The organism is Clostridiales bacterium (assembly GCA_030016385.1).
GTDB lineage: Bacteria > Bacillota > Clostridia > Clostridiales > Oxobacteraceae > JASEJN01.
The window spans coordinates 1-57,671 of the sequence record JASEJN010000006.1 but is presented as its reverse complement, the minus strand read 5'-3'; the positions used below and the strand labels follow the sequence as shown (position 1 = coordinate 57,671).

Below are 57,671 nucleotides of genomic sequence, written 5' to 3'. Positions count from 1 at the left end.
ATTACAATTGGCCTTGGTTCCTGCGTGGGGGTTGTATTGCTCGATATTATATACAGGATAGGCGGATTAGCGCATATAATGCTTCCGGACAGCACACAGTTTTCAAATATTGCGAATCCGGCAAAGTTTGCAGATCTTGCGATACCGATTTTATTGAATAAAATGGAGTCTATGGGTGCTGATAAATCCAATATAGTTGCAAAAATAGGCGGCGGTGCGAGTATGTTTAACTTTTCAGACAGGAATTTGATTATGGATATAGGAAACAGAAATGTCGAATCTGTTAAAAACACTTTAAAGGGACTATCGATTCCCATAGAAGGAGAAGATACCGGAGGAAACCAGGGGAGGACTATGCTTCTGGACATAGGCGAAGGAAAAACATTCATAAAAACAGTGAATACCGGATACATAGAGATATAGGATAGAGGAGGTGCATTTTTTATATTTGAAGAATATTATTTCAATCGCTAAGCTCACAGTCTTAAGAGTCTGTAAACTCGTTCAGGGCAGAATCAAAACTCACTTAAGTTCAAACATTGATTCTGCTAATCCTGAAACTTCGTCAACAGACTCTAAAGCCTTTCCGCTAATTGCTCTTTCCATAATATTCTTCAAATAGTCTGTATGCACCCACATATAGGTAATCGCATGCAAAAGAGGTATGGGCTGCTTATTATTTCGCAGGAGGAAAGGAAGGTCAATAATAGTAAAGAACAATATAGATCAAAAAATACCAAGAAATTTTCATAAAAATAATATAAAGGCGATATGCGTTGCTGCTTCAACAGGGGGACCCAAGGCCATCGCCAAAATCATGGGAGATATCCCCGAGGGCTTTAAACTTCCGGTACTGATAGTTCAGCATATGCCCGGAAGGTTTACACGGGAATTTGCAGAAAGGCTCAATGATATATGCTGCTTGAATGTCAAGGAAGCTGAAGATGGCGATGAAATAAAAGATGGACATGCATATGTCGCCCCCGGCGGTTTCCATATGGAAGTTTTAAACAACCGCTTATATCTGAACAAGGAGCCTCCCTTACATGGCGTAAGGCCTTGCGCCGATAAGCTTTTTATATCGGCTGCCGAAAATTACAAGGATGGATTGATAGGGATTGTACTGACCGGAATGGGCACGGATGGTACGGCAGGATTGGAAGCTATAAATAAGGAAGGCGGCATCTGCATGGCAGAGGATAAAAGTACATGCACCATATATGGAATGCCAAGAAGCGCTATTGAGAAGGGTGTCGTGCATATAGTGGCGCCTGTTGACAAGATTATAGGCGAAGTTATTAAAATAATAGAATAATATAAGGGTGATTTATTTGGATGCAGAATTAAAACCCCTTGAAAGGTGGATATACAGGGAATTTAAAATAGATATATCTGCATATAAGTCCAATCAGATGAACAGAAGGCTTAGAAATATAATGCAAAGGTGCAATGCATCATCTGCAGAGGAATACATAGATATGCTTGAAAACAGTGAAAAGCTTCGCAGAAAACTTGCTGATTTTATAACTATAAATGTATCGGAGTTTTTCAGGAATAAAGATTTGTATATGGATCTTGAAGATAAAATAAAGGAGTACTTGATCTATAAACCCAGAAGCCTTAATATCTGGAGCGCGGCCTGCTCAAACGGAGCCGAACCATATTCAATTGCCATAATGCTGGATAAACTTACCCCGAATATATTTCACAGCATACTCGGGACGGATATAGATTCGACGATACTTGAAGCGGCCAAAAAGGGCGAGTACAGCAAAAACGATATCAAAAATGTCGATGAGCCTGTATTGAAAAGATATTTCACATTGAGGGGAGACAAATATCTGATAAACCCTTGCATAAAGGGCAGAGTGCAATTTAAAAAACACGATTTGATCCTTGATCCGTATGGAAGGGACTATGATCTTATAGTCTGCAGGAATGTAGTTATATATTTTACTCAGGAGGTCAAAGACAAAATATACGGAAAGCTTTATGAAGCTCTAAAGCCAGGAGGTATTTTATTTGTAGGTGCAACTGAAAGCATAATAAATTTCAGGGATTTTGGATTTGAAAAGGCATCTGCGTTTATCTACCGTAAAAAAACTTAATGGAGGTGATTTTGATATGGATACATCGCAATATTTATCATTATTTCTTGAGGAAACGGAAGAAAATATTGATAATCTGAACCAATCAATGCTTGAACTTGAGAAAGATCCTGAGAACACAGAGCTCATAAGCGGCATTTTCAGATATGCCCATACAATAAAGGGTATGGCGGCAACCATGGGGTTCAATAAAATGGCCGAGCTTACTCATTCGATGGAAAATGTTTTGGACAAGATTAGGAACAAGAATCTGAAGGCATCTACGGATATCGTAACAGTGCTCTTCCAGTGTGTGGATACTCTTGAAAAGATGTTAAAAAGCGTATCCGAAGGCGGAGGAGATGATTTTGATACATCGCAGATTATCGCAAAATTAAAGGGTCAAGATGGAGCAAAGGCGGACGAAAAAGTTGTCCACGATGCCGATGCAATAAAATATAACAAATATGATATTGACGTAATAAAAGAGGCTGAAGATAAGCTGTACAATGCTTATGAGATAAACATAACATTGAGGAAGGACTGCAAGCTAAAGGCAGCCCGGGCATTTCTCATATTTGACAGTCTTCAAAAGTGTGGTGAAATCGTAAAATCGGACCCTCCGGCTGAAAGTATAGAAAAAGAAGAGTTTAAAGACAGAATAATGCTGGTATTTGTAAGCCAGAAGAAACAGGATTTTGTCAAAAAAGTCATCGATGGCATATCTGAAATAGACAGTTTTACAGTGAATGAAATCGATGATAAAAAAATATCGGCTGGTGTTATGAATGAAACGTCCACAAAGCAGGTTGTTTCAGATGCCGGTAAAAAAAATAAAAATGTCCAGAATAAAACGAAAAAAAAGATAGGGCAGTCCGTAAGGGTAGATCTTGGGAAATTGGATAAGCTTATGAATCTTGTTGGAGAACTTGTTATTTACAGGACAAGACTTGAACAGATAGGGCGTTCCAATAATATTGCCGAACTCAACGAAACTCTGGAACAGTTTGCAAGGATTACCGGTGATCTGCAGGATATCGTCATGAAGGTGAGGATGATACCTCTTGAGATAGTATTTGGAAGGCTTCCTAGGATGGTAAGGGATCTGTCGACAGAGCTTGGGAAAGAGATAAACTTTGTAATAAAGGGTCAGGAGACTGAGCTTGACAGGACGGTAGTCGATGAACTTGGAGAGTCCATAGTCCATCTGCTCAGGAATGCTGTTGACCACGGCATCGAAAGCAGGGAGGAAAGAATCAAGGCGGGCAAGAATCCTGTTGGAAATGTGACGGTAACAGCATACCAGGAAGGGAATAAGGCTGTAATAAAAGTTGAAGATGACGGACACGGATTGGACGTAGAGAAAATAAAGAAAAAGGCCGTCGCAAAGGGTATAGATATCAATGGCATGAATGATAATGACATCAGGAATCTTATTTTCCTGGAAGGATTCAGTACAAGCGATAAGGTCACAGACATTTCCGGAAGAGGCGTAGGCATGGATGTCGTAAGGACGAAAGTCACATCGATAGGAGGTTCTGTCGATGTAAAAAGTGAGATGGGCAAAGGGACATCCTTTATCGTATATCTCCCGCTTACCCTATCCATAATTCAGGCATTGTTCGTAAAAGTTGCAGGCGAGATTTTCGCAATATCTTTTGGATTTATAGAAAAGATTCAACCTGTAAGCGAGAGCGATATAAAATATGCAAACGGGAAGGAAATCATCATATATAGAGATGAACTCGTAAGGCTTATAAGATTGTCTTCAAGTTTAAAGCTCAGGGATGAAAAAGAGAAGAATGGATTTATCGTAATAGTTAAAATAGGCGATAAAAAAGCTGCTCTTATGGTGGATTCGATTATCGGACAGCGCGAAATAGCTATAAAGCCGCTTGGAAAAAGCCTCAAGGATTTAAAACAGTATTCCGGTGCGACGATTACCGGAGATGGACGGGTTATGCTGATACTGGATGTAGTATCCATAATAACGGAAAGGTAAGAAAATGGATTACAGAAAATTAACGGAATTACAGATGGATGCGCTGAAGGAAATAGGGAATATTGGAGCGGGAAACGCCGCGACAGCGCTATCTCAAATGATACAAAGAAGAATAAATATGAATGTTCCGCAGATCGATATACTGCCAGTCGACGATATCGTATCGAGATTAGGCGGTAAGGAAGATAGGGTAATTGCAGTAGTACTCAGAGTATTCGGGGATGCTCCTGGGAATATATTATTTCTTCTAACGATGGAGAGCTCATACAGGCTGGTCGAAATGCTGACAGGCAGAAAAGAAACAGGAGACCTGGACGAATTTGAAATGTCGGCTCTGGAGGAAATAGGCAATATTCTATCCGGTGCATATTTAAATTCTATTGTAAAGTTTACAAAACTTGCAATGGTTTCGTCTGTCCCGGCTATTTCCAATGATATGCTTTTTCCGTTAATGACCAGCGTTTTCATGGAGTCGGAGCAGTTTGGAGATTATATAATGTCTATTGAAGCGAAGTTTAGCGAAGGCGACAGGGATATAAAGGGGTATTTCTTCTATATACCGAAGCCTGGTTCTCTTGAAAAAATAATCAGCAAATTAGGATTGATGTAAATAATATTTTGGAGGTGCAATTATGTCGGGGAAAATATTAATAGTAGATGATGCAGCATTCATGAGGATGATGATAAAAGATATACTGGTGAATAACGGATATGAAATTGCCGGCGAGGCAAGCAACGGCGCCAAGGCGATCGAACTTTATAAAAATGAAAGACCGGATCTTGTGACAATGGATATAACAATGCCTGATATGGATGGTATCGCAGCCGTAAAAGAGATAATAAAAATAGATCCTAACGCCAAGATAATAATGTGCAGTGCCTTAGGACAGCAGTCTATGGTTATGGAAGCCATTAAATCAGGAGCAAAGGACTTTATTGTAAAGCCGTTTCAGCCGGACAGGGTTATTGAGGCTTTAAAGAAAGTACTTGGTTAACCTGCAAACGGGAGGTAAATCAAATGCAGATTGTAGTTTTCTATGTTGGCAATGAAAAATATGCGATAGATACTTCACATGTTCAGATTATAAATAAAATGACAGATATTACCTGCGTTCCGTGTGCTCCTTCTTATATCAAAGGCCTTATCAATCTCAGGGGGAATATAATAACGGTATACGATCCGTATTTTATACTTGGAGTGAATGAAGCCGCCCCAAAACCTGAAAATATACTGATAGTTGAAACAGAAGACGAGACAATAGGCGTAACGGTTGATGGAGTTGCAGACGTAGTGGATATAAGTGAGGATGAAATAAAGGATATATCTGTTAAAGACAGTGATGAAAAAAAGTACATAAAAGGGACAATAAATATAAAAGACTATTTGGTTACATTAATCGATCCGGATGAATTTGTAAATGCAAATAAATAACTATAAATATAAGAAGAGGTATGAATATGAGCGAAATATTATCCCAGAATGAAATAGATGAACTTCTTTCAGCGCTGTCATCAGGCCAGATAGTTCCCGAAGCCGTTCCTGAGACTAAGAATAAACATCAGGTAAAAAAATATGATTTTAAATCTCCAAAAAAATTTTCCAAGGATCATATAACAACACTTGAGATGGTACATGAAAATTATGCGAGGATTATTTCGGGATTTTTGACAGCCCAGGTAAGGACGAACGTACAGGTGAATGTGGCAATTGTCGATCAGGTAACATATGAAGAATTCATCCGGTCCATAAGCAATCCGACGATACTGACAATATACAAGATGCCTCCGCTTTCCGGCTCGCTGCTTCTCGAGACAAGCCCGCAGTTTGTATTTCAGATACTGGATGTATTATTCGGCGGGTCGGGGCAGATGACATACAAAGTAAGGGATTTTACGGAGATCGAAAAAACAGTCATGAGGACCATATGCGAAAAACTGGTTGAAAACCTTAAACTGGCATGGGAAGACATTATGGATGTGCAGCCTGAAATACAGGATATAGAGACAAATCCGGCGTTGAACCAGACGATGGCTCCAAATGAACCTGTTGCAATTATTACTCTGAGCGTAAAGATGAATGGCATCCAGACATACATAAATCTTTGCATACCCTATATAGCAATTGAAAAAGTTCTCGATAAGATAGTTATAAAATACTGGACAGGTACGGAGACGTTAAATAAAAACGAAGACAGAAATATCATGAAAAAAAGGATAGAAGACGTGCCTCTAAAGCTCACGGCGATTTTAGGAAAGACTCAGATATTTATAAAAAACTTTCTGGACCTGCAGGCGGGTGATGTGATAACTTTTGATAATTCTGTAAAAGCACCAATTGATTTATATATTGAAAACAATTTATGCTATAAGGTAATTCCGGGTACTTACAACAAAAAGAGAGCAGTACAGATAGCACAAATAATAGAAAAGGATGTGGAAGGGTATGAATAACGATATATTATCGCAGAAGGAAATAGATGCTCTGCTAAGCAGCAATGACGAGGCTTTAAAAGTTTCGGACGATCTCGATGATGAGGATAAGGATCTTTTGGGTGAAATAGGGAATATCTGTATGGGCTCTGCTGCCACAGCCCTTTCAAAACTTATAAACCAGAAGGTAAGCATAACTACTCCAAAGGTAAAAGTTACGACACTTGATGAACTCAAAAAGACATTTGAAGTTCCCAATATTTCAATAGAAGTCAGGTTCATTAAGGGTTTGGGGGGTGCAAACCTTCTTGTGCTCAAGGTGCCGGATGCAGGTATCATAGCTGACCTTATGATGGGGCAAAAGGGCGATAGAAAGGTTATGGAGCTTTCGGAAATCGAAATGAGCGCCGTATCCGAGGCTATGAACCAGATGATAGGAACTGCCGCAACTTCTATGGCATCGATGTTTAAGCGCGAAGTGAATATTTCACCTCCGAATGCATTCCTCTGGGATAATAAGGCACAAAGATTGAGCAATGTTATAGAAGAGGGAGAAAAAGTAGTCCATGTAGCATTCAAGCTAAAGGTGGGTTCACTGGTCGATAGCGAGATAATGCAGCTCTTCCCCATTGAAACGGCGCAAAGTATAATAGATGCCATGAATCAAAACTATAGGGGATCTCAAAATGAAAATGAAGCAGCAGCGGAAGATCCGGCTCCTGCCGATGATGGTATAAAGGAAAAAACGGATGAAAAAGAGGATCCACAAAAGGATGAAGTACTTGTCGATAAAGCACAGTTTATGCCTTTGCATGATTGCAGTCCAAAAGGCAATGAAAGGAATATCGATCTTATACTGGATGTCCCCATAGAAATTTCAGCTATACTCGGGAGGACGACCAAAACTATCAAGGAGATACTGGACCTTAATAACGGCTCTTTAATCGAGCTCGATAAATTGGTGGAGGAACCCGTCGATATACTTGTAAACGGCAAGATGGTGGCTCAGGGTGAAGTAGTCGTTGTAAATGAAAACTTTGGCGTGAGGATTACAAATATAGTGAGCAATGCAGAAAGGGTAAAAGGGCTTAAGGACAAATAAGGCAGGGTGATAAAATGGATGATATATATTATATGAAAAAGTTCACATGCCCTGTTTGCGAGAATGTCTTCAGCTCTACAAAGATAAAATCGAGCAAGTTAATCCCTTTGAAGACCGATACGGATATGTGTACATATTATAAGGGACTCAATCCATATTTTTATGAGATAAATGTTTGCCCCAAATGCGGTTTCGCTTTTTCCGATCATTTTAAGCATGAACTAAGAGTAAATGATAAAAGCAGTTTTTTAAAAATTTTTTCCAGCCGTTGGAAAAAGCAGGATTTATGTGGAATAAGGACATTTGATCAGGCTGTAGATGCTTTTGAAATCGCAATATTGAGCGGACAGATCGTAAATTTGAATCCCGGAAAGATGGCCGTAATATGCCTGAGGTTATCGTGGATATACCGCATGCAGAATAAAAAAGATGATGAGAGAAGATTTATGAAATCCGCAGTGGACTTACTTGAAAAGGCATATGAAGTTGGAGGTATCGACGATGACGAGGATATAAGCCCTGAAATTTTAGTTTACTTGCTGGGGGAACTTAATTTCAGGCTTGGGAATCGGAATGAGACTGTTAAATGGTTTAATATTGCGATATCCAGATACAGCAAGGATCCGTCTGTAAAAAAAAGGATTTCAAATATGATCTCGGATCGATGGCTGGAGATAAAGGATAATTTCAAATAGGATATCGTGTGTTTTAAGGAAAGAAATAGGATATTTTTCCCTGTAAAGTTTATATGGAAATTGCCGAGAATATAATATAAATATTTTAGGACGGTGTTAAAATGAAGGTTACAAGGGACAACGGAATAAGGGCTGTGGAGATATATGCTGAAAACAAGTTAAAACCGGTGCATGAAAGAGGCACGATAAGTAAAAAGGGTGATACAATCGAAATTTCAAAAGAAGGAAAAGAGATCGCAAAGTATGTTTCCATTGTAAAGAATATATCCGACATAAGGGTCCAGAAAATAGAAGAGTTGAAACAAAAGATCGAAAGCGGAAAGTATGATGTGTCGTCGGAGGATATCGCCAAGAAAATAGTAAACGCTATAAAAGGAAAGGAAATATAGCTAAGGATGTGAGATAGGTTGGATATTGTACGGATTATAGGGTTATATACCGGATATCTTTTGGAAATGCTTGATGTGATTTCCGATGAAAGGGAGATATTGATCAAGGATGAAGCAAGTAAACTTGAAGATAGAATCGAGAAAAAAATGTATCTTGCAGGCAAAATAAAAGATGTGGATAATATGAGGCAGGAAATGTTTAGCGGAAAAAAGTTGAGTGATTTTGTAAGGGCGGGCATCTTAAAGAAAAGTGATGCCGACAGGTTTATAAAACTTGTTAACACTGTTGAGGAAGAGAATGAAACGAACATGGCCCTGACAGAACAGTCTTTGAGTTATATAAGATTTGTAAAATCAGCGCTGAATCTAAATCCTGCCGCGTTAACATATAAAAATAGCGGAAAAATCGATAGTGGAGAAACCGGCAGTATATTTACAAAAAAAGCATAGGAGGGATTTTATGAGCGGATTATTCAGTATATTTAATATTGCAAAAAACGGTATACGGACTCATCAGACGGGATTGCAGGTAATAGCCCATAATGTGGCGAATGCGGATACTGATGGCTATTCTGTACAAAGGGCAAATATAAGGACAACCACTCCTTTTGGGATACCTTCTCTGAACAGTTACTGCGGCCCCGGACAGCTTGGGACAGGCTCGATAGTTTCAAGCATAGACAGGGCAAGGGACCAATTTATTGATACTCAGATAAGAAAAGAAACCAGCACCCTTGGGAAATATGACGCAAGGCAGCAGTCTCTGTCGGAGGTGGAGGCAGTATTCAATGAGCCTTCGGATACCGGCTTGTCTTCGGTCTTGGATAAATTCTGGAGCTCATGGCAGCAGCTTTCCACGAATCCGGAACCCAATTCAACTGCCAGGACATTGGTTGTACAAAATGCCGAATCCCTTGCAACAGCAATAAACCATAACTATGATCAGCTTACGAATATAGAAACAAATGCTGCGGACATGACAAATCAGCAGGTGTCTGAAGTCAATAACATATTGAAACAGATAAGCGACTTAAACAAGCAGATCAAGGCCGTTAAAATAGGGGGTGAAAACCCCAATGATCTTTTAGACAGACGCGATTTATTGTTGGATCAGCTTTCGGAGAGGTTCGGATTTGAGGTAGATAAGGGTAATTTGGAGAGCATATCCATAAATGCAAAAACAAGCGATGGAAGCACGGTGAATGTTCTTTCAGGAACAGATGTAACAAATGGCCTTTCTTTTATAAAAGATGTAAAAAACGTATCCGGAAACTGGCAGGTAACGGTTTACGTAGATGGCAATGTCAATAATGAAAAAACAATAGATATCGATGAGGCGACTGCAAAATCCATTGCCAATATCGATGCAGGCAATAATGTAACATCTTTAAAGACCCATATAATATTTTATAACAACGATGGCGGTACGGATAATATAAAGGCGGCGATATTTGAAAGCGGGAGCTTGAACGGGAATGAAACAATAAGCAGCGAGGTTATGAAATATAAGGATCAGCTCAACAATCTTGCAAAAGTGCTGGCCATTTCAGTCAATACGATACATTCCGGCTCCACCGATCCCGATGATACGGACACGGTGAATTTTTTCGATAAAGAAGCCGAAACGGCCGATGAACCTGCAAAAGTTATAAGTGTAAATCAGGAAATCATAGATGACCCTAAAAAGATAAATGCCGGGAACTATTTAAATGGCGACCCTAATTTCAGCGAAGGAAACGGAGAGCGTGCCTTGCTTATGGGACAGCTTCAATCGGCGGGGCTTGATATTTTGAATATAAAAAGCAGAGAGGATTTTATCAACAAATCGGATGCAAATGTGACCCCCGATAATCTAAAAATAGGCGGGACTCCAAACGGGATTACAATCGACAATTATTTCAAGAGCACCATTGCGGAGCTTGGAGTTTCAAGTCAGGAGGCCCAAAGGATGGTCACCAATCAGAATGTCCTGTTGTCCCAGCTAAAGACAAAGCAGCAGTCGGTATCTGGTGTTTCGATAGATGAAGAGATAACGAATATGATACAGTTTCAAAGGGCATATGAAGCAAATGCAAAGATGGTAAGTGTGATAGACGGGCTTCTCGATGTCGTTATAAACGGTCTTATCAAATAGGCGGTGAAAGAAATGAGAATAACAAACAAGATTTTGGTACAGGGGTATTTGTCCGACCTGTCAAACAATTTAGAGAATATGCAAAGGCTTGAGGGACAGCTTTCAACCGGAATCCTGGTCAGGAAGCCTTCGGATGATCCTTTCAAAGCGGCAAGGGTCATGGAGATAAATACGACAATTTCCATGTACGGAAGATATAAGGAAAACATGAGCGAGGGACAGGACTGGTTGAAGACAACCGATTTAACGCTGGGGCAGGTTGGCGATGTGTTAAAAAGGGTCCATGACCTCGTCGTCCAGGCGAGCAACGATACATATGACGCTCCGCAGAGAAAATCCATGGCTGAGGAGGTTTCACAGCTCAAGGAACAATTAGTCCAGGTTGGAAATACTAATTTCAACGGCAAATATATATTTGGCGGTGATAAAACTACAAGCGCACCTTTTGTAGAAAATTCCGGAGTCGTAAGTTATAACGGCTCTACAGTTGGGTTGGTGAAGGAATTTTCGCAGGGTGTAAAGATGGATATAGCAACTACGGGAGATAAATTTCAGGATATATTTGCGACGCTGGATGAAATAATCGGCAACTTGAACGCAGGGAATTCGCCTTCAGCTAATATGGATACGTTAGAGGATGAGCAGGATAACATTTTAGATCTTCGTGCAAAGGCTGGCGCCATGTCAAACAGGCTTGATGCTATGGTTTCCAAAAATGATGATGAAAATCTGAACATGACTGAACTTCTTTCGAAGACACAGGATGTGGATATAGCACAGAAAGTGATGGAATTCAATGTAGCGGAAAATGTATATGTGGCATCGCTGCAAACAGGTGCCAAGGTACTCCAGCCAAGCATACTGGATTTTTTAAAATAGAAAATTGGAATAGAAAGGAGATAGACAAATGAGCACTATATCGCAAGTCGGGCAGAGTTCCACTCCATCAGGCATGACAGGTGCAGGCGGAGGGGATATGCTGAGGATTCTGGGCCTTAATACGGGCCTTGATGTCGATTCCATTGTGGAGAAGATGCTTACTTCAGACCAGGTAAGGATAAATACAGAAGATTCCAAACTTCAAAAGCTGCAATGGAAACAGGAGGCATACCAGGATATAATAGCCGAAATTAAAAAGCTGCAGGATTCATATTTTAACTTGACCAAAATGAGTTCAGCGGTTACAAACGGAAGCAATTATAACGTATACAAGGCGGTGTCAGCCGATGAATCCATAGTTATGGCTGTTGCTTCATCGAATGCCGTTGAAGGCAATTATACCGTAAATGTTATCAATACCGCTAAAAAAGCCATGATTACAGGGAATAAGATGGAAGGAATAGATGCGTCTACAAAGTTGTCGGATCTTGGAATTACAGTTTCGGACAAGCTTACTTTAAAAGTCGATGATACGGACTCGTATAATATTACATTTACGGATTCAGATGAAACGGTCGGGAACTTTCTGTATAAAATAAACAGCCAGACAGAAGGAAAGGTTTCGGGATACTTTGATGAGATATCGCAAAAGATTACGTTGCAGAGAAACGATACCGGTTCATCCCATAAGATACAGGTAATCGGGACAGATTTATCCGATAAATTGACGCTGACAGCAGGAGCAGACTCAACGGATGCAGGCGGTACAAATGCAAACTTTACTATAACGTCGCCGTTTGGCGAATCTAAGAGTTTAAGTACGGAGACCAATGATACAACAATTAACGGTATAACATTTACCCTTGCAGGGAAGGAAAACTCGACGGCTACGGTAAACGTCGCATCAGACGTCGATACTACGTTCAATCTTATCAAGGGATTTATAGACAGCTACAATGATTTAGTCGACAAGGTACAGGGGGAAGTCAGCTTTGATGAACCTTTAAATAAGCAATACCAGCCACTTACGGATGCCCAGAAAGAGCAGATGACTCAGGACCAAATAGATAAATGGAATGAACAAGCAAAATCGGGAATTCTGCAGAACGATTCGCTTCTTATCGAAATGATGGATAAATTAAGGAATGCTTTTTTTGACAAAATAAACGATATGTCTCTTCCATTTGGGAGAAATATAGGCCTTGACACGACAGACGACCATAAAAAAGGCGGAAGGATAGAATTTACCCAGGGGGGAGAAGACATACTCAAAAGTGTTATAAGAAACAACCGTTCGGAAATTACAGATTTATTTACAAGGGAAAGCGACAGCACCGATCCCAAGGAAAAATATAATAATGAAGGTATATTCCAGAGGATTGACGATATATTTGTCGAGTATGTAGGAAGAACAGGGACGTACTTAAATGACGGCATACTTTCATCTATAGCAAACAAGCAAAACGATTACAGCGAAACTGGCATAGGCGGTATAGGCAATACCCTCCCCGACCAGATATACAGGCAAAACCAGTATATAAAACAGCTTACGGACAGAATGAGTGATGATAAGGAAAAATATTACAAGCAGTTTTCAGCTCTTGAGGTTGCCATGGAAAATTTAAATGCCCAGTCGAATTGGCTCTATCAACAGCTTGCATAGGCGGGTGGCATGAATGGATATAAGATCTGAGCTTATAAATTTTCAGCATATCACCGGTGAATTGATAGAGGCGGCGGACAGCGATGATTTTGAAAAAATCAATATGCTTTTGGCCAAAAGACAGGAATTGATAAACAGAATAAGCGAGAGCAGGTTTGATAGGAAATTATTCAAGGATATCTGCATCCAGATGAAGCTTTTAGAGCTTGAGAAGAAATTGAGCGAGAAGCTCTCTTTAAAAAGGGAACAGGTAAAAGAAAAGATAGATAATATTTCAAATAGTTACAGGATAAGCAGTTCCTATAACAAAATACTTTCAAAATCGATATTTTTAAGCAGAAGGGTATAAAGTATTGTAAAAACAGAGCGATATTAATAGTGTACTAGAAATTAAACTAACGCGTTAGGTAAAATCCAAAAATCGGGCATAAAGACCCGTATATTATTCACAGGGAGGAAAATATTATGATTATCAACCATAATTTAAATGCACTGAATGCTCACAGGAACATGCTTGTTAATGTTAATGCAGCAGGAAAGTCAATGGAGAAGTTGAGCTCAGGTTTAAGGATCAACAGGGCTGGCGACGATGCTGCAGGACTTTCGATTTCAGAAAAGATGAGAGCGCAGATAAATGGACTTGACACAGCTTCAAGAAATGCTCAAGATGGTATTTCACTTATCCAGACTGCCGAAGGTGCATTAAATGAAACACAATCCATACTTCAAAGGATGAGGGAATTAGCTGTACAGGCCGGCAACGATACTAATACTCCAGCCGACAGGGGACAGATACAGAAGGAAATAAATCAGCTTACATCCGAGATTACAAGGATTGGAAATACCACACAGTTCAATACGCAAAACCTGATAAACGGCGGCAGCGCAGTTACATCCGGAGATACAAAGACATTTGTATTCCAGATAGGCGCTAATGAAGGACAGACATTTAAAGCAGACTTTGGAGATATGAGATCTGTTGCTTTAGGTATATCAGCAGCTTCAGGCGCAAATTTTGCATCAGCCACAACCGATGCATTGACAGATGTTACGGCCGGAACTGAATATGCACTCTCAGTAGGCAATGCAACTGTTGCCGGAAATGCGGTTTCAGTTATAAGTGCGGCAATCGATACAGTGTCAAGCGAAAGAGCAAAGCTCGGCGCATATCAGAACAGGTTGGAGCATACAATAGCAAACCTTGGTACTTCATCCGAAAACCTTACAGCTGCAGAATCAAGGATAAGAGACGTAGACATGGCAAACGAGATGGTTACATATTCAAAGAACAACATACTGGCACAGGCCGCTCAGGCAATGCTTGCCCAGGCAAATCAACAGCCACAGCAGGTACTGAGTCTTTTAAGATAATCATTGTTCCAGTTTTAGGGAGGCTTGGCCTCCCTTTTTTATAATTTCAGGATGATTTAAAAAGGAGTATGCTATGAAAGGTTTAAGTATATTTGTAAGAAAAGACGCGGATAAAATAAATAATTGTCTGCAGGACATAAAACCGCTTATCGAGGATGGTAAGTCCGATATTTTTATATGCAGCGATAAAGATGCCGGCATCGATACGGAATATAAGCATGATATCATCGGCTATTCGGGGAAAGATAAAGATTTTAATAATTTCTGCCTTTCATTGTGCGACAGCGATATGGCAATGATTATCGAAAAAGGGATGGAATTAACCATAGATGTTTCCAATGAAATAAAAGGTATTCTTAAAAATGTCGGATGCAGCATTTTATGCACTATAAAAAGATATATAAACAGTAAAAAGACAGAATATTATATGGATGAAAAGACAATCGTGTCCAGTAAAACTTCAGAAGATACAGTAAAATTAAAGGCGGTAATTGAAGATACCTCTCTTATAAATCCTGATATAGATTCCATCGGATATAATCTATCCAGTATAGCTGACAGTGGAAAATATGATGAGCTTTTTTTGTGGTACCAAAATTTTGTCTCAAATAAGAGCAGGAAATTCAAACTAAAATTTTTTGAAAACCTTGAAAAATATAAAAGTACAGCGGACTGCAATACGGATACAATCCTTGAGAACAAATTTAAAAATATCAATTTTGCAAATTACAGTAAATATCTGACTGTAAAAAAGTTGTACAGAGAAAGATTGGAAGGATACAAAGATAAGATTATCGATATATTGAACAGTGCTGAATTGGAAGATGATGAAACGTACTTCGGCTATTTTTTAATGGATATATTAAGAAGTGGTGAAATTGCAACGGAAATAATACAGGCGATGGGTGCCGAACTACTGGCGGATTGTTTTAAGTACCTGCTTGAATATGAAAATAATTTCTATTTATATATATATAATTATATGATTTCCATAGACTTAAAGAAGGAAATAAGCAGAAAAAACAATATACATATTGCAGATTATATAAATATCATAAAGATATATATAGGGTTTATGTCAGATAAATCTTATGATATCGAAAAGAAGCAAAAGCTTGTGCAGATGTTTATCGACTATACCAATTATGGCTTTTATTTATTGAACAATGCGGCACGAAAAGGTAAGGTTTTGCCCCCCGATAACGAGACTTTGTTTCTGATAGATGTCGATAAGTCCATAAGCATGCTTAACAATGGTAAAACCGAAGAGGGCATAAGTTTATTGAAAGCTGCATCGGTTAAATATCCTCTTATGGCAAGAGCTGTTGAATATTATATACAGAGGATAAGGCTCGAGAATAAAAAGTATCCTTATAGACTCAGTATATGCATGATCGCAAAAGACGAACAGAAATACCTTGGAGGGTGCTTGTCCAGTATAAAACCCTTGCTGGATAGTAAAACAGCCGAGCTTATTTTTGTGGATACGGGTTCGAAGGATAAAACTATTGAGATAGCGAAAAAATATACGGATAAAATATATATCCACCCATGGCAGAACAGTTTCTCCGAGGCGAGGAACTACAGCATATCTCTGGCAAACGGTGAGTACATATTAATACTTGATGCGGATGAGGAACTGGAGAAAGACTCAATTAAAAAGTTAATTGAGCTTTTTAATGGTGACGGATATAATCAGTACAGTACATATACATTCAAGGAGAAAAATTTCTCGGATAAAGAACATAAAATTTTTTCAATGCTTGTAAGAAAAGCTATATTCAAGAATGACGGCTCATTTTATTATGCAGGCAGTGTGCATAATCAGCCTGTCTCAAAATTACCGCTAAAAAATCTTGATGTTACGCTGCTGCATTATGGATATATAATGACACCGGATATAAAAGATAAAAAATTCAAAAGGACATCTTCACTGTTGAAAAGGGAGCTTAAAGGTAATCCGCAGAATATATACTACAGGTTTCAGCTAAGTGTAAGCTATTCGATGCACGGCGACAATAAGGAAGCTCTCGAGCAGGTGGAGATATATTTAAAGCTTCTTGAGAATGCCGATAAAAAAGATATAAATCTTATGTATTACAGCAATGCGGCGCTTGTATATTTTAACAATTCCCTGCATGGCAGGGCAATCGAAATCTGCGATTATGTATTGGAATTGCAGCCTGATTTTATAGATTGCATATATTTTAAGGCAAAAGCGCTATTCATAAAAGAAAATTATGATGAATGCATCAAAGTTTCCAGGCAATATTTAAATCTTTTAGATGAATTTTCAAGCCATAGTATATCGAATGATGACAGATATCTGTTTTACAGCTTGGGGTCAAAAAATGATATATTCAACACATGCATGATGTCATATTTTCTTATGAAAAATTATAGAGAATGCGTGAATATGGCAGGCAGCTTTGATGATGAAGCGTTGAAGATAAATCTTCGCGAGATAGTCGAGAGCTGTCTGCAACTGCAAAGGTATGATTATCTCGTAAGCCTTTATGGAAACAGAATCCGAAAAGGCAGCCAAAATAAAATTAGGGATGCCTTCAAATATTATTTAGAGCAGGGCTTATTTAAATGTCCGGAAGAAGAGCAGAGAAAATGTACGATAGCTTTTGCAAAGTCCGATATCGACGATGACTATATAGATTTGTTCAGGGTAAGGGCTGGAGGAGGAATAAAGCAGGATCCCCACAGGATGTTGCATTTTATCGACAAATATGATATAGGCGAAGCAGATTATATAACCGGAAATATGATCATCGAATCGACACTTCCGATGCTGAACGAATATAAAGCAAGTGATGAGTGGGATATTATAGAGCTGAAAAATTTGAAAAGGGCGGCAGGATTTATTCTTAACCGTAGCCTGAACCTTAAGGAATATCTTAAATTGGACAGGCAGCAGCTCTTAAGTATACTCGATAAATATATAAACATATGTGCTTACATGATAAAGATCGGAAGGCGGGACTTACTGGAGCAAAAAGAAATATCGTTTGTCGGAAGTATACTTGATGCTTTTAACAGGCTGCAAAAAAATGATTTAGTAGGCTGCCTTAAACTAATAAAGGATGGAGTAACTCAATATAAGGAAATGGCAAAGCCCATGGAGCTCTTTCTGGGAAAGATTGTTCCAGGATATAAAGCCGATGTTGAAGATTATGAGAAGGAAAAGGCAGGATATGAATTAAATCAATACGGAAAAAAGATCAAGAGCAGGATAAAGGGCTTCATAGAAAATGGCGATGTCGATAATGCTTCGGTTTTAATAAATGAATATGAGATGATCATTAAGGACGATGCTGAAATCTGTTCATTCAAAGCTGTAATTGCCATTATGGGAAATAATTTTAAGCAGGCTGAACAGATTTTAATGTCCGGACTTGAGTCTCATAAAAATGATTTCGATTTGAACTATAATCTCGCATATGCATATGATAAACTCGGTAACTTTAAGGGCGCACTGGAACATTACAGGATTGCCCTTAGCAATTGCAAGGGTGATGATATAAAAAGTGAAATAGCCGCCGAAATTCAAAATATAGAAAAAGGGCATAAGGATTTATTGAAACCCGAGAAGAAGAAAATAGTCTTCTTCTCAAAAGGTGATGATAGTTTCATATGGGATATAATAAACGAACTGTCAAGGGAATATGAAACCAGAAAGATTACCGTAACGAATCTAAAGCAAATCGATGAAGGCATGGAATGGGCTGACATATGCTGGTTTGAATGGTGCGATGAACTTGTAATATACGCAAGTAAACTCTCTATAGCAAGGGATAAAAAGATTATCTGCAGGCTGCACAGCTATGAAGCATTTACAACTTATCCTCAGAACGTAAATTGGAATTATGTCGATAAAATAATATTTGTTTCAGACGGTATAAGAAATTATGTTACTGAAAAATTCAATTTGGATAGAGATAAGACATTGGTAATACCAAATGGCATAGATATCGATAAATATACATTCAATAAAAGAAAACCGGGTTTCAATATAGCTTATGTTGGATACATAAACTATAAAAAGGGACCTATGCTTTTGCTTCATACTTTTAAGGCAGTATATGATAAAGATAGAAGATACAAATTATATATCGCCGGAAAGTTTCAAGATGAAAGATATATACTTTATTTCAAACAGATGGCGAAAGAATTTGGCATCGAGAATAATGTTTTTTATCAAGGCTGGCAGGATGATATAAATGCATGGCTCGATGATAAGGACTATATTTTATGCACGAGCGTTCTTGAATCCCAGAACATAAGTGTAATGCAGGGAATGTGCAAGGGTATTAAACCTGTTATCCATAATTTCGTCGGCGCAAAGAAAATTTACGAAGAAAGATATATATGGAATACTATAGATGAAGCAGTAGAGATGATTGTTTCAAATAGATATGATTCTAACGAATATAGAAGATTTATAATCGACAATTATTCTTTAGTTAAACAGTTGACGAATATAAGAAAATTATTTGATGCAGATGATTACGGATTTGATGCAGGCGATGATAGCAAATCGGTTTATAATTTTACTTATGAAGATAAAGAAATAAAATTTTATTTGCCCTACTTGAAGGATTGGATTCAAAATATAATTTATATCACAAGAAATTTTTATGAGACAGCTATGTTGGAGGATATAAGGAAAAGAATAGGACAAAATAAAGTCTTTATTGATGTGGGGGCAAATATTGGAAATCATACTGTATACTTTTCAAAAGTTTGTGATGCAAAAAAGGTATATTCATTTGAGCCGCAAAAAATTGCATTTGATATTTTAAAGAGGAATGTTAGAATAAACAATATCCAACATATAGTAGAATTGTTCAATTTAGGCGTAGGCAAAGCAAACGACAGGGCACAAATGATAATATTAGACAATAACAATTTGGGAATGAGCAAAGTAAAGAAGACACCTTATGGTAATATTGAAATCAATTCGTTAGACAATCTCTTATATAGAAAAAATGATAATATTGATCTAATAAAAGTCGATGTCGAGGGCATGGAATTGGAAGTTTTAGAAGGAGCTGAAAAAATAATAAAAAAGTGTAATCCTTTAATTTATGTAGAAGCGAATAGTATCGAGGAATTTGATAAGATTAATGCTTATCTGAAAAATTTCGGTTATAAAGCTATTTACAGATTTAATGCGACTACAACATATCTATTTGCCCCAAATTTACAGTAATTCAAGGTAACATCAAATGAATGTTTAAATTATCTGTTTATTAAATCTTAAGTATATACGCGAGATACCGATAAAATAACAAGAATAAACTATAAACTTTTAAGAGGTGTTTATCTTGAATATAACGGGTGTAAATATAGCCGTTCATGAGAATCAGGTTGATTACAAGAAAATTTCAGAAGGTAAAAATACCGTGGATAAAAAAGAGAAGGACAATAGCGGCAATGATTTGAATTTCGCAGTCCATATAGCAAATGAAGTGCTCTCAAAAGGCAGTACGCGCCTGAAATTTGAGATTTACGGGATATCCAATTCTGTAGTAGTTAAAGTGTTGAATAATGAAACAGGTGAGGTAATAAGGGAGATTCCGCCGGAAAAAATAATCGACATGATCGACAAATTTTGTGAAATGGCGGGGATACTGGTTGATGAGAGAAGGTAATTTCGCATGTCACAGCCTGTTGTACTAAATAAAATAGATCCTGTAATCGTCAATAATGTGAGGCAGAAGACGGCCGAGGAGATTGTCCATACATATGACAAAACGAGGGTTTCAAAGGATAAAAAACAGAAAAAGGAAAATGGCGGACAATCCCAAAATAAGAGGATGAAAAATAAAATGGATAAGTTCAATTCTCTTCTAAAAGCTATGGATATCGATGTGACCTTCGAACTGGGCGTAGATGGAGTAACGGCTGTAGATAAAAATGGAAGAGCTATAAAAACGTATACAAAAGATGCGGTTGTGGAGCTGTTTAACAAAATGCATGATATGATAGGCATATTCATAGATGAAAAGATGTAGAGGCAAATGTTGCCGTTTAAAATAATAAAATTCATATCGATGAATAAAGGGTGCATACAGTTTAACATTCTTCAAATATAAAAAATGCATCCATGAATAAGGGAAAGGAGGGAAAAACCTATGCAGAACAATCCGTCGAATGCTTATACGTTATATCAGCAAAATGAAGTGCTTACAGCATCAAAAGGTAAGCTTCTTATAATGCTCTATGACGGGTCAATTAAATTTTTAAGGCTTGCAAAGATTTCAATAGATGAAAAAAATATAGAAAATACAAATAAATATATTTGCAAAACGGAAAATATCATCTCGGAACTCATGGCTACACTCAACATGGATATGGAAATTTCAAAGAATCTATATGCGCTTTATGATTATATGAAGAGAAGCCTTATGGAGGCTAATATTAAAAAGGATAAAGGCACTATAGATGAAATATTAAGCATGGTTTCGGAGCTTAAGGATACATGGGAAGAGGCATCGAGGATAGCACGTTGATTCTAAGGGAACATCGGTTAAAAACGGTTTATGTAAAGCATAACCGTTATTTTTTTGCAAAAATTTATTTATTATTCTTTGATAAGGTACTTTTTTTATATTTGAATAATATTATTCAAATAATTTATATACTTGAATCTGGCGAATGAGTGTTCAAAATAACATAAACTCATATTGCGAATCAAAGTCCAATCGATATTTTATATAGATTTTATTTTATATTTGAATAATATTAAAAAAATCTTTAAAAATGACAAATTTTTTATTACAAGTTATGGAATAATAGTAAATTCGATGTTATAATATATGATAATATATTATATGACATAAATATATAAATCTTAACATTTATGCAGGAATTAGCATTTATTTTGTCGTATAGTATACAGCAAAAGAATGTGAGGTGGAGATATGGAAGATCTGACTTATGGTTTGATCAAAAAATCACTGGATGCATCGGCGTTAAGACAAAAAGTAATAGCTAATAATATTTCTAACATAAATACAAAGAACTTTAAGAGATCTGACGTAGTATTCGAGGACATATTAAAAGATAAGCTTGGGGACGGAGAGCTTACTGATTCGGTGGAGCCGGAGGTTGTAAAGGATAGTAGTACAAGCATGAGAGAAGATGGAAACAATGTTGACATCGACTATGAAATGACCAACATGGCGGCGAATGAAATACTTTATAATACTATGATTACCCAGTTGAATACAAAATATAGCATTTTAAGATATTCAATAGAGGAAGGGAGTAAATAATCATGCAGGTATTTAAGGCTTTGAGGATAAGCGAAAGCGGGCTTTCTGCAGAGAGGCTCAGAATGGATACTATAGCAAGCAATATTGCCAATTCTAAAACTACCCGTACTGAAAATGGCGGGCCATACATACGGAAAATAGCAGTCTTTCAGGAAGATTTAGACAGAGAAATAAATAAAACATCTGATAATAGTCAATTTGATGGGAACGGCATAAAAGCAGTCGGAATAACCGATGATAGCAGGACGCCGTTTAACAGGGTATATGATCCTTCAAATCCTGATGCTGGACCCGATGGATATGTTGAAATGCCAAATGTAGACGTACTGAAAGAAATGGTGGATATGATATCATCCACAAGAGCATATGAAGCGAATGTTACGGCTGTAAACGCTGAGAAAAGCATGTACCAGAAAGCTCTTGAAATAGGAAGGTAGTGTTAAAGATGAGAATAGAAAAGAGCGCGTTTGATTTTAATATACAGCAGGATAATAAATCAAAAAATAATGTTTCCGTACCTTTTGGGGATTATCTGAAGGACGCGTTAGATTCTGCAAATGATTTGCAGATTAATGCAGACAATGAGACACAGAAATTAATAACCGGTCAATCTACCGATATACATCAGGCCCTTATCGCTGCCGAGGAAGCAAGAATACAAATGGAGCTTGTCGTTCAGGTCAGGAACAAGCTTATGGATTCATATCAAGAAATAAGCAGAATGCAGATATAAAGAGGCTCATATAAGATATGGGTACAATTCGGGATCTGTTAAAGAATACTAAGGAACGATGGAATAAACTGAGCAAAGGGCGAAGGGTAGGAATAATTGTTTTATCCAGTGGAGTTATTATTTCAATAATCTTTTTTATAGCTTTTTTAAGTAAACCAAAGTATGAACCGCTTTTTTTAAATATTTCACAGGAAGATATGGCAAAGGTTGTAACCGAGTTGAAAAAGGGAAAAACTCCTTATAAATTGCAGGGCAGCAGCGTTCTAGTGCCTGCAGGGAAAGTACAGGAAGTCAGGCTCGATGTGATATCGTCTGGAGCGCTTCCGTCTTCCGGAAAGGGTTTTGAACTTTTCGACCAGAACAAATTCGGCATGACGGATACCGAAATAAACATACAATACCAGAGGGCATTGGAAACTGAGCTTGCGAGGACAATTCAGGCTTTTAGCGAAGTAGACCAGGCTATAGTGCACCTCGTGCTTCCAAAGCAAAGTGTATTTGTAACGGAACAGGAACCTGCAAGGGCATCTGTAACATTGAAATTAAAGGATGGGCAGAAGCTTTCACAGGAAAGCGTCAAAACCATAGTTGCACTTATCTCCGGAAGTGTTCAAAATCTTCCCAAGGAGAATGTAACGGTTGTCGATAATAATTTTAACTATCTCAGCGAGAACTTATATAATGCCGATGAAAATTCGACACCATCCATAGGAAACAGGCAGGATATAAAGAGAACATTTGAAAAGCAGCTTGAGAGTAATATAAAATCCATACTCGATCCTGTTTTCAGCTCGGAAAAGGTGAAGGTGTCTGTAAATGCCGATCTCGATTTTGATACAAGGCAGACGACATCGATTCATTATGGCAAGGATCAGATAATAAAGGATCAGCATAAGCTGGTGGAAACAACACCTAACAGTTCAAGCACCAACTCGGGCAGCCCTATTGATAATCAGACGACGAATAATATACAAACGGGTACGGCAAATAATTCACCTACAACTAAAGAGGATACCACAACAAACTATGCTGTGGGACAGGATGAGGAAAAGGTGATTAAGGCTCCAGGAGAAGTTAAGAGGCTGTCAACTTCTGTTGTAATAGATGGTACCCTGTCGGATGAGCAAAAACAATCCGTTGCCAATATCGTCATGGCTGCTACCGGTTATGTAAATAATGCCGGCAGGAGTGATCTGATAAATGTTGAGGGCATGCCGTTTGATATTTCAGGCAAAAGGACCGTACAGGATGATCTGAATGCGATGCAGAACAATGATAGAATTAAAAAATATGCTGAATATATTGGATATCCTCTGGCTGCAGTATTAGGGTTGCTATTATTGCTGTTTATTGTTTCGAGAATAAGGGCATCACGTGCTAAGAGGGAAGTAGATGAGGCTATGGCCGCAGAGCCGGAAGTCGTCGATATGACAGAAAATAAACCTGTAGCTGTGAATGAGGTTGTCGAATCTCCTACAATATTAGAAGAAGAAAAAGAACAAAAACCGGATCTTACAGATGAAATTAAGAAATATGCAAATAAAAAACCGGATCAAGTTGTAGAAATAGTAAAATCCTGGCTTGCAGAAGATGAGAGGTGATTTGATTGACTGTTAAGGTTGACAAACTGACCGGGGTCCAGAAAGCTGCTGTACTGTTTATCGCATTGGGTCCTGATGTCTCATCTAATATAATTAAAAGATTGCCTGAGAAGGATATACAAAGGATAACATATGAGATTACAAATACTGCAAAGCTCAGGCCGAATTTAAAGGATATGGTTTTAGAGGAATTTATAAACCTGAATAAGGCAAAGGAATTTATAATTGAGGGCGGAGTCGAGTATGCCAAAGCACTTTTAAGCAAAGCTCTCGGCGTACAAAAGGCCATGGAGATCATAGATCAGGTTAGCGAGATAACCCATCAATACAGGCCCTTTGCTGTCGCAAGAAAGGCTGATGCCCAGCAGCTTTTAAGCCTGATATCCAATGAACATCCCCAGACGATAGCTTTGATACTGTGCCATATTCAGCCTGAAAAAGCCGGCCAGGTTTTATCAGGGCTTCCTGAAGATAAGCAATACGATGTGGCAAAGAGGATCGCATCGATGAAAAGCACATCACCCGTGGTTGTACATGAGGTTGAAAAAGTACTTGAAAAGAAATTATCAAATGTCATAAGGCCTGATGTGGCATCTATAGGCGGTGTGGATTCCTTAGTGCAAATCCTGAATCAGGTTGACCGTGGAACGGAGAAAAGCATCATAGAACATCTCGGGAAAGATGAACCTGAATTGGCTGAAAAAGTTAGATCCAACTTGTTTGTATTTGAAGATATAATCAATCTTGATAATGCTTCGATACAAATTGTTTTAAGAGAAGTGGACAATAAAGATTTAGCTCTTGCTTTGAAAGGATGTTCCGAAGAGGTTTCGGATGCTATTTACAGGAATATGTCAAAGAGGGCAGGTGCCCTGTTAAAGGAGGATATACAGTACTTAGGTCCTGTAAGGCTTATGGATGTTGAGAAAGCGCAGCAGAACATCGTAAGCATAATAAGAAGGCTAGACGAAACAGGTGAGATAATAATTGCAAGAGGTGGAGAAGATGCAATTATCGTATAACATAATAAAAAATAATAAAGTTAATAGCAATTTTGTTTATACAGTTACTACACCTCTAATAGAGCTTAAGCAGAGTAAAGAAGATACTGAAAATAAAACGGAAGATTGCGCTGAAACAGTAGATTTAGAAAAAATAAACAAGCAGGCAGATGAAATATTACATAAGGCCGAAGTAAAAAGCAAGCAGATAATAGAGCTTGCAAATGCAAAGGCCCAGAAGATAAAGGAGAGCGCATATAATACAGCTTTTGAAAAAGGACACACAGAGGGGCTTGAAAAGGGATGGCAGGATGGATTCAACAAGACGCTGGAAATCAGAAAGAATGCCGAATATGTACTGAAGGATGCCCATAGGGAAGCTGCGGATAATATCAAGAAACAAAAAAATGAGATATTGGGCTTGGCCTTAACTATCGCGGAGAAGATAATCAGGTATGAAGTCGATACAAAGGATACGGCGGTAATAAATATCGTAAAGAGTGCTATTGAGAACACGGTTGCTAAGGGACAAATAGTAATAAGGGTCAATCCCATGGATTATGCTGCTCTCGATTGTGAGAGGGCGAACCTTTCAAAATATGCGGGAGAGAATGTAGCGGTAAATATCGTAAAGGATAACGATGTTGGCCGTGGCGGATGTATGATAAACACAAAAAACGGCATGGTCGATGCCCGGATAGACAGACAGCTGGATAGAATAAAACATATTCTTTTAGGATGATAATTATGGAGCAAATTGGTTTTAAGTATTTGAAAAGCTTGATTGAATCGACGAATACCATAGAGAGTGTAGGAAAGGTCAGCAAGCTTATAGGACTTACTATTGAGGTTGAAGGAATAAAATCTTTTATTGGCGAAGTCTGCTGGATTTTTTCCGGGAATATGGAGAATCCTGTTTTATCCGAAGTGGTTGGTTTTAAGGAAGATAATATAATCTTGATGCCTCTTGGCGAGCTTAAGGGAATAGGCCCCGGCTCCATAGTAAAGCCAACAGGTAAAATGCTTACAGTAAGGGTAGGCGATGAACTTTTAGGAAAGGCCTTAGATGGCCTTGGCAATCCATTAAATGGTGGAAAGATCGACGATTATATACTGTACCCCGTAAATAATGTGCCGCCAGATCCGCTTAAGAGGCCGAGAATAAGCAAAGTAATGCCGACAGGCGTTAAAGCGATCGATGGATTTTTGACATGTGGAGAAGGTCAAAGAGTTGGTATTTTCTCGGGTAGCGGTGTTGGAAAGAGCACGCTTCTTGGAATGATATCGAGGTACAGCGGGGCAGATGTAAATGTTATAGGTCTTATAGGAGAGAGAGGCCGTGAAGTTAAGGATTTTATTGAGAAGGATCTTGGAAAGGATGGAATGAAAAAGAGTGTTGTAGTATGCGCAACATCGGATCAGCCGGCTCTGGTAAGGCTTAAAGGAGCTTATACCGCAACTGCTGTTGCTGAATACTTCAGGGACAGGGGAAAGAAAGTAATGCTCATGATGGATTCTGTAACACGGTTTGCAATGGCACAAAGAGAAGTGGGCCTTGCGATAGGCGAGCCGCCGGCAACTAAGGGATATACTCCATCGGTATTTTCAATACTCCCAAAACTTTTAGAGAGGTCGGGAATGTCTGAAAAAGGTTCAATAACCGCATTTTATACAGTACTCGTGGACGGGGATGATTTCAATGAGCCTATTTCAGATGCCGTAAGAGGAATACTTGACGGTCACATAATACTTTCAAGGGATCTTGCATCAAGGAACCATTATCCTGCCATAGATATACTGTCCAGCATAAGCAGGCTTATGGATGTAATCGTCAGTAAAAAGCAAAAGGATATGGCGGGGGATCTGAGAAGCATACTTGCAACGTATAAAAATGCCGAGGATCTTATAAATATAGGCGCATATGCGAAGGGAAGCAACCCCGGTATTGATAAATCCATAAAATACATAGATAAGTTGATGGATTTCCTAAAGCAGGATAAGGATACATACATAAACTTTGACGATACGATGGATGCGATGAAGGGAATATATAAGTAGTGCAGATGATACAAAATTGCAGTGCGCATTTATGCGATAAATAGAAAACATCGGGATAGGTAGGATGGATAATGGAAAAATTTGCATTCAGGCTTCAAAAAGTTCTAGACCACAGGATGACAGTGGAAGATATAAAAAAAAGAGCATTTGTGAAATCCAGGTTAAAATATTTGAAAGAGGAAAAGAACTTGAAATGCTTTAAGGATAAATTTTCCGAACATATCGCAAAACCGGTTAAAAGTACCGGGATAGTACAGTATATTGCAAACTTTAATTATATATCGCTGTTAAAGGAAAGGATAGATGAACAGGAAAAGGTCGTAAAGCTTATTGAAGATGAGATGAATATAAAGAGAAAGGAGATGGAAGACAGCAAAAAGGATAGAAAGGTTATGGATAAGCTTAAAGAGAAAGCTAAGTTTCAATATGACATATCAGTTGACAGAGTTGAACAAAAGCAAAACGACGAATTTGGACTTTATAGTTATATGAAAGCTGATAAATTTGAAGGGAGGTGATGATTTGATAGAGATCATTAAAAATTCGATGCAAAATCAAAGCGGGCAGACCGTCAAGGATGCTTTAAAGGGAAAAGAGATTCCAGACCTGTTTGCGGCGCTTCTGTGTGCAGCATTAGGGCAAACTGTTGTTCTGCAGAATGATACGGGCAAAGATATGGCCGCCGCTCAAAAAATGGAATCAGGACAAAATGCTGCTTTTTTGAATGTTCCTTCAAAAGGCGCAGATATAACCGGATCCACGGACACCGCTGGTCAGGTTTCATTAAAAAGTGGGGCCGAGGGAGAACTTTTTGATTGTAATGGTATGCTGCAAAAGGGAGAAGAAGCAGGCAGTATGGTTAATGTTTCTGCATTAGATAAAAATACTTCGGGTGCTGTTTTGGGTAGTGATAATTCCGGAATTTTCATACCGGTACAAGGCAGCAATACTTCAAAGGTTGATGCTATATCGGAATCTTCAGGCGGCGCTAATGAAAATCATCCCATTTCAGATGAAAGTCTGCAAGAATCAGTTCAGGATGAGAAGCAGGATGGCAAAGCAAACGTCGAGGCAAACAAAGCTAAAAACACCGAGACATTTATAAAACTGGATTTGCTTAAAGGCATGCAAAAGCAGGAAACTAATGGGCAGGTTGTAAAGGACGGCATGGATAAAGAACAGCAGCAGATACATGCAGAAAAGGATGGACAGGCTAATCAGGGCGGTAAGGATGCAGATGCACAAAATAAGGAGAACAAGAACAGCAATATAAATATTGAGGAATTGATAGCACATGAAGAAACTGCTAAAAGCAATAATAATGAAGACGGAATGCCAAAGACCCGGATTGAGCAGAAAGAAGATACAGCCTCTATAGCCAAGGGTAAGGAAGTCCCATTGCAGGGTAATGTTTTTAAACCGGATGTCGCAAATAATGTTGCGGACAGTGTAAAGGCCTTTAATGCAGAGAATGGCGGCGTTCCTTATATCGATAAGGAAGACGTGCTGAATCAGATATATGACAAGATAAAGCTTTTGAGAAACAATGGCGTCTCGGAACTCAGGGTAAGCCTTAAACCGCCTGAACTCGGGGATATAGATATCAAGCTTGTGATGGAAAAGGGAAACATGTTAAGCAAAATAATAGTTGAGAACAGCCATGTTAAGGATATGCTCGAGTCAAGCATACCTGAGATTAAGGAAAGCCTTAAAGACCAGAATGTGGATGTTTCCAAATTCAGCATATCCGTAGGTTTGGAACATGGCGACACCCACAGTTTTAACAGTTTTGCAAATGAAGGCAGACAATTTTATAAAAGAAGCTATGGAAGCCACGGCGGCAGTGCTGATTTTGCCGGGCAGCCTGTTGCAGCAGAAATGAACAGCAACAATAATTCAGGCATAGTCAATATGTTAGCATAGGAGGTATAAGAGATGAAAGTATACAATGCAAGCCCTCTTGCGGGAAATATTACAACAAATGATGCCGGAAGGAATGAAATAAGCAAAGATGGTTTTTTAATGCTTCTCGCAGCAGAGCTACAGCATCAGGATCCTTTAAATGCAGGGGACAGCAGTCAGTATATAGACCAGATGGCACAGTTCTCGACGCTCGAAGAGCTGACGAATTTAAATAATTCAATCGGTACTATTCTAAATTCGGAAAAGTTTCAGCAGGGCAGCCTTATGATAGGGAAGACGGCCATGGTGGTAAATAGTGACGGTACATATGATCAGGGGATTGTAAGCAGCGTAAGATTAGAAGACGGGGAAGTCGATATTGTAATTGGCGATAAAGAATATGATGTGGACAACGTAGTGCAGTTGCAAAACGAAGGAAGTGGAAATATTGCCCTTTAGGATAATCAATGGCAAAGTTGTTCCTGTCTCTCTGCCGCAAACTGAAAGTATTGGAAATGCGAAGCGAAAAGGCACTGGCTTTCAGGAAATCTTTCAAAAGGAATTAGAGAAATCCACTGGTGTAAAATTATCGGCCCATGCCATGGAAAGGCTTAAGGATAGAAATATCAATCTTGATGATGAAGATATAAAGAGGTTGAACGATGCCATGGAAAAGGCAGATTTGAAGGGTGCAAAGGAATCCGTCCTTTTATACAAGGATATTGCTTTTGTAGCGAGCATAAAAAATAAAACCATAATAACAGCCGTCGGTAAAGATAAGGCAAATGAGAATATATTTACGAACATAGACAGTGCAGTTGTAATATATTAAAGGCCGGACCTCTTGGAGGAAGCCTTTTAGCCGCGGATTGACTGAAGCGGCGCTAATAAAAATTTGGGGAGGTTATATTATGTTAAGATCATTGTTCTCGGGAGTTTCCGGGATGAAAAATAATCAGGTAAAAATGGATGTTATTGCAAATAATATTGCAAATGTAAGTACTACGGCTTTTAAATCAGGAAGGGTGCGCTTCCAGGATATATTCAGCCAGACAATAGCCGACGCTTCATCGCCAACAGCAAACAGAGGCGGGATAAATCCGAGGCAAATAGGGCTCGGCATGCAGGTCGGAGGCATCGATACAATAATGAATCAAGGTGCACCGCAGCCTACCGGAAGGCCGTATGACCTTGCCATAGACGGAGATGGCTTTTTCATAATAAAAAAGCCTGGCGAAAATGTGTACACAAGAGACGGAGCATTTAATTTAAGCGAAGTTGCAGGCGCGGCTACAACACAGTTTAACATTGTAAACTCAGACGGCTATATTCTTCAGGGATATGCGAATACTGCGGCTGCAGGTGCTGCTCCGGTATTTGATACTAATTTATCGAATATTGTTATCAATGAAGAGGATGGGACAGGCAATAAGATCAACAGCATAAGCATTCAGGCGGATGGCACCGTATCGGCGCTATATGAAGGCGTAGATACACCTACGGTCGTAGGAAAAGTTGCCCTCGCGAGATTTACAAATCCTGCAGGACTTAAAAAGCTTGGCGGAAATAATTATGAAACGACATCCAATTCCGGTCAGCCTGAACTTGTACAAGCGGGTATAGATATTAATTCAAGCATAGAGCAGGGGACACTTGAGATGTCGAATGTCGACCTTGCAAATGAATTTACGGACATGATAATAACAAGCAGGGCTTTTCAGGCGAATTCAAGGTCCATAACTACCTCGGATGAAATGCTGCAGGAACTTTTAAATTTAAAGAGATAATGAGGTATTTATAAATGATTAAATTGACTGGCTTAAGCGGCAAAGAATTTTATTTGAACTGTGATTTGATTGAGAAGTTGGAAGTGACGCCTGATACTGTTGTTACGACAACCACTGATAAAAAATTTATTGTCCGCGAATCACCGGACGTGATCATTCAAAGAATTATAAACTTTCGAAGAAAGTATTATTCGAATATTCCGGAGGTAAGCAGAGAATGAAGAAGAGAGATTTAGCCACAATTATAGGGACGATTTTAGGCATGCTGGCCATTATAAACGGGATGGCGCTAAATGGAAATAAATACAGCCTGGGCAGCCTGAGGCCTTTTTGGGATTTGCCGTCTGTATTTATTACTATAGGTGGTTCGTTTTTTACGATAATGATAGCCTATTCTGCCGATACTTTGAAAAAACTTCCAGCATCGATTAAAAATGCTTTCATAATCAAGCATCCTTCATATGGAATGCTTATTGAAAAGTTTGTGAGCCTGTCAAAGAAGGCGAGAAAGGAAGGGTTATTATCACTTGAAGAGGAAATCGATTCTATCGATGACGATTTCCTAAAGAGTGGCATACAGATGGTGGTGGACGGGCAGGAACCCGAGACCATAAGAGATGTATTAGAGTCCGAAGTGTCTTCTATGGAAAAAAGGCATACAGATGAAATAAATCTTTTGAAATCATGGGCAGGATATGCTCCTGCCTATGGGATGATAGGAACACTTATCGGCCTTGTCCAGATGCTTGTGCAATTAAATGACCCGAGCACATTAGGTCCCGGTATGGCAAAGGCTATCGTAACGTCTTTTTATGGAGCGGTAATGGCGAATTTTATACTGGGTCCCCTTTCAAACAAACTTGAGATGAAAACATCGGAAGAATGTGAAATGAAGGAAATGATGCTTGAAGGCATACTTTCGATACAGTCGGGAGTAAATCCAAGAGTAATTGAGGACAAACTAAAGACATATCTTCCGCCAAAGGAGCGGGCAGCGCTTTCTGAGAATATGGAAAGCAAGGGCACGGTGCTTCAAAATGAGTAGGAGAAAGGCGCAAAAGAAGGAAATAAGCCAGGCATGGCTTACTACATATTCGGATACGTTAACTTTGATATTGACTTTCTTCGTATTTTTATACTCGTTTGCACTGGTAGATATCAGAAAGTTTAAAGCGGCCGCAAATTCGATAAACAGTGCATTTGGCTCGAAGGTTGCTATGTTTCAACTGGATGAAAATGGCGGAGACGCCCCCATTGTCGGAAGCGTCAATCCTTCAAATAACAGCGGTACGCAGAATGAGGCGGCATCAAATGCAAAAAAGCTAAATGATAAGATCAATGAATTCGTTAATACGAATTCATTGAAGGATTATGTAGTCGTGCGGCAGGGAAGCCGCGGAACATATATAGAGTTTAAGGATAAGGTCCTTTTCGATACGGGCAAATCCGAAATAAAGGATAAGGGTGTTTCGGTGCTTATGAAGATTGCTGAGCTTATACGTAACCTGCCATGCGATGTGGAAATAGAAGGGCATACGGATAATGTACCGATTGAAAACAGCAAATTTTCGTCTAACTGGGAGTTATCGTCGGCAAGAGCTATTAATGTATTGAATTTTTTTACTGATAACAGAGGGCTTCAAGCTGACAGATTTTCAATTTCGGCTTATGGAGAGTACAGTCCTATTGCCAGCAATGATACTCCAGAGGGTAAAGCACTAAATAGAAATGTAAGAATACTTATAGTGGCTGCAAATGATACGCAGGAAAAAAGTAATATGGAGGGTTAGTATGAATGCGCTAAAAAAAACGGGGATTGCATTATTGGCTTTGATTTTTGTAGCTGTAATTGCTCTGTTGGTTTTTATAATTTATAAATTGGGGCTTTTTACAAATAAGCAGGGAAGCGTGGCAACGGGACAGCAGCAGACTCAAAATGCTGTAAAGTCTTCTGCTAAAGAGTATACTGTAAATCTCGGCGATTTTACCGTAAATTTGCAAGACCCGGATTATAAAAGATATATGAAGGTGTCGGTTTATGCCGGCTATACTACAAAGGGGCTGGAGACTGAATTGAGTGAAAAGAATCCTGCCATTAAAGATATCATAAACGATGTTTTAAGAAGCAAAAAGCTGGATGATGTCAATTCACCGGATAAAACCAAAGCTATAAAAAAGGAACTAAAAGACAAATTAAATCCCCTGTTGTCCACAGGTCAGCTTACGAATATATATTTTAACGAAATTATTGTGCAGTGAGGACGGATAAATTATGGGCGGAGAATTTGCGGCAAGCATTATAAAGATAATAATATTTTTACCCATGATTATATTGCTTGCATATATAAGCATAAAAATCGGCGGCCGTGGTATCAGCAACATGACAAACGGCAGGATAATCAAAATAATTGAGAAAGTGCCCCTATCGGGCAAGGCTTTTCTTTGTGTGGCACAGATTGAGGATAAATATTACGCTTTAAGCTGCACAGAAAAGAGTATAGATGTTCTAATGGAGCTGAGTCCTGACATAATAAAACAGAAGAAAAATAATCAGGTTAACTTCAAGGAAGCCTTTTTAAACAATTTTAACATGCTGATTAGAAGAAAGGATAAACTATGAAAAAGAAGACAGTATTCATTATTGCCTTGATTGCGGCGGTTTCCATGCTGACATATAAAGCACATGCGGCAACCGGTACGCTGCCGATACCAAAGATAAGTTTGAATATTGATAACTCAGGGTCGCCAAAAGATTATGTGGACAGTATAAAAGTACTAATATTGATTACAGTGCTTTCCCTCGCGCCTTCTTTTATTGTGCTTATGACTTCATTTACAAGGATAATCGTAGTTCTTTCCTTTGTAAGAAATGCTTTGTCGACGCAACAGACTCCGCCTAACCAGGTGCTTATTGCATTAGCTCTTTTCCTTACGTTTTTTATAATGTCGCCTGTATACAGTAAAGTAAACAGCGAGGCGGTGCAGCCTTACCTCCAGAACAAGATAACTCAGGAGCAGGCAATTCAAATAGGCGAGAAACCCATAAAAGAATTTATGCTGAAGCAAACTTATCAGAAGGATCTTGCCTTATTTGTAGATTCGTCAAAAATCGGAAAGATAGACAAGCCCGAGGATACACCGCTCAGGGTGCTTATACCGGCATTTACCATAAGCGAGCTAAAGACAGCGTTTGAAATAGGTTTCCTGATTTATATACCGTTCATCGTAATAGATATGGTTGTGGCAAGCATACTGATGTCAATGGGCATGTTTATGCTTCCCCCTATAACGATATCGCTGCCCTTTAAGATATTGCTCTTTATAATGGTCGATGGGTGGAATCTTGTTGTAAAGTCACTAATACAAAGCTTTATGTGAGGGGTGGAAATATGAGTCAGAATTTTGTAATAGGCGTTATAAAAGATGCTCTTACGACGGTTATAACGGTGGCAGGGCCGATCGTCCTGGTTGCCCTTGTAATCGGCCTTATAATAAGCATATTTCAGGCAACGACTCAGATACAGGAACAGACGCTGACATTTGTGCCGAAGATGCTCGCCGTCTTTGTTTCGCTGATAATTTTCGGGACATGGATGCTTCGCCAGCTTACAGGGTTTGCACAGAGGATGTTTGATGCCATACCGAATTTATTAAGGTGATCGCTTGAATATACAAAATACCGAAATAATAATTTTTGTACTGGTTTTTATAAGGATAATAAGTTTCCTCGGGGTATCGCCTGTTTTCATGATAAGGGGAATACCTAATCTTTTGAAGGCAGCGACAGGAGTTATATTGACCTATTTGATATATGGTTTTGTAAGCTATAATCCGTCAGCAGTGCCGCAGAACCTTGTGGGGCTCATAAGCGCAGCAGCAGGAGAATGCCTTTTTGGGGTCATACTTGGATTTATGACCACCATGGTTTTCCAGGCAATAAGGATATCAGGCCAGCTTCTTGATATACAGGCTGGATTTTCGATGCTTAGCGAATTTGATATTAACCTTGGACGTGTATCGATACTCGGGAATTTTACATACCTTACGGGGCTTTTTATATTTTTCCTGATAAACGGGCATCACGTTTTAATTCGGAGTTTGATACAGAGTTTTAGCGCCGTGCCGGTATTTGGAGTAAACATTCCTCCCGATATGATTTCATATTTTTTAACATTGTTTCAAAATATGATGATACTTTCGCTAAAGCTTGCGGCACCGGTTGTTGTTGTACTTTTTCTTACTGATTTCACTATGGGGCTTATTTCTAGGACGGTGCCCCAGCTTAACGTTTTGATGATCGGGCTTTCGTTAAAAACGCTTATAGGAGTGCTTATATTATCAATAATTATTCCCGAACTTGTATCTTTGTATATCAAGGCATTTGAAGGGTTTACATTTAATATAAATGACTTTTTCAAATTGTTTCCTGTAGCGATAGTGTTTGCATCGAGCGATAAGACTGAAGAGCCTACTCCGAAGAAAATTGAGGATGCAAGAAAAAAAGGACAAGTCCCTAAAAGCAGAGAATTTGTTTCGGCTATAGGACTTATATGTATAACGATTATAGCCATTTCGTTAGGGGACTTAGGACTTAATACCATAGAAGATTTTTTAAGCAGGAGTCTCGTAAATTCCAGTAGTGTTCCATTTGCGGCAGGAGATTTATTTGATGTTTTTATGTATTCTGGGCAGCAGTTTATAAAAGTAACGGCTCCCCTTTTCGCAGGTGTCATGACTGTAAGTATTGCGGCAAATATCGTGCAGACCGGTTTTATACATTCTACAGAGCCTTTGAAGCCCAAACTCAGCAGGCTAAACCCTATAGAGGGTTTTAAAAGGATGTTTTCAGGAAGAGCTTTTTTCGAGCTTCTAAAATCGTCCGCCATAATAGTAATTGTAGGATATGTGATATACAGCTTCGTAATAGGTCAGTTTGACACGCTTTTAAAACTTGCTGACATGGGGCTCAAGTCCCTTATATCTGTACCTAAAAGCATAATCGATTCGATCCTCGTAAAAGTGAGCTTGGTCGTATGTGTGCTGGGTATTATTGATCTCATATACCAGAAGCGTACGTATACAAAAGAGATGAGAATGACAAAAGAAGAGGTTAAAGAAGAATTCAAGCAAACCGAAGGCGACCCCAAGATTAAATCAGCCATAAGGCAGAGGCAAAGGGAGATAGCCAGAAGGAGAATGATGCAGCAGGTACCTAAGGCAACGGTTGTTATCACAAATCCTACCCACCTGGCAGTAGCTTTAAGGTATGAGCAGGGGAAAGATGATGCCCCATATGTGGTGGCAAAAGGTGCTGATGAGATCGCCCAGAGAATAAAAGAGATCGCAAAAGAAAATAACGTGCCTATAGTGGAAAATAAATTTGTTGCGAGGCTGCTTTACAAAAAAGTTGAGATTGATGATTATGTGCCTTTTGAGATGTACCAGGTTATAGCCGAGATACTTGCTCAAGTATATAAATTAAACAAGAATAAAAGCAAAGGGCGCTAAAGCGAATAACCTTAAATTCAATTATCAATTTAAAATTTCGTATAGATAAAATGGGGTTGAAAACATTGGAAAAAAGGATTGAATCATTTAAAAGCGTTTTCTTAAATATGGATACGGCAGTAGCTCTTGGCGTACTCGGGATAATAGTCATGTTTATTATTCCTTTAAGCCCTGGAATTATCGATATACTTATTATATTTAACCTGGCGTTTTCGCTTATTGTGCTTTTGCTTACGCTTTTTGCTACGGATACGCTCCAATTTTCGGTGTTCCCTACGCTGCTTTTAGTTTCCACGCTTTTCAGGTTAGGGCTTAATGTATCTTCAACGCGCCTGATCCTTACGAGCGGAAATGCAGGGCGGGTAATTGCCGCATTTGGCAATTTCGTCGTCCGCGGCAATTATGTTGTAGGTGTAATTATATTTATCATAATATTTGTTATACAGTTTGTGGTTATTACAAACGGTTCCGGAAGGGTTGCGGAAGTTGCCGCAAGGTTTACGCTAGATGCCATGCCTGGCAAGCAGATGAGCATAGATGCGGATTTGAATGCCGGAATAATAAACGAGAGCGAGGCTGTTGAAAGGCGTAAAAAACTTCACCTCGAAACAGACTTTTATGGAGCTATGGATGGTGCCAGCAAGTTTGTAAAGGGCGATGCCATAGCAGGAATAATAATCGTTTTTATTAACATAATAGGCGGTGTGATCGTCGGGATGATGCAGGGTATGGCTGTTATGGACGCACTGAAGCAGTATTGCCTTTTGACTATAGGAGACGGCCTTGCATCGCAGATACCTGCCTTATTGATTTCAACATCGACAGGAATACTCGTAACGCATTCCGGCGGGAATGAAAGCTTTGGAAGCGAACTTACAGGAGAGTTTAAAGCCTTTCCAAGTGCAATCGCAATAGTTTCCGTAATACTCTTTATATTTGCGCTGGTACCTTCATTTCCGGCAATACCTTTTCTAATACTTGCCGTATCAACAGGTTATTTTGCTTATACCCTTGAGAAGGACGGCAATAAGAAAAAGGGAAAGATGATAAATAAAAAGGCTGTCGAAATTGCAAATAAGGAAAATAGAAATAAAGAGCCTGATAATATAATGAATCTCTTTCATGTCGATACCCTTGAAATAGATATAGGATACGGACTTATACCGCTTACCGATACAAAAGCCGGCGGAGACCTTTTAGAGAGGATATCTGCAGTTAGGAGGCAATGTGCCACTGAACTCGGGATACTTGTCCAGCCTATCAGAATAAGGGACAACTTACAGCTTGGAACAAATGAATACGTTATAAAGATAAGGGGAATAGAAATTGCCAAGGGTGAATCTATGAGCAACCATTACCTGGCGATGGATCCGATTAATTCCGATGTGAAAATAGAGGGTATAAAGACACATGAGCCGACATTCCATCTTCCAGCGGTATGGATAACGCCTGATAAAAAAGAAAAGGCCGAAATGATGGGGCTTACGGTTGTAGATCCCGTAACGGTATTGATAACCCAGCTTACAGAAGTCATAAAACAGCACAGCTATGAACTTTTAGGAAGGCAGGAAGTAAAGATGCTGATAGATAGCGTAAAGGAAAGCTGCAGCGCTGTCGTAGAGGAGCTCATACCTGACCTTTTGACTATCGGGGATGTGCAAAAAGTGCTGCAGAATCTTTTAAGGGAACAGGTGCCTATAAGGGATCTTGAAACAATACTTGAGAGCCTGGCAGATAATGCGAGAAACACCAAAGACATAGAGCTTCTTACAGAATATGTAAGATATGCAATGGGTAGGGTTATATGCAAACCATTTATAGATGAAAATAATACGATAAATGTGATAACTATTCATCCGAAATTAGAGCAGATTATAGGTGATAATATACATAAATCTTTCCAGGGTTCATTCCCGTCGTTGAGCCCCGGTAATACTGAGAAAATATTGGGCAGTATAAAGAAAATCGCTGATAATAATGTTTTTTATAATAATACACCCGTAATATTATGTTCACCGAGGATAAGACTGGCGTTCAGAAGGATGCTTGAGATGGTGTATCCTAATATTCCGGTAATATCGATGAATGAAGTACCTGCTAATGTAGCCATTAATTCTGTGGGAGTAGTGAGTCTGGATGATAATTAAAAAATATGTTGCCGACACAATGAGTGAAGCTTTAAATTTAATAAGACTTGAACTCGGGCCTCAGGCGCTGATAGTGAATAAAAGATTTATAAGGCAGAAAGGGATACGCGGGATGTTCCTGCCCAAAAGGCTCGAGGTTACGGCAGCCCTCGATGTTCCGGAAAGAAACATCGGCCGTACTGAAGGAGTCAGCCTTTCCAAAGATAATGCAAATAAAATGGAAATCGAGCAGGAGATATATGAAGTTAAAGAAATGCTTCAGAAGCTGACCGCTGAAAAACAGAAAAAAATAAAAAGAGAAAAGAAGACGGGCATAAGGAAATTGCTGCTGGAAAGAGATGTAAGCGAAGATGTTATCAATTCGATATTGAAATCTATTAAGGAAAAGGAAGAATATAAAAATCTGTCGAGAATTTCCGATGCGATATTTGTAAAGGGAATAGGCGAAGTAATAAAGACAGGCATACAAAAGAACGGAAGAGTGCAGGCCTTTATAGGGCCGACGGGGGTCGGAAAAACCACGACTATTGCGAAGATAGCGGCCTTTAAAGCCCTCAATATGAAAAACAAGGTCGGCCTTGTAACTATAGATACATACAGGATAGGCGCAGTCGAGCAGCTTAAGATTTACGCCGATATATTGGGACTTCCTTTTGAGGTGGTAAATACAGTAGGAGATATACAAAGATGTTTTGACCGCCTTGGAGATTGTGACAGCATACTCGTAGATACAACGGGCAGAAGTATAAAAAATGCGATGCAGCTTTCGGAGCTTAAGCTTTATCTCGATAGAATAAAGCCGGATGTAACTTATCTTACTGTAAGCATGACAACAAAATACATAGATTTGCTTGAAATTTTAAAAGGTTTCGGGCAAATGAACTATAACAGCATTATTCTCACTAAACTGGATGAAACGGCTGCATACGGATCCATATTGAATGTCGCATATAACGCGAAAGTGCCTATATCTTATATAGCCGTAGGGCAAAATGTGCCGGATGATATTGAAAAAGCCGATAAGGATAAGCTCTTAAACCTTTTAATAGGGGAGGGCAGAGTATGATGGACCAAGCTCAGAATCTGAGGAAGTATGTAGAGGAATACAGAAAGAGAAAGAGCAATAAAGTTAATAAAAAAATAAGGATAATAGCTGTTGCAAGCGGAAAAGGCGGAGTCGGCAAGACAAATTTTTCGATAAACGTCGCAATATCTTTAAGGGAAATGGGAAATAGGGTGCTGGTTTTTGATGCGGACTTAGGCCTCGGGAATGTCGATGTGGTAATTGGGATCGTTCCAAAGCTTACACTGTATGATGTCATTTATAATCATAAGGAGATAGATGATATTGTTATAAACGGGCCGGAAGGCATAAGGATCGTACCTGGCGGTTCCGGCATTGAAACTCTTGCAAATCTTGATGATATGCAAAGGGATAATTTATCCAAGAAGTTTGAGAGACTTCTGGATACCGATATTTTGATAATAGATACAGGAGCGGGGATATCAAAAAATGTACTGAGTTTTATTGCAGCTTCCAATGAAACAATCGTAGTAACAACACCGGAGCCGACATCTATAACAGATGCATATAGTCTTATAAAAGTCGTGCTGAAATACATTCCGGAGAAAAAAATAAATGTTATCGTAAACAAAGTACGTGATGAAAAGGAAGCAACAGTGACATATAAAAGACTTGATACTACCGTAAAGAAATTTTTAGATAAAAATATTTATAACTTAGGCTATATAATGGAGGATGCGAGGGTAAAAAGATCTGTGATGGAGCAAAAGCCTTTCAAAATCAATTACCCGAACTGTAGTGCCAGCAAATGCATAGACAATATCGCCCATGCAATATCCGGCTTGCCGGATGCATCGAAAAGTACAGGTGGCATAAGATACTTTTTAAATAAAGTAACGTATTTATTCAGTAAAATGGAATAGTACGGCAGCGTTAATAATGGAGGTTGAATATGTTAAATTCATTTGTATCTAATAACGAAACCAGAGAAGAAAAGATAATACGCTACCTACCGCTGGTAAAGTACATAGTCGGCAGAACATTTGTAAGCAAGTACTCCCCTGTTAGCGTTGATGATCTTATAAGTTTTGGAGTAATAGGCCTTATAGATGCAATAGACAAATTTGACCCATCAAAGGGTGTAAAGTTTGAGACATACGCATGTATCAGAATAAAGGGTGCCATCATAGATGAACTTCGGAAACTGAACTGGGTGCCGAGGAGTACCACTGCCAAGGTTTCAAAGTTAAATCAGGCCAGGGAAAAACTAAAAAACGAGTTGAAAAGAGAGCCTACCGACGAGGAAACAGCGGATGCCCTTGGAATAGATCTCTATGAGCTTAGAAAGATTGAAGGATACATTAACTATCTTTCGATGGAATCCCTTGATGAAGTCGTTTTCCAATCGGACGGCGATGATGTTCACCTTTATTCTCTGATTGAGGATGAAAGAAGCCCGAGACCCGAAAAAATGATTGAAGATAGGGAAATGATAAAGGTACTAAAAAAGGCCATCGATATGCTAAATGAAAAGGACAGGCTTGTTCTGGCATTATATTATTATGAAAAACTTACACTTAAGGAAATAGGAAAACTTCTTGGAATAACGGAATCGAGAGTGTGTCAGATTCACAGCAGGGTGATTATAAGGCTTAGGGAAAATATGAAGAAAATGAATTATATCGGCTGATGGAGAGGATACCATGGAATATATATTGCTGTCTGCAGGGATAATTTTAGTGGTTGTGGGAATAAACGGATGCAGAAATAGTAAGAAAAACCGGACTGATAAAAGTAAAAGGGATTCAAAATTTCAGGATTATCTCTCGCAGGATGTGATAGCTGAGAGGTTAGATGAGATAGATGAAAAGATTGACACTCTTATATCCGGAATTGAACCGTATTTAGAGCAGGAAAATAAAGAAGTGAATACCAAAGTCATGGATAATGATGATATAAACGAAAAAATAACAGAACTTAAAAACAATGGCGCAAGTATTGAGGAAATCGCAGAAAAGTTAAACATAACAAAGGGGGAGGTACTATTAAGGCTTGGTATAAAAAGATAGGCTATTTATTTGACAGCAGGGTTATACTCGGCGTAGGTATAGGTTTCATTATAAGCGCTGTGATTTTTATGGTGATTCCGAAGAAAAATATATCGAAAATTGAAGTGGAAAAGAAAGCAAGAGCTATGGGAATGATTTATCAAAGTGAAGTCAAAGCATTATATAATAAATGAAAGTAAGGTGTGATTTATTATGCTTAGAGGAATTTATGCTTCAGCGTTTGGCATGATACAAAATCAGGTGGATCAGGATACCACGGCGAATAATATTGCAAATTCGACGACTGTCGGGTTCAAACAGGACCAAATTATTGCTGTGCCTTTCCGGGATGTCATGCTGCAAAACAAAAGCAATGAAAGATTCGGCAAGCCTGCCGTGCAAAAACTGGGGGCTATGCCTCTTGGAGTTTTAAGCGACGGCCCATATACCGACTTTACGCAAGGACCCGTTATAACCACGGACAATAATCTGGATTTCGCTATAAACGGAAGAGGATTTTTTCCGGTTGAATATTTCGATGGTGAAAATCAATCTGTTTTGTACACAAGATGCGGCAGTTTTCAATTAGATGCGCAAGGTAATGTCGTGTCTTCTGATGGATCCAAACTTCTTGCAAGAGATGCAAATACTGGTCAAATAGTACCTGTAAACGTAGGAAACGGGAAAGTGACTGTAGACAGCGAAGGAAATGTATATGTCGATTCGGTTAAAAAGTACACGCTTTCAATAGTGGATTTTAACGACTATAATGATATACATAAATTCGGGAAAAACATGTATGAGATAAATAACGGGAGCAATGCCAATCCGGTTGAGTTAGGTACGAATTCATATAGTATCGAGCAGGGGAAGCTGGAGCAGTCAAATGTCGATATGGAACTGGAACTTGTGAATATGATTACGAATTTAAGGAGATATCAGGCAAATCAGAGAGTGCTGCAATCGATAGATGAAACCCTTTCCAAAACAGTCAATGAAGTAGGTTCTCTGAAATAAAATTTATTGACAGTTCAGAAAAAGTATGGTATATTTTACTCGTGCTTAGTTGATAGTTAAATATTTTAAAAATTAATATTGATTTGTGTGTTATATAACACTCTTATCGAGAGAGGTGGAGGGACTGGCCCGATGAAACCCGGCAACCAGCATGTTAAATGCCAAGGTGCCAATTCCTGCAGGATTTATTCTGGGAGATGAGGGTTTGATGATTAGCCTCTTCTTTTTAGAAAGAGGCTTTTTAATTTTGCAGCGAAGGCTTGGTTTTTCAGGTATTCAAACAAAATATAGGAGGAAAAAAGATATGACAAAGAAATTATTTACTTCGGAATCCGTTACAGAAGGCCATCCCGATAAAATATGCGATCAGATATCCGATGCTGTACTGGATGAAATACTGGCAAACGATAAATATGCAAGGGTAGCATGTGAGACTGCAGTTACAACGGGACTTGTGATGGTAATGGGTGAGATATCTACAAAATGCTACATAGACATCCCCAAGGTCGTCAGGAAGACGATAGCCGATATAGGTTATACGAGGGCAAAATACGGCTTCGACTGTGATACCTGTGCAATACTTACATCCATAGATGAACAGTCGCAGGATATAGCACTGGGGGTCAATAAGGCTCTAGAAGCAAAAATGGGAGAAGATTTTGGAGGCGTAGAAGAGATAGGAGCAGGGGATCAGGGAATGATGTTCGGATTTGCATGCGATGAGACACCTGAGTATATGCCTCTTCCTATTTCTCTCGCCCACAAACTCGCAAAAAGACTTTCAAAAGTGAGAAAGGACGGCATATTGGATTATTTAAGGCCGGATGGCAAGACGCAGGTTACAATCGAATACGATGACGATAAACCTGTAAGGGTGGATACGGTGATAGTCTCAGCGCAGCACAGTCCCGACGTAGACCATGATACTATCAAAAATGATATTATTGAACAGGTTATAAAAAAAGTCATTCCGGAAAAATATCTCGATGAAAATACGAAATATTATATCAATCCGACTGGGAGATTTGTAGTTGGAGGTCCCCAGGGAGATTCAGGATTGACAGGCAGGAAATTGATCGTTGACACTTACGGTGGATATGCAAGGCATGGTGGAGGTTCGTTTTCAGGTAAGGATCCGACAAAGGTGGACCGTTCCGCATCTTATGCCCTTCGCTGGGTTGCCAAAAACCTTGTCGCTGCAGGAGCGGCTAAAAAGCTTGAGATAGAAGCAGCATACGCGATAGGTGTTGCCAAACCTGTTTCAATCGCAGTCGATACATTTGGCACAGGGATTATCGATGACGAAAAAATATCAGTCATCATAAATAAATTGTTCGATTTAAGGCCGGCGGCAATAATAAGAGAGCTTGATTTAAGAAGGCCTATTTATAAGCAGACGGCTGCATATGGCCATTTTGGGAGATCCGATATAGATCTTCCATGGGAGCATTTAGACAAAGTGGATGAGATTAAAAGACTTCTGTAATAATTGAAAATGGCATAAAAATGTGCCGCCGCATAATTGATGAATATTTCAATTATGCGGCGGCACATCATTTTACATTATAACTTTTCCGCCGATTATAGCATTCTTAATATTTATACCATTATCGAAAATAATTATATCCGCATCATGGCCCTGTTTTATATATCCCTTTCTATTGTCTATTCCCATTATCTTTGCAGGGACGGAAGTAGCCATCGAAACGGCTTCCGCGATATTCAAGCTGGTGTTTTTCAGCACATTCCTTACAGCCCTATCCAGTGTGAGGGTACTTCCCGCAAGAGTGCCGCCCTTAAGTCTTGCTGCATTTTCCTTGACAAAAACCTCCTGACCGCCAAGGGAATATACGCCATCTTTCATGCAGCATGCCCGCATTGCATCAGTAATAAGAGCGCAGTTTTTGTATCCTTTTATGGAAATGGCCACCCTTATGGCAGCAAAATGTATGTGTATTCCATCTGCAATGAATTCGGTTGTTATGCTACTGTCGAATATGGCACCCACGACTCCGGGTTCCCTGTGATTCAAAGCTCTCATAGCATTGTAAAGATGGGTGGAATGTGTAACTCCCATGCCGATCGCATCCATTATCTCATCATATGTTCCATTGCTGTGCCCCGCCGAGACTACGATACCATGCCCGACGAGGAATTTTATAAGTTCATGTGAGCCTTCAATTTCAGGGGCGATAGTAATCCTTTTTAATATAGAAAAATCATCATCCAGTATATATGACAACAATTTTATACTGGGTTTTACGATGAATCTTTCCTCCTGCGCTCCCTTAAAAACTGGATTTATAAAGGGCCCTTCAAGATGCATGCCCATTATATTTGCAGTATTCCTATTTAGCTTAATCGCTTCTTTTACAGCTTGTACAGCGTGTTTGATATCATCAACAGATGTTGTCATAGTAGTCGGAAAGAATGATGTGGTACCGTGCTCTGCTATAACCTTAGAAATTCCATTTATAGCTTCCACGCTTCCATCCATCACGTCATATCCGCCTGCTCCATGGATATGTATATCGATAAACCCGGGTGAAACAAACAAGCCTTTGGCATCGATTACATCAGGAATGTCAGGAGCATCATCTGTTATTGCACAAATTTTCCCTTCATTAATAATGAGATTCTTCCCCTCGATTATTTTATCGTCTGTAATTATATTCCCGTTTTTTATTAATAACACTAAATTACCTCCTTTAGCTGTCATTTATATAGATATTATAACATAATGCATAAGCATCCATTACTATTTTCAAATTACTTTTTAGTTGCGCAGCAAACTTCCGCAGCATGATTTCTACATTATTTATGATTTGTCAAACTCGTTGTGGAAAATTTAATTTTTCATATAGCTCACCTATAATTTGTGAATTTTCCAATCAGAAACCATATTTCTTATTAACATGCATAGATGAATTGCGATTAGCAGGTGGCAATATATGGTTGTATATTTAAATTGTCAGGAGGAATTAAAACTGATAATCGATAATGAGAGGAGGTGCAAACAATGCCGGCAATTGCAAACAAGCTTTCAACGATTCTTCAGCTAAAGGTAAAGACAGGTACCGATGAGGAAGGGAAGGACATATTAGCTACGCAGTCTTTCAGAAGAGTAAAGACAGATGCCCTGGACGATGACATATACGCTATCGCACAGGCTATAGACTCCATGGAAAGCACACCGCTTGTTTCAGTAGCTAAACAGGATACTTACGAGCTCGTTAATCAAGCGTAGGCAATCAAACATTCCCAAGAGTGAAAATCTAATAAGGAAAAGAGGTGAAAATGATGCCCGTTAAAACATTGGTTTTAATATTTCAGAATCAACAGGGGAAAAACACCAGGATATCGGTGGACAACGCAAAGGAAGGACTGACAGACGCAGAAGTAAAGAGCGCCATGCAGTCGATAGTTGAAAAGAATATTTTCGAGACTGACGGAGGAGATTTGGTTGCTTTAGCAGGTGCCCAGATTGTAACGAGATCCGTTCAGGATATTTCAGTGAAATAGGCAGATGCATGCAGTTGAACTTATGTTATTTTAAGCACCCATTCGTTGCTCAAAACAACATAATCCCATTTATGCCTGATTTCAAATTACGGATTGAAGATCTGGCGAATAAAATGTAAAGAGCACCGGCTGTATAATGCTTTTGAAGATTATGCAGCCGGTAAGCCTTTACTTTAAGAAGGGGGGATGGGGATTGGAGGATATAGCCCAGATAATTGCTAACCTCGGTTTTCCAATAGGCATATCGATATTTCTTCTAGTGAGGACTGAAAGCAAGATCGAAAAGTTGAATGACAGCATAAATGAACTCTCAAAATCCATAGCAGCTCTTGGTACAGTAAAAAAGTAAGATTGTATAGGGGACGTTTTCCTGGCTCAATTTTATTGAGCCAGGAAAACGTCCCCTATGCTATAATATATGTAATGATTTTTACAGGGAGAGATTCTATTGTTTGAATTTGAAGGTACGATTGATACGATCATATATACAAATGAATCCAATGGGTATACTGTGGCAAAGCTCAAAAATAAAGATCAAATGGTTACAATTGTCGGATACCTTCCTCTAATAAATGAAGGGGAAAATATTAAAGTGGGAGGAGAATGGGTCAGGCATCCGGAATATGGGCAGCAGCTTAAAGTCGAGTCATATTCCGAAATTGTGCCGACATCGGAAAACGGGATTCAGAAATATTTATCTTCGGGTCTGATACATGGAATAGGGCCTGTTACTGCAAAAAAGCTTGTAGATAAATTTGGAAAAGATACTCTGGATATAATCGAGTATAATCCTGAAAAGCTCATAGGCATAGGGGGGATAGGTGAAAAGAAAGCTAAAGCCATAGCCGAATCTTTTGAGAAGCAGAGAGATCTAAGAGATGTGATGGTATACCTTCAGACATATGGCATATCCACTGGCAATGCTATAAAGATATATAAACTATACGGCGGGAATGCAATAAATAAAATAAAACAAAACCCATATATCCTTATAACGGATGTTTACGGAATAGGCTTTAAGACAGCCGACAGGATCGCCCAAAGCCTTGGCATCGAAAAGACTTCAAGATACAGGCTTATGGCAGGTATAAAATACATACTTAGCGAGAGCTGTGCGAAAAGCGGGCATACTTATCTTCCCGGAAACTATCTGCTGGATAAATGTTCAGAGTTGTTGCAGGTGGAAAAGCCTGTGCTTGAGGAAGCTTGTGTTTCGCTTGTAATGGATAAAGAACTCGTAATGGAAAATATAAATGGTACTCCGGCTGTATATCTGATGCCCTTTTATTATGCGGAAGTAGGGGTGGCGAAGAGAATAATCGAACTTTTGAATGCTAGTTCAAAGAAAATAGAGCTCGATATAGATGCCGAAATTAAAAAATATGAATATGATACGGGGATAGAATTTGCTAAAAAGCAGAAAGATGCGATTAAAGGCGCTATCGAAAAAGGCGTTGTCATCATAACGGGTGGACCTGGCACAGGAAAGACAACGATTATCAAATGCATTTTAAACATACTGGAAAAGAAAAATTTCAATATATCGCTGGCTGCTCCCACCGGGAGGGCTGCCAAGAGGATGACTGAGGCAACCAAAAGAGAAGCCAAAACCATACACAGGCTTTTGGAGATGGGATATACGGATGGAGAAGATAACATGGTCTTTCTAAAAGATGACTCCGACCCTATAGATGCAGATGCCATTATAATAGATGAAGCTTCAATGATAGATATACTGCTTATGAATAATTTATTAAAGGCAATAGTACCCGGAACAAAGCTTATAATTGTAGGCGATGTGGATCAGCTTCCATCGGTTGGAGCCGGAAATGTGCTGAGGGATCTTATAGATAGCGGTATAATCCCTGTAGTAAAGCTGGAAGAGATTTTCAGGCAATCGCAGGAAAGCCTTATTATTGTAAATGCCCACAGGATAAACAAAGGTGAACTGCCTTATATCAATGAAAAAGAAAGGGATTTCTTCTTTATTGGGTCGGCATCCCAGGAGGAAGCGTTGAAAACCATACTGGAGGTCGTAAAGTACAGGTTGCCTCAATTTAGGGGAGGTTTCGACCCGCTAAAGGATATACAGATTCTGACGCCTATGAGAAAGGGTATTTGCGGCGTTTATAACCTTAATAGCTGCCTCCAGGAAATCCTAAATCCGGTATCACCTGACAAGGACGAGAAAAAGATAAGAGATTTTGTTTTTAGAACTGGCGATAAAGTAATGCAGATAAAGAATAACTATAATATTAAGTGGGAAAAATTAGCAGGTGGAGGAGATAAAAACGGTACAGGCGTTTTTAACGGCGATATAGGTTACATAGAATATATCGATAATGAAAATAATTGTTTATCAGTTATTTTTGACGATGAAAAAAGGGTGATTTACAGTTTTACGGATATCGATGAACTTGAGCTTGCCTATGCCGTTACCGTCCATAAAAGTCAGGGAAGCGAATTCCCCGTGGTAGTAATGCCTTCTGAATGGGGTCCGCCTATGCTTATGACCAGAAACCTTCTATATACTGCAGTTACAAGGGCCAAAAAACTTGTAGTGATGGTAGGTAGCAAACAGGTACTGGCAGGTATGGTGAAAAATAACAGGATAGCGAAAAGATATTCTGCCCTCGGGTTCAGGTTGAGCACATTGTCGGGAACTGGAATATTTTAAAAGAGTATCATGAAATGAGGTATATGAAATAAAATCTTATTTGAAGAATATACTTGATGGAATAATTGAAATAATATATCCGGAGCAGGAAAGGTGCGCATTCTGCAGATTGAGTGGGGCAAATGTGAATAAATTCGGCCTATGCAGGTACTGCACAGCATCCCTTTCTTTTTTATCAGGCAGCGTATGCAGAAAATGCGGACGGCCTGTTGAGGATGAAAGAGAATCCCTATGTCCCGAATGTAAAGACGGCAGGACGGATTTTGACGGAGGGCTTTCTGTGTTTGAATTTACAGGGATCGTAAAGGATATGCTGCATAGCCTAAAGTATGGAGGCAATACCGAAATAGCCCATTCGTTAGGTAAATTTATGGCTTTAAGACTTATGAAGAAGGGATGGAAAATAGATATGATTATGCCTGTCCCACTATATCCGGATAAGATAAGGCAAAGGGGATATAATCAATCATATCTTATTTCCGCTGAAATCGGGCACGAATGCGGTATCAGAGTATATGATGACGTACTGATAAGGAAGAAAAATACGCAAAGTCAAACAACCCTTACAAAATATGAAAGAATGTACAATGTAAGAGGAGCATTTGATACTGTACGTAATAAAATAATATATAGAAGGGCTATACTTGTGGTCGATGATGTGATGACGACAGGTGCAACGCTAAATGAATGCAGCAGGGTGCTCAAGAAAAATGGAGCGGGAAAAGTTTATTGTATTACAGCCGCTTGCCCTATATTTTTTAAATAATTCTTGATTTTTTATATTAAATGAGGTTATAATTTAGTGTAGTGTTATATTAGGTCTGTGGTTGAAAATCGATGCTAGTCGCAGGCGAAACGATCCACGTAAATCAGACAAAATCTGACGAGCATGGTGCGGTTTAGGGGTAAGTCCTGCCGCTAGAAATAGCGAGAGAGGAATTAGTGAGGGACGTAAAGTTTGAGCGAAACTTCCAGCAGGCGAGTGTGGGGACAAAAACCAGGTCAGCTAATATAACTTTAATTTGTAAACCAGGGCAATGGCCCGGTTTAAATAAATTTATTTTGATGGCTAAGCTGCCACAAAGCGAGGGGATTTTCAATGTATCAAGACAAGACATTAGTATGCAAAGACTGCGGTAAGGAGTTTGTATTCACTGCAGGAGAACAGGAATTTTATGCTGAAAAGGGATTCCAAAATGAACCTGTGCGCTGCAAAGAGTGTAGACAGGCTAAAAAGGTCGCGAGAAGAGCACAAGGCGGAAAAAGGGAAATGTACAAGGCGATTTGCTCAGCTTGCGGAAAGGAAACTGAAGTTCCCTTTAAGCCCAGTGAGGATAGACCGGTTTATTGCCGTGAATGTTTCGAGGCAAGAAAGTAATCCCCGAGCTTTGCGAGAGGGTTATAATCATTAAATCCGCGTCCGGGTTTGAAAGCTCCACTTTTGTGGGGCTTTTTTTTGTAATTATTATTTTCATATATGCCCTCTTGTGACGATACCCCAGGGTCAGATAGCTTATGTGTTTGCGCGTGACGGGAAATCGCTGAAACCTACATAGACTCTTGGCAGGGTTATTCCTGAGAGCGATAATTTCCAGAATGCGAGGGGTTTTATCCTGAATGGTGGACAAAGAGGCCCACAAAGAGGTATCATCCGCGAGGGAACATATGCGTTTAATTTAGCTGAATTTATAATAATCACTGAAGACAAATTTATATTATCTGCCGTTAGGTTCACGGGCGGAAGAGACGACAATATCGAAGATGGCCGAGGTATTAAGAGAAAGGAATGGATTCAGGCCGATTGTAATAAAGGATGCGGATGATAAAGTGGGTATTATTATTGAAGATTGTATAGATATAATTAGCGGTTTTATAAGATTTTGTGTAATAGAGTTAGTACTTTTGTATTTAAAGAAATTATTGATATATGTATAAAATTAGCATATAAGTACAATAATCCCAATAAGATACAAATTATCGGGAGGCTGCTATGAAGGTTAAAATTATAAAAATTGCGGATAGTATTTTATATGCAGTACTTTTAATCATACTGTTCATGTCTCTTGTTTTCTTTTTGTATTCATCTATAAATCCTGAGAATAGCCATTCCATGTTTGGGTATAGATTTCTGGCGGTTTTATCCGGAAGCATGCATCCGGTGCTTGATGCGGGGGATTTAATCATTGTAAAGGGAAAAGCGAATGGGAGCATAGATATAGGAGATATAATAACATACAAATCTCAAAATAACGGGATGATCACCCACAGGGTTGTCGATGTAATCAAAAACGGCAACGGCCTTTTTTACAGGACGAAAGGTGATTCCAATAATATCGCGGATGATGAGAATATAAAGCCGGAACAAATTACAGGCACCCTTGCTTATAAAATACCTTATGCAGGATATGTAACACGTTTCGTAAAAAGCAGGGCGGGTATTTTACTGCTTATAATACTGCCTTCAACATTATTATTTATTTTTAAAACAATCGATTTTATCGGAAGCCTTACTGAATATAAGAAAAACAGGCTTAAATCTGCCGTAAAATAATCCGATAGAAAAAGTCGTAAGAGGTAATTCCAAAGAGAAAGGAGGGATGTACATATGAAAAGGAAATTGATAATCTCCTTATTCACTTTGCTCATGCTTTTGTTTGTGATGGGAGCCGGCACATATGCATGGTTTACCGCCAGAATTGAAAGCACGGGAAACACAATAAGCGCAGGGACATTCAGGATCGGTGCAAGTTACAAAAATAAAGATTCATATAAATTATTTGAATTAAGCAATGTTTATCCTCAGGAAGAACCTTCATCCGATAATATTAACCCCATAACTGTTTCAAATACCGGAAGCATGCCGGTAAACATCAATGCACAGGTAGATGTATCATCCAACAAAAGTTCCGGTGCTGAAAACAGGAAGGAATTCAGGATAGATGCTACAGTTGTGATAAAACATGATGGTGCGGAGAATGAACTTACTTCCGGGTCCATGTCGATGGATGGTTTTAAATCATGGCTTGAAGAAAAAGTTAAAGATATAACGTTGAATGCAAATAGCGACGACGCAATAAATATTGGCGGAAAAGTATGGCTGAACGAGGGCGCTGACAATAGCTACCAGGGCAAAACGATCAATGTGGGTGTAAGTTTTCTTGCCGAACAGGTTAAATCTTGATTAAATCCAGAGATTGTTTTATAGCAGGTTTTATTTATTATTCAATCCATAATCATAAATTTACTACGAGCAAAATTGTGTAGCTTTTGGCAAAGGATTGAAGATTGATGGGGATACAGTTAAAATTGTATCCCCTTTATAAAAATTTGACTGCAGGAATGATGAAAAATGAAAAAATATTTATTATCATTGGTTTTATTTATATATTTACTGATTGCAGGCGTTTATACATATTCTTATTTTACCGGTAAAATTAGAAGCGACGGTGTAATGTCTTCGGGAAGAATTTTATTAGGCGGAATAGATGGGGATTCAAATAGCATGCCGGAAAGATTAAACGCCGTGTCTTTTAGCGGATTGCGGCCCGGAATGCCCCAAGTAACCAAGATATCAAAGATAAAAAACGGCGGTGCGTTTCCGGTAAGGTTATATAGAATTTCCGTATCGAGTGGGAATAATATGCTTGGAAATTTTATAAATACTGTTATTAAAATAGGAAACAATGAGGTCTATAGTGGAAAGCTTGGTTTTCTAACAAGTGAAGAGTATATGAACATCGACCCTGTTGCCATAAATCCCGGCCAGGTGATGGATATATCATTTGGCGCTGCCCTGGATCATGCCGCCGGCAATACCTGTCAGGGCAAAAGTATTTCATATAGTTTTGATGTATATGCCATGCAGTATAATCAGGAGTTAAACGGCGAGAAAAAAGATAAGATTTATATCATCTCTAAATCGGATGGAAATTGCGAATTCGGCAATCATTTTACATTGGAAGGTACGAATAAAAGTGGTACAGAGAATGGATATTATGCGATATTTTATTTTAACTGGGATAATCCGACTCAGGATTACCAGTATTATAAGATATCCATAAGGCATGGTAGCGCTGAACCGGCAATTACCATTGAACTTGAAGGGCATAAATGTAGTGAAAAAACATACAGCTATGACAAAAAAGAAGCAATTCCAGAGGGCAGTATCGATTTAAGCAAAATAAAAGTTAAATATGATATTGATAATAAAGGCATGACTATCAAAATAGCAAACGATGCTTTTCCTTCATCTTGGAAGGGTTTTGAGATAAGCGCAACAGGCAAAAGCGTTGATGGCGATAAACAGGATCGTACTAAGTATGTGTATTGGAAATTAATAAGAAATAATATGTAAAAGGATTGAAGAAAATCATCCTTATTTAGATTCTTTTTAAATAAGGATGATTTTCTTCAAGAAACTTTTGCCAGGATCTTAATCTTTCGTTGGGTGTATGGGCTTTGGGATCGATTATATTGCAAGATACCAAGAGCCTGCCGCCATACATAATGCCACCCGGAAGATCGACATCCGCATCAAACTTTCTGCCACATACATGGCATATGCATTTTCGAGTCATATCATTTCCCCCTTTCTTCACCTCTATTATATTTCATTCTTCTTATAAGTATACAATAAATAAGTAAATTTTTTGTTAAATAATATATTGCAATAGTATAATAATCTCTAATGTTTTCTTGATTTTGTGCTTCCATAATATTCTTCAAATTCTGAATATATTTTGTATATAAATACGGTTTTTTGTTTTATATAAGTATTTTATACAAAAAATATCCGAGAATTTATATAAAAAACTTGAAAACAAAAACAAATTATACTAATATATATGTAAATTCAAATATGTTTCCTGGGCATGAAATTAATGCTCATACTATTTATTTTATAGGGGGTAGAAGGCATGTCAAAGGATAAAGGCATAAAGAAAGAAGCAAAGAAAAAACCAAAGGAAGATAAGGTAAAAAAAGAAAAAAAGAAATATGAATAAATTAAATCAAGCGGGAGGCAGATGACCATATGCCCCCTGCTTGATTTTTTAGTTGATTTACCTGCCTGCGCATATGAAATATCAGGCATTTTTCATATTTGAAAATATTAATGGCACTGCTTAAAGGGCTCTATAGTCTCTAAAAATGCAGAGTAGTAATGCGGATATCTAAATTGGTTTCTTGATAGATTTTTCTTGCTTAGAAAGGTTTAGATAGAGAGTGGATACTAATTATATGCTTTCTTTATAACCTTAACAGGCTTTTTAATTTCATCAAGATAAGGAGCATAAAATTCAAAAGATTTCTCATGTCCACACTTTGAACATACGCATGTCAATATATCATATGTGAGGTCATCCTTGCTTACTATTTCCTGATAATTCTGGAGGTATTCCCCGCCGCAAATTTCACAAGGTGTGAGCCTTATGATCTCATATTCACTTTCTACATATCTCATTGCATCTTGTGTATTCATAAATATCACTCCCTTAAGTTTATATAATAACCTTTGTCTTAAATAACAGCTTTATTACTTTTATTATATATCATATTCAAAATAATTTCATTTATAATCCACAGGGTATATTTTATATTTGAAGAATATTATTCAAATTATTTATATATATACCATTTTAAACTTAATTCTATTAAGGTGCATTTTATTCATATAATTTAGGAGAATCCTTTTGATAAGGGGTGGATCGTTTGATTAATACTATATGGCTTTTTATGATTTTAATAGGTTTATTGTTGTCCTTTCTTAATGGTAATGCAAATACAGTAATGAATGCGGCAATAAAAGGTGGAGCGTCTGCTGTTGAGCTGACAATAGGCCTTGTTGGCGTTATGTGCATATGGTGCGGCGTGATGAAAGTTGCTGAAAAGTCGGGGCTTACCGATTTAATCGGGAAGGCTATGTCACCTGTGATGAAAGCGATATTTCCCGATATACCCATGAAACATCCTGCATTCAGCGCAATTATTTTAAATCTTGCATCAAATATGCTGGGGCTGTCAAATGCCGCGACACCCTTTGGAATAAAAGCTATGGAGGAAATGCAAAAGTTAAACTATAAAAAGGACAGGGCGACGGATTCTATGGTTATGTTTCTCGTTGTGAATTCTGCCTGCATACAGCTGATCCCCGCGACTGTGATATCTATAAGAACATCCGCAGGATCGGAAAATCCGTCCGAAATAGTTGTTCCAACGATCATTACGACACTAATCGCAGTAATAATGGGCATAATCTCCTGCAAACTATTGAGAAAGTATTACGATTAGGGGGTACCTAAATGCTTGTTGTAGTAAAACAGCTTTCCATTTATTGCATGCCTGCGATAATTATTTTCATCCTGGCTTTTGGATATTTAAAGGGCGTAAAAGTTTATGAGATTTTCATTGAAGGTGCAAAGGAGGGGATCAAAGTATCCGTAAAGATATTGCCATTTCTTGTTGCAATGCTGTTTGCCATATCGATATTTAAAGAATCAGGAGTGTTAAAAGCCATAACTGACATCGCAAGCCCTGTTTCCAGCCTATTTGGCATACCTTCTGAGGTTTTGCCTCTTGTGATAATGAAACCTCTGTCCGGCAGCGCGTCTCTTGGGATCACTGCCGGAATATTGAAGCAATATGGCCCTGATTCCTTAACAGGCAGGATAGCATCTACAATGATGGGATCGACTGAAACGATTTTTTATACTATGGCGGTGTATTATGGAGCCGTAGGGATAAAAAAAATGAGGCATACTCTGTCGTGCGCGCTTATAGCACATTTTACAGGTGTTGTAGCATCATGCATCATTTGCAAAATAGTATTCAAGCAATAATTATTGTGTCAAAAGAAGGAAAACCAAAATTTTCGTAGAAATAAAAGACGTATATTCATAATTTAGGGGGGAGCTTATGGACAATAACTATCAGAAAGCCCGGCAAAGCCTGAGAGAGGACGAAAGGCAAAAGAACCTTGCCTATAAATCCGTGGACTATAGCGGTTTTTTTGAACGTTTTTTTGCATGGAGCATAGATTTCGCCTTGATGTTCGGCATGGGATACCTTTTGTATAAACATTTCGGCCTGGCAAAAGCAGTAATTTTTGTCGCTATTATCGATTTGATTTACAGGATTATATTTACATACTTTTTTAATGCCACATTGGGCAAGCTCGTATTTGGCGTAAGGATTATATCGCGTTGTTCTTCAAAACCGTCATTATTGCAGATCTTAATCAGGGAATTTTTCAAATATTTTTCGTGGCTTTTACTTGATCTCGGATTTATCTCAATAGTAGTCAACAGGAGGAAACTAAGCTGGCATGATTTGATTTCCGGCACTGCTGCAATATCAGGCGGCAGGGAAGAGGCAAAATATGCAAGGGATATATATACTAAAGAGCCTCAAAAATGGAATAAATGGATTTGCAGTGCCCTTGCCGTGGTTTTTTTTGCTGGTTTTGCACTTTTTTTGAATGTGGGCTCGAAATATCTGATATATGATATAGGAATGTTTGGCTTTGATAAAGATGTTGATTTTTCAAAGTTCCAGCTCGAATATAAACTTCCTGCCGCATCCACGGGAGCCGCAGCACAAAAAAAGGATGTAATTCAGGCAGGGGACATAGATGGAGATAGAGGTGTGGAAGTATTCAGGGAAGGTACGGCGGATAAAAAATTATTTATAAAAAATGTGCGCCTGCTAAGCAATAAACCGATAGATGGGGATATAAGCATTGAACTTCCAAAACCTATAATACAATTCAGACTTCTTGATATAAACGGCGATAAAAAGGATGAACTTGCTATTTTGTTTGAAGATAAAACTCTTAAAATATACAAGATAGATCAAAATATTGCTGAGATAGGATCACTCGGCCCCATAGGATACAAGACGATCGACTGTGTAACTAAAGGCAAACCCGCTTCGAATATACCATACAGGCTTTATGTTCTTGGGGATAAAAATAAAGTGACTGTAATATCCATGAGCGATGGGAAGGTTCAAAGTCAGGACCTTACCCTGCCAGGGCCGTATAGCTATAATGAAATAAGCATGGGTATGTTTAATGATGTGAATTATTTAGTTGGCTTAACTAATAACGGGAAAGTTACATTTAATATGTATGATGGGAAGCAATATGTCCAGAAGAAGATTATCGATATGCCGTTGAAAGGCAGCGTATCTCTGCTTATAAGAGATATGAATTTCGATGGTAAAAATGAATTGATCTTTTGCGGACAGAAAAGTTCGGACAGAAAGTATCCGGTAATGGCATCGTATGCGCTTTCAGGTAACAGACTCCTCAATGTGTGGAACGGCGGAAGGGAATATAAAAAGCAACTGGCGTTGTCCCTTGACGATATAGTTGATTTTAGCAGGGACAAGAGCATTGATTTTTATATGACATCGAAGAGTTTATCCGGACAAAGCGGCAAATATTCCATAATTCTTTTCAAGAGCAATAAGATCCTTATGAAAGTAAATGATTTTATCAGGATATTGAGCTTTTCAAAACCAATATAATACAAGAAATACGTTTCTCTAAAACTTCAATTCGCAATATGAGTTTATGTTATTTTGAACACTCATTCGGCAGATTCAA

At 38.7% G+C, this 57,671-nt stretch carries 64 protein-coding genes, 1 pseudogene and 1 riboswitch (1 of these 66 running past the window's edge); of the genes and pseudogenes, 62 read left to right on the top strand and 3 right to left on the bottom strand.

Annotation, left to right across the window (positions count from 1 at the left end; all coding sequences use genetic code 11):
• The 48 genes from QME45_02725 to metK form a co-directional block, all read left to right on the top strand.
• Positions 1 to 423, top strand: the 3' portion of a protein-coding gene (locus tag QME45_02725; GenBank protein ID MDI6617574.1) for a chemotaxis protein CheD. The gene continues 66 nt to the left of window position 1, outside the view; 423 of the gene's 489 nt are visible here — the last part of the coding sequence; its start codon lies beyond the left edge, outside the window; its stop codon occupies positions 421 to 423.
• A gap of 241 nt (positions 424 to 664) precedes the next feature.
• Positions 665 to 1,315 carry a CheB methylesterase domain-containing protein gene (locus QME45_02720; protein MDI6617573.1) on the top strand — a complete coding sequence of 217 codons (651 nt, stop codon included), beginning with the start codon at positions 665 to 667 and terminating at the stop codon, positions 1,313 to 1,315.
• Between the two features lie 16 nt (positions 1,316 to 1,331).
• Positions 1,332 to 2,108: a protein-glutamate O-methyltransferase CheR gene (locus tag QME45_02715; GenBank protein ID MDI6617572.1), complete on the top strand. Its 777-nt coding sequence runs from the start codon at positions 1,332 to 1,334 to the stop codon at positions 2,106 to 2,108.
• A gap of 16 nt (positions 2,109 to 2,124) precedes the next feature.
• Entirely contained in the window at positions 2,125 to 4,089 is a 1,965-nt protein-coding gene (locus QME45_02710; protein MDI6617571.1) for a chemotaxis protein CheA, read from the top strand.
• A gap of 4 nt (positions 4,090 to 4,093) precedes the next feature.
• Positions 4,094 to 4,699 carry a chemotaxis protein CheC gene (locus QME45_02705; protein ID MDI6617570.1) on the top strand — a complete coding sequence of 202 codons (606 nt, stop codon included), beginning with the start codon at positions 4,094 to 4,096 and terminating at the stop codon, positions 4,697 to 4,699.
• Positions 4,700 to 4,721: 22 nt separating this feature from the next.
• The gene (locus tag QME45_02700) at positions 4,722 to 5,084 is read left to right on the top strand and encodes a response regulator (protein MDI6617569.1); all 363 of its coding nucleotides are present in this window, start codon (positions 4,722 to 4,724) and stop codon (positions 5,082 to 5,084) included.
• 23 nt (positions 5,085 to 5,107) lie between these two features.
• On the top strand, positions 5,108 to 5,521 hold the full coding sequence (locus tag QME45_02695) for a chemotaxis protein CheW (protein MDI6617568.1): 414 nt from the start codon (positions 5,108 to 5,110) through the stop codon (positions 5,519 to 5,521).
• A gap of 26 nt (positions 5,522 to 5,547) precedes the next feature.
• Positions 5,548 to 6,540 (top strand): flagellar motor switch protein FliM, encoded by a 993-nt coding sequence (gene fliM, locus QME45_02690; protein ID MDI6617567.1) that lies wholly within the window; start codon positions 5,548 to 5,550, stop codon positions 6,538 to 6,540.
• A complete protein-coding gene (gene fliY, locus QME45_02685; protein ID MDI6617566.1) occupies positions 6,533 to 7,621 on the top strand; it encodes a flagellar motor switch phosphatase FliY in 1,089 nt (362 codons plus the stop codon). Before fliM ends, fliY begins: the two co-directional genes overlap by 8 nt.
• Before the next feature lie 14 nt (positions 7,622 to 7,635).
• Positions 7,636 to 8,316 (top strand): DUF2225 domain-containing protein, encoded by a 681-nt coding sequence (locus QME45_02680; GenBank protein ID MDI6617565.1) that lies wholly within the window; start codon positions 7,636 to 7,638, stop codon positions 8,314 to 8,316.
• 101 nt (positions 8,317 to 8,417) lie between these two features.
• Entirely contained in the window at positions 8,418 to 8,705 is a 288-nt protein-coding gene (gene flgM, locus QME45_02675; protein MDI6617564.1) for a flagellar biosynthesis anti-sigma factor FlgM, read from the top strand.
• Positions 8,706 to 8,723: 18 nt separating this feature from the next.
• Positions 8,724 to 9,155, top strand: coding sequence for a flagellar export chaperone FlgN (gene flgN / locus QME45_02670; GenBank protein MDI6617563.1), 432 nt, complete (start codon positions 8,724 to 8,726; stop codon positions 9,153 to 9,155).
• Between the two features lie 10 nt (positions 9,156 to 9,165).
• Positions 9,166 to 10,839: a flagellar hook-associated protein FlgK gene (flgK, locus tag QME45_02665; protein MDI6617562.1), complete on the top strand. Its 1,674-nt coding sequence runs from the start codon at positions 9,166 to 9,168 to the stop codon at positions 10,837 to 10,839.
• Positions 10,840 to 10,851: 12 nt separating this feature from the next.
• Entirely contained in the window at positions 10,852 to 11,718 is an 867-nt protein-coding gene (gene flgL / locus QME45_02660) for a flagellar hook-associated protein FlgL (GenBank protein ID MDI6617561.1), read from the top strand.
• Positions 11,719 to 11,746: 28 nt separating this feature from the next.
• Positions 11,747 to 13,381, top strand: a complete 1,635-nt coding sequence (gene fliD / locus QME45_02655; GenBank protein MDI6617560.1) for a flagellar filament capping protein FliD — start codon at positions 11,747 to 11,749, stop codon at positions 13,379 to 13,381.
• Between the two features lie 13 nt (positions 13,382 to 13,394).
• Positions 13,395 to 13,730, top strand: coding sequence for a flagellar protein FliT (gene fliT / locus QME45_02650; protein ID MDI6617559.1), 336 nt, complete (start codon positions 13,395 to 13,397; stop codon positions 13,728 to 13,730).
• A gap of 116 nt (positions 13,731 to 13,846) precedes the next feature.
• On the top strand, positions 13,847 to 14,752 hold the full coding sequence (gene hag / locus QME45_02645) for a flagellin Hag (protein MDI6617558.1): 906 nt from the start codon (positions 13,847 to 13,849) through the stop codon (positions 14,750 to 14,752).
• Positions 14,753 to 14,825: 73 nt separating this feature from the next.
• Positions 14,826 to 19,973 (top strand): FkbM family methyltransferase, encoded by a 5,148-nt coding sequence (locus tag QME45_02640; GenBank protein ID MDI6617557.1) that lies wholly within the window; start codon positions 14,826 to 14,828, stop codon positions 19,971 to 19,973.
• Between the two features lie 115 nt (positions 19,974 to 20,088).
• Positions 20,089 to 20,415, top strand: a complete 327-nt coding sequence (locus QME45_02635) for a flagellar protein FlaG (protein ID MDI6617556.1) — start codon at positions 20,089 to 20,091, stop codon at positions 20,413 to 20,415.
• A gap of 6 nt (positions 20,416 to 20,421) precedes the next feature.
• Positions 20,422 to 20,778, top strand: a complete 357-nt coding sequence (locus tag QME45_02630) for a hypothetical protein (GenBank protein MDI6617555.1) — start codon at positions 20,422 to 20,424, stop codon at positions 20,776 to 20,778.
• Between the two features lie 120 nt (positions 20,779 to 20,898).
• A complete protein-coding gene (fliS, locus tag QME45_02625; GenBank protein ID MDI6617554.1) occupies positions 20,899 to 21,276 on the top strand; it encodes a flagellar export chaperone FliS in 378 nt (125 codons plus the stop codon).
• A gap of 411 nt (positions 21,277 to 21,687) precedes the next feature.
• Complete coding sequence (gene flgB, locus QME45_02620) at positions 21,688 to 22,041, top strand: flagellar basal body rod protein FlgB (GenBank protein ID MDI6617553.1); 354 nt, start codon at positions 21,688 to 21,690, stop codon at positions 22,039 to 22,041.
• 2 nt (positions 22,042 to 22,043) lie between these two features.
• The gene (gene flgC / locus QME45_02615) at positions 22,044 to 22,478 is read left to right on the top strand and encodes a flagellar basal body rod protein FlgC (protein ID MDI6617552.1); all 435 of its coding nucleotides are present in this window, start codon (positions 22,044 to 22,046) and stop codon (positions 22,476 to 22,478) included.
• An 8-nt stretch (positions 22,479 to 22,486) separates the two neighbouring features.
• A complete protein-coding gene (gene fliE / locus QME45_02610) occupies positions 22,487 to 22,774 on the top strand; it encodes a flagellar hook-basal body complex protein FliE (GenBank protein MDI6617551.1) in 288 nt (95 codons plus the stop codon).
• A 17-nt stretch (positions 22,775 to 22,791) separates the two neighbouring features.
• A complete protein-coding gene (gene fliF, locus QME45_02605; GenBank protein ID MDI6617550.1) occupies positions 22,792 to 24,375 on the top strand; it encodes a flagellar basal-body MS-ring/collar protein FliF in 1,584 nt (527 codons plus the stop codon).
• Between the two features lie 5 nt (positions 24,376 to 24,380).
• The gene (gene fliG / locus QME45_02600; protein ID MDI6617549.1) at positions 24,381 to 25,397 is read left to right on the top strand and encodes a flagellar motor switch protein FliG; all 1,017 of its coding nucleotides are present in this window, start codon (positions 24,381 to 24,383) and stop codon (positions 25,395 to 25,397) included.
• Positions 25,381 to 26,118, top strand: coding sequence for a FliH/SctL family protein (locus tag QME45_02595; GenBank protein ID MDI6617548.1), 738 nt, complete (start codon positions 25,381 to 25,383; stop codon positions 26,116 to 26,118). Before fliG ends, QME45_02595 begins: the two co-directional genes overlap by 17 nt.
• The gene (gene fliI / locus QME45_02590) at positions 26,118 to 27,434 is read left to right on the top strand and encodes a flagellar protein export ATPase FliI (GenBank protein MDI6617547.1); all 1,317 of its coding nucleotides are present in this window, start codon (positions 26,118 to 26,120) and stop codon (positions 27,432 to 27,434) included. Before QME45_02595 ends, fliI begins: the two co-directional genes overlap by 1 nt.
• A 71-nt stretch (positions 27,435 to 27,505) precedes the next feature.
• Positions 27,506 to 27,952: a flagellar export protein FliJ gene (gene fliJ, locus QME45_02585; protein MDI6617546.1), complete on the top strand. Its 447-nt coding sequence runs from the start codon at positions 27,506 to 27,508 to the stop codon at positions 27,950 to 27,952.
• Between the two features lie 4 nt (positions 27,953 to 27,956).
• Complete coding sequence (locus tag QME45_02580; protein MDI6617545.1) at positions 27,957 to 29,357, top strand: flagellar hook-length control protein FliK; 1,401 nt, start codon at positions 27,957 to 27,959, stop codon at positions 29,355 to 29,357.
• Positions 29,358 to 29,369: 12 nt separating this feature from the next.
• The gene (locus QME45_02575) at positions 29,370 to 29,795 is read left to right on the top strand and encodes a flagellar hook capping FlgD N-terminal domain-containing protein (protein MDI6617544.1); all 426 of its coding nucleotides are present in this window, start codon (positions 29,370 to 29,372) and stop codon (positions 29,793 to 29,795) included.
• Positions 29,785 to 30,168: a TIGR02530 family flagellar biosynthesis protein gene (locus QME45_02570; protein ID MDI6617543.1), complete on the top strand. Its 384-nt coding sequence runs from the start codon at positions 29,785 to 29,787 to the stop codon at positions 30,166 to 30,168. The genes QME45_02575 and QME45_02570 overlap by 11 nt, the downstream gene beginning before the upstream one ends.
• Before the next feature lie 79 nt (positions 30,169 to 30,247).
• Entirely contained in the window at positions 30,248 to 31,123 is an 876-nt protein-coding gene (locus tag QME45_02565; protein MDI6617542.1) for a flagellar hook-basal body complex protein, read from the top strand.
• Positions 31,124 to 31,137: 14 nt separating this feature from the next.
• On the top strand, positions 31,138 to 31,344 hold the full coding sequence (locus QME45_02560) for a flagellar FlbD family protein (GenBank protein MDI6617541.1): 207 nt from the start codon (positions 31,138 to 31,140) through the stop codon (positions 31,342 to 31,344).
• On the top strand, positions 31,341 to 32,168 hold the full coding sequence (locus QME45_02555; protein MDI6617540.1) for a motility protein A: 828 nt from the start codon (positions 31,341 to 31,343) through the stop codon (positions 32,166 to 32,168). The genes QME45_02560 and QME45_02555 overlap by 4 nt, the downstream gene beginning before the upstream one ends.
• Entirely contained in the window at positions 32,161 to 32,913 is a 753-nt protein-coding gene (locus QME45_02550) for an OmpA family protein (GenBank protein MDI6617539.1), read from the top strand. Before QME45_02555 ends, QME45_02550 begins: the two co-directional genes overlap by 8 nt.
• A 1-nt stretch (position 32,914) precedes the next feature.
• Entirely contained in the window at positions 32,915 to 33,382 is a 468-nt protein-coding gene (locus QME45_02545) for a flagellar basal body-associated FliL family protein (protein MDI6617538.1), read from the top strand.
• Positions 33,383 to 33,395: 13 nt separating this feature from the next.
• Positions 33,396 to 33,743: a flagellar biosynthetic protein FliO gene (locus QME45_02540; protein MDI6617537.1), complete on the top strand. Its 348-nt coding sequence runs from the start codon at positions 33,396 to 33,398 to the stop codon at positions 33,741 to 33,743.
• Entirely contained in the window at positions 33,740 to 34,501 is a 762-nt protein-coding gene (fliP, locus tag QME45_02535) for a flagellar type III secretion system pore protein FliP (protein ID MDI6617536.1), read from the top strand. Before QME45_02540 ends, fliP begins: the two co-directional genes overlap by 4 nt.
• An 11-nt stretch (positions 34,502 to 34,512) precedes the next feature.
• Positions 34,513 to 34,782, top strand: coding sequence for a flagellar biosynthesis protein FliQ (gene fliQ / locus QME45_02530; protein ID MDI6617535.1), 270 nt, complete (start codon positions 34,513 to 34,515; stop codon positions 34,780 to 34,782).
• 4 nt (positions 34,783 to 34,786) lie between these two features.
• Complete coding sequence (gene flhB, locus QME45_02525; protein ID MDI6617534.1) at positions 34,787 to 36,631, top strand: flagellar biosynthesis protein FlhB; 1,845 nt, start codon at positions 34,787 to 34,789, stop codon at positions 36,629 to 36,631.
• A 107-nt stretch (positions 36,632 to 36,738) separates the two neighbouring features.
• Positions 36,739 to 38,778 carry a flagellar biosynthesis protein FlhA gene (gene flhA / locus QME45_02520; protein ID MDI6617533.1) on the top strand — a complete coding sequence of 680 codons (2,040 nt, stop codon included), beginning with the start codon at positions 36,739 to 36,741 and terminating at the stop codon, positions 38,776 to 38,778.
• A complete protein-coding gene (gene flhF, locus QME45_02515; GenBank protein ID MDI6617532.1) occupies positions 38,768 to 39,844 on the top strand; it encodes a flagellar biosynthesis protein FlhF in 1,077 nt (358 codons plus the stop codon). The genes flhA and flhF overlap by 11 nt, the downstream gene beginning before the upstream one ends.
• Complete coding sequence (locus QME45_02510) at positions 39,841 to 40,725, top strand: MinD/ParA family protein (GenBank protein MDI6617531.1); 885 nt, start codon at positions 39,841 to 39,843, stop codon at positions 40,723 to 40,725. Before flhF ends, QME45_02510 begins: the two co-directional genes overlap by 4 nt.
• Positions 40,726 to 40,754: 29 nt before the next feature.
• On the top strand, positions 40,755 to 41,492 hold the full coding sequence (locus QME45_02505) for a FliA/WhiG family RNA polymerase sigma factor (GenBank protein ID MDI6617530.1): 738 nt from the start codon (positions 40,755 to 40,757) through the stop codon (positions 41,490 to 41,492).
• A 13-nt stretch (positions 41,493 to 41,505) separates the two neighbouring features.
• Complete coding sequence (locus tag QME45_02500) at positions 41,506 to 41,871, top strand: hypothetical protein (GenBank protein MDI6617529.1); 366 nt, start codon at positions 41,506 to 41,508, stop codon at positions 41,869 to 41,871.
• Between the two features lie 192 nt (positions 41,872 to 42,063).
• On the top strand, positions 42,064 to 42,867 hold the full coding sequence (locus tag QME45_02495) for a flagellar hook-basal body complex protein (GenBank protein ID MDI6617528.1): 804 nt from the start codon (positions 42,064 to 42,066) through the stop codon (positions 42,865 to 42,867).
• Between the two features lie 100 nt (positions 42,868 to 42,967).
• A riboswitch (SAM riboswitch) is annotated at positions 42,968 to 43,071 on the top strand.
• A gap of 100 nt (positions 43,072 to 43,171) precedes the next feature.
• Positions 43,172 to 44,353, top strand: a complete 1,182-nt coding sequence (metK, locus tag QME45_02490) for a methionine adenosyltransferase (GenBank protein MDI6617527.1) — start codon at positions 43,172 to 43,174, stop codon at positions 44,351 to 44,353.
• A 72-nt stretch (positions 44,354 to 44,425) separates the two neighbouring features.
• Here metK and nagA read toward each other — a convergent pair whose 3' ends face one another.
• Positions 44,426 to 45,562, bottom strand: a complete 1,137-nt coding sequence (nagA, locus tag QME45_02485; protein MDI6617526.1) for an N-acetylglucosamine-6-phosphate deacetylase — start codon at positions 45,560 to 45,562, stop codon at positions 44,426 to 44,428.
• Between the two features lie 324 nt (positions 45,563 to 45,886).
• Between nagA and QME45_02480 the strand changes: the two genes are divergently transcribed.
• From QME45_02480 to QME45_02430, 11 genes and pseudogenes are all read left to right on the top strand, one after another.
• On the top strand, positions 45,887 to 46,114 hold the full coding sequence (locus QME45_02480) for a DUF1659 domain-containing protein (GenBank protein MDI6617525.1): 228 nt from the start codon (positions 45,887 to 45,889) through the stop codon (positions 46,112 to 46,114).
• Positions 46,115 to 46,164: 50 nt separating this feature from the next.
• A complete protein-coding gene (locus tag QME45_02475; protein MDI6617524.1) occupies positions 46,165 to 46,389 on the top strand; it encodes a DUF2922 domain-containing protein in 225 nt (74 codons plus the stop codon).
• A gap of 193 nt (positions 46,390 to 46,582) precedes the next feature.
• A complete protein-coding gene (locus tag QME45_02470; GenBank protein MDI6617523.1) occupies positions 46,583 to 46,738 on the top strand; it encodes a YvrJ family protein in 156 nt (51 codons plus the stop codon).
• A 99-nt stretch (positions 46,739 to 46,837) separates the two neighbouring features.
• Positions 46,838 to 49,066: an ATP-dependent RecD-like DNA helicase gene (locus QME45_02465; protein MDI6617522.1), complete on the top strand. Its 2,229-nt coding sequence runs from the start codon at positions 46,838 to 46,840 to the stop codon at positions 49,064 to 49,066.
• 40 nt (positions 49,067 to 49,106) lie between these two features.
• Positions 49,107 to 49,832 (top strand): ComF family protein, encoded by a 726-nt coding sequence (locus QME45_02460; GenBank protein MDI6617521.1) that lies wholly within the window; start codon positions 49,107 to 49,109, stop codon positions 49,830 to 49,832.
• A gap of 333 nt (positions 49,833 to 50,165) precedes the next feature.
• The gene (locus tag QME45_02455; protein ID MDI6617520.1) at positions 50,166 to 50,444 is read left to right on the top strand and encodes a zinc-ribbon domain containing protein; all 279 of its coding nucleotides are present in this window, start codon (positions 50,166 to 50,168) and stop codon (positions 50,442 to 50,444) included.
• A 106-nt stretch (positions 50,445 to 50,550) separates the two neighbouring features.
• Positions 50,551 to 50,775: pseudogene (locus QME45_02450) on the top strand (flotillin family protein).
• 52 nt (positions 50,776 to 50,827) lie between these two features.
• Complete coding sequence (locus QME45_02445) at positions 50,828 to 51,001, top strand: hypothetical protein (protein MDI6617519.1); 174 nt, start codon at positions 50,828 to 50,830, stop codon at positions 50,999 to 51,001.
• Positions 51,002 to 51,056: 55 nt separating this feature from the next.
• Positions 51,057 to 51,617 carry a signal peptidase I gene (locus tag QME45_02440; GenBank protein MDI6617518.1) on the top strand — a complete coding sequence of 187 codons (561 nt, stop codon included), beginning with the start codon at positions 51,057 to 51,059 and terminating at the stop codon, positions 51,615 to 51,617.
• A 54-nt stretch (positions 51,618 to 51,671) separates the two neighbouring features.
• Positions 51,672 to 52,247, top strand: a complete 576-nt coding sequence (locus QME45_02435) for a TasA family protein (protein ID MDI6617517.1) — start codon at positions 51,672 to 51,674, stop codon at positions 52,245 to 52,247.
• Between the two features lie 168 nt (positions 52,248 to 52,415).
• Positions 52,416 to 53,420, top strand: a complete 1,005-nt coding sequence (locus tag QME45_02430; protein MDI6617516.1) for a hypothetical protein — start codon at positions 52,416 to 52,418, stop codon at positions 53,418 to 53,420.
• A gap of 25 nt (positions 53,421 to 53,445) precedes the next feature.
• Here the strand turns inward: QME45_02430 and QME45_02425 are convergent, their stop codons facing one another.
• Positions 53,446 to 53,643: a hypothetical protein gene (locus QME45_02425; protein ID MDI6617515.1), complete on the bottom strand. Its 198-nt coding sequence runs from the start codon at positions 53,641 to 53,643 to the stop codon at positions 53,446 to 53,448.
• A gap of 653 nt (positions 53,644 to 54,296) precedes the next feature.
• Positions 54,297 to 54,545, bottom strand: coding sequence for a metal-binding protein (locus QME45_02420; protein MDI6617514.1), 249 nt, complete (start codon positions 54,543 to 54,545; stop codon positions 54,297 to 54,299).
• Positions 54,546 to 54,775: 230 nt separating this feature from the next.
• Here QME45_02420 and QME45_02415 point away from each other — a divergent pair, with 230 nt between their 5' ends.
• From QME45_02415 to QME45_02405, 3 genes are all read left to right on the top strand, one after another.
• Positions 54,776 to 55,354 carry a nucleoside recognition domain-containing protein gene (locus QME45_02415; GenBank protein ID MDI6617513.1) on the top strand — a complete coding sequence of 193 codons (579 nt, stop codon included), beginning with the start codon at positions 54,776 to 54,778 and terminating at the stop codon, positions 55,352 to 55,354.
• Positions 55,355 to 55,365: 11 nt separating this feature from the next.
• Positions 55,366 to 55,902 (top strand): spore maturation protein, encoded by a 537-nt coding sequence (locus tag QME45_02410; GenBank protein ID MDI6617512.1) that lies wholly within the window; start codon positions 55,366 to 55,368, stop codon positions 55,900 to 55,902.
• 76 nt (positions 55,903 to 55,978) lie between these two features.
• Entirely contained in the window at positions 55,979 to 57,592 is a 1,614-nt protein-coding gene (locus tag QME45_02405) for an RDD family protein (GenBank protein MDI6617511.1), read from the top strand.
• The last annotated feature ends 79 nt before the right edge of the window (positions 57,593 to 57,671 follow it).

Bases quoted from the DNA above. Each gene is read 5' to 3' on its own strand.
- fliY (MDI6617566.1), top strand. From the start codon at position 6,533: ATGAATAACGATATATTATCGCAGAAGGAAATAGATGCTCTGCTAAGC.
- QME45_02430 (MDI6617516.1), top strand. From the start codon at position 52,416: ATGAAAAAATATTTATTATCATTGGTTTTATTTATATATTTACTGATT.
- QME45_02700 (MDI6617569.1), top strand. From the start codon at position 4,722: ATGTCGGGGAAAATATTAATAGTAGATGATGCAGCATTCATGAGGATG.
- QME45_02445 (MDI6617519.1), top strand. From the start codon at position 50,828: ATGGCCGAGGTATTAAGAGAAAGGAATGGATTCAGGCCGATTGTAATA.
- QME45_02435 (MDI6617517.1), top strand. From the start codon at position 51,672: ATGAAAAGGAAATTGATAATCTCCTTATTCACTTTGCTCATGCTTTTG.
- flhF (MDI6617532.1), top strand. From the start codon at position 38,768: ATGATAATTAAAAAATATGTTGCCGACACAATGAGTGAAGCTTTAAAT.
- metK (MDI6617527.1), top strand. From the start codon at position 43,172: ATGACAAAGAAATTATTTACTTCGGAATCCGTTACAGAAGGCCATCCC.
- fliE (MDI6617551.1), top strand. From the start codon at position 22,487: ATGAGAATAGAAAAGAGCGCGTTTGATTTTAATATACAGCAGGATAAT.
- flhA (MDI6617533.1), top strand. From the start codon at position 36,739: ATGGATACGGCAGTAGCTCTTGGCGTACTCGGGATAATAGTCATGTTT.
- QME45_02680 (MDI6617565.1), top strand. From the start codon at position 7,636: ATGGATGATATATATTATATGAAAAAGTTCACATGCCCTGTTTGCGAG.
- QME45_02565 (MDI6617542.1), top strand. From the start codon at position 30,248: ATGTTAAGATCATTGTTCTCGGGAGTTTCCGGGATGAAAAATAATCAG.
- QME45_02495 (MDI6617528.1), top strand. From the start codon at position 42,064: ATGCTTAGAGGAATTTATGCTTCAGCGTTTGGCATGATACAAAATCAG.
- QME45_02630 (MDI6617555.1), top strand. From the start codon at position 20,422: ATGTCACAGCCTGTTGTACTAAATAAAATAGATCCTGTAATCGTCAAT.
- hag (MDI6617558.1), top strand. From the start codon at position 13,847: ATGATTATCAACCATAATTTAAATGCACTGAATGCTCACAGGAACATG.
- flgK (MDI6617562.1), top strand. From the start codon at position 9,166: ATGAGCGGATTATTCAGTATATTTAATATTGCAAAAAACGGTATACGG.
- QME45_02705 (MDI6617570.1), top strand. From the start codon at position 4,094: ATGGATTACAGAAAATTAACGGAATTACAGATGGATGCGCTGAAGGAA.
- QME45_02695 (MDI6617568.1), top strand. From the start codon at position 5,108: ATGCAGATTGTAGTTTTCTATGTTGGCAATGAAAAATATGCGATAGAT.
- flgB (MDI6617553.1), top strand. From the start codon at position 21,688: ATGGAAGATCTGACTTATGGTTTGATCAAAAAATCACTGGATGCATCG.
- QME45_02410 (MDI6617512.1), top strand. From the start codon at position 55,366: ATGCTTGTTGTAGTAAAACAGCTTTCCATTTATTGCATGCCTGCGATA.
- flgL (MDI6617561.1), top strand. From the start codon at position 10,852: ATGAGAATAACAAACAAGATTTTGGTACAGGGGTATTTGTCCGACCTG.
- flgM (MDI6617564.1), top strand. From the start codon at position 8,418: ATGAAGGTTACAAGGGACAACGGAATAAGGGCTGTGGAGATATATGCT.
- fliQ (MDI6617535.1), top strand. From the start codon at position 34,513: ATGAGTCAGAATTTTGTAATAGGCGTTATAAAAGATGCTCTTACGACG.
- QME45_02545 (MDI6617538.1), top strand. From the start codon at position 32,915: ATGAATGCGCTAAAAAAAACGGGGATTGCATTATTGGCTTTGATTTTT.
- QME45_02710 (MDI6617571.1), top strand. From the start codon at position 2,125: ATGGATACATCGCAATATTTATCATTATTTCTTGAGGAAACGGAAGAA.
- fliD (MDI6617560.1), top strand. From the start codon at position 11,747: ATGAGCACTATATCGCAAGTCGGGCAGAGTTCCACTCCATCAGGCATG.
- flgC (MDI6617552.1), top strand. From the start codon at position 22,044: ATGCAGGTATTTAAGGCTTTGAGGATAAGCGAAAGCGGGCTTTCTGCA.
- QME45_02405 (MDI6617511.1), top strand. From the start codon at position 55,979: ATGGACAATAACTATCAGAAAGCCCGGCAAAGCCTGAGAGAGGACGAA.
- QME45_02420 (MDI6617514.1), bottom strand. From the start codon at position 54,545: ATGAATACACAAGATGCAATGAGATATGTAGAAAGTGAATATGAGATC.
- fliP (MDI6617536.1), top strand. From the start codon at position 33,740: ATGAAAAAGAAGACAGTATTCATTATTGCCTTGATTGCGGCGGTTTCC.
- fliM (MDI6617567.1), top strand. From the start codon at position 5,548: ATGAGCGAAATATTATCCCAGAATGAAATAGATGAACTTCTTTCAGCG.
- QME45_02500 (MDI6617529.1), top strand. From the start codon at position 41,506: ATGGAATATATATTGCTGTCTGCAGGGATAATTTTAGTGGTTGTGGGA.
- QME45_02440 (MDI6617518.1), top strand. From the start codon at position 51,057: ATGAAGGTTAAAATTATAAAAATTGCGGATAGTATTTTATATGCAGTA.
- QME45_02555 (MDI6617540.1), top strand. From the start codon at position 31,341: ATGAAGAAGAGAGATTTAGCCACAATTATAGGGACGATTTTAGGCATG.
- QME45_02455 (MDI6617520.1), top strand. From the start codon at position 50,166: ATGTATCAAGACAAGACATTAGTATGCAAAGACTGCGGTAAGGAGTTT.
- QME45_02510 (MDI6617531.1), top strand. From the start codon at position 39,841: ATGATGGACCAAGCTCAGAATCTGAGGAAGTATGTAGAGGAATACAGA.
- QME45_02720 (MDI6617573.1), top strand. From the start codon at position 665: ATGGGCTGCTTATTATTTCGCAGGAGGAAAGGAAGGTCAATAATAGTA.
- QME45_02425 (MDI6617515.1), bottom strand. From the start codon at position 53,643: ATGACTCGAAAATGCATATGCCATGTATGTGGCAGAAAGTTTGATGCG.
- fliT (MDI6617559.1), top strand. From the start codon at position 13,395: ATGGATATAAGATCTGAGCTTATAAATTTTCAGCATATCACCGGTGAA.
- QME45_02505 (MDI6617530.1), top strand. From the start codon at position 40,755: ATGTTAAATTCATTTGTATCTAATAACGAAACCAGAGAAGAAAAGATA.
- QME45_02540 (MDI6617537.1), top strand. From the start codon at position 33,396: ATGGGCGGAGAATTTGCGGCAAGCATTATAAAGATAATAATATTTTTA.
- fliJ (MDI6617546.1), top strand. From the start codon at position 27,506: ATGGAAAAATTTGCATTCAGGCTTCAAAAAGTTCTAGACCACAGGATG.
- fliF (MDI6617550.1), top strand. From the start codon at position 22,792: ATGGGTACAATTCGGGATCTGTTAAAGAATACTAAGGAACGATGGAAT.
- QME45_02560 (MDI6617541.1), top strand. From the start codon at position 31,138: ATGATTAAATTGACTGGCTTAAGCGGCAAAGAATTTTATTTGAACTGT.
- QME45_02550 (MDI6617539.1), top strand. From the start codon at position 32,161: ATGAGTAGGAGAAAGGCGCAAAAGAAGGAAATAAGCCAGGCATGGCTT.
- QME45_02640 (MDI6617557.1), top strand. From the start codon at position 14,826: ATGAAAGGTTTAAGTATATTTGTAAGAAAAGACGCGGATAAAATAAAT.
- fliS (MDI6617554.1), top strand. From the start codon at position 20,899: ATGCAGAACAATCCGTCGAATGCTTATACGTTATATCAGCAAAATGAA.
- QME45_02480 (MDI6617525.1), top strand. From the start codon at position 45,887: ATGCCGGCAATTGCAAACAAGCTTTCAACGATTCTTCAGCTAAAGGTA.
- QME45_02475 (MDI6617524.1), top strand. From the start codon at position 46,165: ATGATGCCCGTTAAAACATTGGTTTTAATATTTCAGAATCAACAGGGG.
- QME45_02595 (MDI6617548.1), top strand. From the start codon at position 25,381: ATGCAATTATCGTATAACATAATAAAAAATAATAAAGTTAATAGCAAT.
- QME45_02575 (MDI6617544.1), top strand. From the start codon at position 29,370: ATGAAAGTATACAATGCAAGCCCTCTTGCGGGAAATATTACAACAAAT.